The sequence below is a fragment of the Photobacterium frigidiphilum genome, from assembly GCF_003025615.1.
In the GTDB taxonomy this organism is placed as follows: domain Bacteria; phylum Pseudomonadota; class Gammaproteobacteria; order Enterobacterales; family Vibrionaceae; genus Photobacterium; species Photobacterium frigidiphilum.
Window position 1 is genome coordinate 230,687 of sequence record NZ_PYMJ01000003.1, and the last position, 54,714, is coordinate 285,400.

Annotated in this window: 44 protein-coding genes (1 of these 44 running past the window's edge); 20 read left to right on the top strand and 24 right to left on the bottom strand. The window is 40.3% G+C overall.

Annotated features, from left to right (window positions below; genetic code table 11):
* From C9J12_RS04695 to C9J12_RS04720, 6 genes are all read right to left on the bottom strand, one after another.
* Positions 1-1,775 carry the 5' portion of an ABC transporter permease gene (locus C9J12_RS04695; protein ID WP_107241651.1) on the bottom strand. 322 nt of this gene lie to the left of the window's left edge, so the window shows 1,775 of its 2,097 coding nt (coding positions 1-1,775); the start codon lies at positions 1,773-1,775; its stop codon lies beyond the left edge, outside the window.
* A gap of 138 nt (positions 1,776-1,913) precedes the next feature.
* Positions 1,914-2,948 (bottom strand): ABC transporter substrate-binding protein, encoded by a 1,035-nt coding sequence (locus tag C9J12_RS04700; RefSeq protein WP_107241652.1) that lies wholly within the window; start codon positions 2,946-2,948, stop codon positions 1,914-1,916.
* Positions 2,949-3,128: 180 nt separating this feature from the next.
* On the bottom strand, positions 3,129-4,454 hold the full coding sequence (uhpC, locus tag C9J12_RS04705; protein ID WP_107241653.1) for an MFS transporter: 1,326 nt from the start codon (positions 4,452-4,454) through the stop codon (positions 3,129-3,131).
* Positions 4,455-4,554: 100 nt separating this feature from the next.
* Positions 4,555-6,168, bottom strand: coding sequence for an MASE1 domain-containing sensor histidine kinase (locus C9J12_RS04710; RefSeq protein ID WP_107241654.1), 1,614 nt, complete (start codon positions 6,166-6,168; stop codon positions 4,555-4,557).
* A 3-nt stretch (positions 6,169-6,171) separates the two neighbouring features.
* Entirely contained in the window at positions 6,172-6,798 is a 627-nt protein-coding gene (locus tag C9J12_RS04715; protein ID WP_107241655.1) for a response regulator, read from the bottom strand.
* A gap of 208 nt (positions 6,799-7,006) precedes the next feature.
* The gene (locus C9J12_RS04720) at positions 7,007-8,239 is read right to left on the bottom strand and encodes an ammonium transporter (protein WP_227876271.1); all 1,233 of its coding nucleotides are present in this window, start codon (positions 8,237-8,239) and stop codon (positions 7,007-7,009) included.
* A 1,077-nt stretch (positions 8,240-9,316) separates the two neighbouring features.
* Here C9J12_RS04720 and C9J12_RS04725 point away from each other — a divergent pair.
* Positions 9,317-11,230 (top strand): methyl-accepting chemotaxis protein, encoded by a 1,914-nt coding sequence (locus tag C9J12_RS04725; RefSeq protein WP_107241656.1) that lies wholly within the window; start codon positions 9,317-9,319, stop codon positions 11,228-11,230.
* Positions 11,231-11,361: 131 nt separating this feature from the next.
* Here C9J12_RS04725 and C9J12_RS04730 read toward each other — a convergent pair whose 3' ends face one another.
* Both C9J12_RS04730 and C9J12_RS04735 read right to left on the bottom strand, forming a co-directional pair.
* The gene (locus C9J12_RS04730; RefSeq protein ID WP_107241657.1) at positions 11,362-12,762 is read right to left on the bottom strand and encodes a tryptophanase; all 1,401 of its coding nucleotides are present in this window, start codon (positions 12,760-12,762) and stop codon (positions 11,362-11,364) included.
* A gap of 513 nt (positions 12,763-13,275) precedes the next feature.
* Positions 13,276-13,599 carry a hypothetical protein gene (locus C9J12_RS04735; protein ID WP_107241658.1) on the bottom strand — a complete coding sequence of 108 codons (324 nt, stop codon included), beginning with the start codon at positions 13,597-13,599 and terminating at the stop codon, positions 13,276-13,278.
* A gap of 674 nt (positions 13,600-14,273) precedes the next feature.
* On the opposite strand from C9J12_RS04735, the gene C9J12_RS04740 reads away from it, so the two are divergent.
* On the top strand, positions 14,274-14,471 hold the full coding sequence (locus C9J12_RS04740; RefSeq protein WP_107241659.1) for a S1 domain-containing protein: 198 nt from the start codon (positions 14,274-14,276) through the stop codon (positions 14,469-14,471).
* Between the two features lie 138 nt (positions 14,472-14,609).
* Here C9J12_RS04740 and rsgA read toward each other — a convergent pair whose 3' ends face one another.
* Positions 14,610-15,650 (bottom strand): ribosome small subunit-dependent GTPase A, encoded by a 1,041-nt coding sequence (rsgA, locus tag C9J12_RS04745; protein WP_107241660.1) that lies wholly within the window; start codon positions 15,648-15,650, stop codon positions 14,610-14,612.
* A 273-nt stretch (positions 15,651-15,923) separates the two neighbouring features.
* Between rsgA and C9J12_RS04750 the strand changes: the two genes are divergently transcribed.
* From C9J12_RS04750 to C9J12_RS04770, 5 genes are read left to right on the top strand one after another with little or no spacing between them, the layout of a single operon-like run.
* On the top strand, positions 15,924-17,021 hold the full coding sequence (locus C9J12_RS04750; protein ID WP_107241661.1) for a cytochrome c oxidase subunit II: 1,098 nt from the start codon (positions 15,924-15,926) through the stop codon (positions 17,019-17,021).
* A gap of 37 nt (positions 17,022-17,058) precedes the next feature.
* The gene (gene ctaD, locus C9J12_RS04755; RefSeq protein ID WP_107241662.1) at positions 17,059-18,861 is read left to right on the top strand and encodes a cytochrome c oxidase subunit I; all 1,803 of its coding nucleotides are present in this window, start codon (positions 17,059-17,061) and stop codon (positions 18,859-18,861) included.
* Positions 18,854-19,480, top strand: coding sequence for a cytochrome c oxidase subunit 3 (locus C9J12_RS04760; RefSeq protein ID WP_107241663.1), 627 nt, complete (start codon positions 18,854-18,856; stop codon positions 19,478-19,480). The genes ctaD and C9J12_RS04760 overlap by 8 nt, the downstream gene beginning before the upstream one ends.
* A 14-nt stretch (positions 19,481-19,494) precedes the next feature.
* Positions 19,495-20,244 carry a heme-copper oxidase subunit III family protein gene (locus C9J12_RS04765; RefSeq protein ID WP_107241664.1) on the top strand — a complete coding sequence of 250 codons (750 nt, stop codon included), beginning with the start codon at positions 19,495-19,497 and terminating at the stop codon, positions 20,242-20,244.
* Positions 20,245-20,254: 10 nt separating this feature from the next.
* Positions 20,255-20,578 (top strand): cytochrome C oxidase subunit IV family protein, encoded by a 324-nt coding sequence (locus C9J12_RS04770; protein WP_107241665.1) that lies wholly within the window; start codon positions 20,255-20,257, stop codon positions 20,576-20,578.
* An 80-nt stretch (positions 20,579-20,658) separates the two neighbouring features.
* On the opposite strand, the gene C9J12_RS04775 is transcribed toward C9J12_RS04770, so the two are convergent.
* The gene (locus C9J12_RS04775; protein ID WP_107241666.1) at positions 20,659-21,213 is read right to left on the bottom strand and encodes an NAD/FAD-utilizing enzyme; all 555 of its coding nucleotides are present in this window, start codon (positions 21,211-21,213) and stop codon (positions 20,659-20,661) included.
* Between the two features lie 532 nt (positions 21,214-21,745).
* Here C9J12_RS04775 and C9J12_RS04780 point away from each other — a divergent pair.
* Positions 21,746-22,390 (top strand): HD-GYP domain-containing protein, encoded by a 645-nt coding sequence (locus C9J12_RS04780; RefSeq protein WP_107241667.1) that lies wholly within the window; start codon positions 21,746-21,748, stop codon positions 22,388-22,390.
* A 16-nt stretch (positions 22,391-22,406) separates the two neighbouring features.
* Here the strand turns inward: C9J12_RS04780 and C9J12_RS04785 are convergent, their stop codons facing one another.
* On the bottom strand, positions 22,407-23,510 hold the full coding sequence (locus C9J12_RS04785; RefSeq protein ID WP_107241668.1) for a DNA alkylation repair protein: 1,104 nt from the start codon (positions 23,508-23,510) through the stop codon (positions 22,407-22,409).
* Positions 23,511-23,637: 127 nt separating this feature from the next.
* Complete coding sequence (locus tag C9J12_RS04790; RefSeq protein ID WP_227876272.1) at positions 23,638-24,354, bottom strand: hypothetical protein; 717 nt, start codon at positions 24,352-24,354, stop codon at positions 23,638-23,640.
* 298 nt (positions 24,355-24,652) lie between these two features.
* Here C9J12_RS04790 and C9J12_RS04795 point away from each other — a divergent pair, with 298 nt between their 5' ends.
* The 3 genes from C9J12_RS04795 to trpS all read left to right on the top strand — a co-directional run bounded on the left by C9J12_RS04795 (position 24,653) and on the right by trpS (position 28,382).
* Positions 24,653-25,078, top strand: a complete 426-nt coding sequence (locus C9J12_RS04795; protein WP_107241669.1) for a hypothetical protein — start codon at positions 24,653-24,655, stop codon at positions 25,076-25,078.
* Between the two features lie 220 nt (positions 25,079-25,298).
* Entirely contained in the window at positions 25,299-27,014 is a 1,716-nt protein-coding gene (locus tag C9J12_RS04800) for an NAD-dependent malic enzyme (protein WP_107241670.1), read from the top strand.
* A gap of 348 nt (positions 27,015-27,362) precedes the next feature.
* Complete coding sequence (gene trpS, locus C9J12_RS04805) at positions 27,363-28,382, top strand: tryptophan--tRNA ligase (RefSeq protein ID WP_107241671.1); 1,020 nt, start codon at positions 27,363-27,365, stop codon at positions 28,380-28,382.
* Between the two features lie 95 nt (positions 28,383-28,477).
* Here trpS and C9J12_RS04810 read toward each other — a convergent pair whose 3' ends face one another.
* The 7 genes from C9J12_RS04810 to C9J12_RS04840 form a co-directional block, all read right to left on the bottom strand.
* A complete protein-coding gene (locus tag C9J12_RS04810) occupies positions 28,478-29,215 on the bottom strand; it encodes a DUF2076 domain-containing protein (protein ID WP_107241672.1) in 738 nt (245 codons plus the stop codon).
* Between the two features lie 537 nt (positions 29,216-29,752).
* Positions 29,753-30,322, bottom strand: a complete 570-nt coding sequence (locus C9J12_RS04815; RefSeq protein WP_107241673.1) for a YceI family protein — start codon at positions 30,320-30,322, stop codon at positions 29,753-29,755.
* Entirely contained in the window at positions 30,319-30,861 is a 543-nt protein-coding gene (locus C9J12_RS04820; RefSeq protein WP_107241674.1) for a cytochrome b, read from the bottom strand. Before C9J12_RS04820 ends, C9J12_RS04815 begins: the two co-directional genes overlap by 4 nt.
* A gap of 343 nt (positions 30,862-31,204) precedes the next feature.
* Positions 31,205-31,909, bottom strand: coding sequence for an HAD family hydrolase (locus tag C9J12_RS04825; RefSeq protein WP_107241675.1), 705 nt, complete (start codon positions 31,907-31,909; stop codon positions 31,205-31,207).
* 150 nt (positions 31,910-32,059) lie between these two features.
* Positions 32,060-33,445 (bottom strand): class II fumarate hydratase, encoded by a 1,386-nt coding sequence (locus tag C9J12_RS04830; protein WP_107241676.1) that lies wholly within the window; start codon positions 33,443-33,445, stop codon positions 32,060-32,062.
* Between the two features lie 11 nt (positions 33,446-33,456).
* Positions 33,457-33,840 (bottom strand): hypothetical protein, encoded by a 384-nt coding sequence (locus tag C9J12_RS04835; RefSeq protein ID WP_041394940.1) that lies wholly within the window; start codon positions 33,838-33,840, stop codon positions 33,457-33,459.
* A gap of 220 nt (positions 33,841-34,060) precedes the next feature.
* Entirely contained in the window at positions 34,061-35,200 is a 1,140-nt protein-coding gene (locus C9J12_RS04840; RefSeq protein WP_107241677.1) for an amidohydrolase, read from the bottom strand.
* Between the two features lie 153 nt (positions 35,201-35,353).
* Here C9J12_RS04840 and C9J12_RS04845 point away from each other — a divergent pair, with 153 nt between their 5' ends.
* A complete protein-coding gene (locus C9J12_RS04845) occupies positions 35,354-35,635 on the top strand; it encodes a PepSY domain-containing protein (RefSeq protein WP_041394944.1) in 282 nt (93 codons plus the stop codon).
* A 25-nt stretch (positions 35,636-35,660) separates the two neighbouring features.
* Here C9J12_RS04845 and C9J12_RS04850 read toward each other — a convergent pair whose 3' ends face one another.
* Positions 35,661-37,085, bottom strand: a complete 1,425-nt coding sequence (locus C9J12_RS04850; RefSeq protein ID WP_107241678.1) for an alpha-amylase family protein — start codon at positions 37,083-37,085, stop codon at positions 35,661-35,663.
* A 381-nt stretch (positions 37,086-37,466) separates the two neighbouring features.
* On the opposite strand from C9J12_RS04850, the gene glgC reads away from it, so the two are divergent.
* The 3 genes from glgC to C9J12_RS04865 all read left to right on the top strand — a co-directional run bounded on the left by glgC (position 37,467) and on the right by C9J12_RS04865 (position 42,379).
* Complete coding sequence (glgC, locus tag C9J12_RS04855) at positions 37,467-38,684, top strand: glucose-1-phosphate adenylyltransferase (RefSeq protein WP_107241679.1); 1,218 nt, start codon at positions 37,467-37,469, stop codon at positions 38,682-38,684.
* Entirely contained in the window at positions 38,674-40,200 is a 1,527-nt protein-coding gene (gene glgA / locus C9J12_RS04860) for a glycogen synthase GlgA (protein WP_107241680.1), read from the top strand. Before glgC ends, glgA begins: the two co-directional genes overlap by 11 nt.
* A gap of 292 nt (positions 40,201-40,492) precedes the next feature.
* Complete coding sequence (locus C9J12_RS04865; RefSeq protein WP_107241681.1) at positions 40,493-42,379, top strand: methyl-accepting chemotaxis protein; 1,887 nt, start codon at positions 40,493-40,495, stop codon at positions 42,377-42,379.
* A gap of 128 nt (positions 42,380-42,507) precedes the next feature.
* On the opposite strand, the gene C9J12_RS04870 is transcribed toward C9J12_RS04865, so the two are convergent.
* Both C9J12_RS04870 and C9J12_RS04875 read right to left on the bottom strand, forming a co-directional pair.
* Entirely contained in the window at positions 42,508-43,188 is a 681-nt protein-coding gene (locus C9J12_RS04870) for a hypothetical protein (RefSeq protein WP_107241682.1), read from the bottom strand.
* A 169-nt stretch (positions 43,189-43,357) separates the two neighbouring features.
* Complete coding sequence (locus tag C9J12_RS04875) at positions 43,358-44,314, bottom strand: LysR family transcriptional regulator (protein ID WP_227876273.1); 957 nt, start codon at positions 44,312-44,314, stop codon at positions 43,358-43,360.
* A 212-nt stretch (positions 44,315-44,526) separates the two neighbouring features.
* On the opposite strand from C9J12_RS04875, the gene C9J12_RS04880 reads away from it, so the two are divergent.
* The gene (locus C9J12_RS04880) at positions 44,527-46,158 is read left to right on the top strand and encodes a glycoside hydrolase family 13 protein (RefSeq protein ID WP_107241703.1); all 1,632 of its coding nucleotides are present in this window, start codon (positions 44,527-44,529) and stop codon (positions 46,156-46,158) included.
* Positions 46,159-46,272: 114 nt separating this feature from the next.
* Positions 46,273-47,361 (top strand): tyrosine-protein phosphatase, encoded by a 1,089-nt coding sequence (locus tag C9J12_RS04885; RefSeq protein ID WP_107241683.1) that lies wholly within the window; start codon positions 46,273-46,275, stop codon positions 47,359-47,361.
* Positions 47,362-47,479: 118 nt separating this feature from the next.
* Here C9J12_RS04885 and glgX read toward each other — a convergent pair whose 3' ends face one another.
* On the bottom strand, positions 47,480-49,429 hold the full coding sequence (glgX, locus tag C9J12_RS04890) for a glycogen debranching protein GlgX (RefSeq protein ID WP_107241684.1): 1,950 nt from the start codon (positions 49,427-49,429) through the stop codon (positions 47,480-47,482).
* A 536-nt stretch (positions 49,430-49,965) separates the two neighbouring features.
* Here glgX and C9J12_RS04895 point away from each other — a divergent pair.
* The 3 genes from C9J12_RS04895 (at position 49,966) to C9J12_RS04905 (ending at position 54,206) form a co-directional block, all read left to right on the top strand.
* Entirely contained in the window at positions 49,966-51,261 is a 1,296-nt protein-coding gene (locus tag C9J12_RS04895; RefSeq protein ID WP_107241685.1) for a carbohydrate porin, read from the top strand.
* A gap of 131 nt (positions 51,262-51,392) precedes the next feature.
* On the top strand, positions 51,393-52,271 hold the full coding sequence (locus C9J12_RS04900) for a MalM family protein (RefSeq protein ID WP_107241686.1): 879 nt from the start codon (positions 51,393-51,395) through the stop codon (positions 52,269-52,271).
* A 135-nt stretch (positions 52,272-52,406) separates the two neighbouring features.
* Complete coding sequence (locus C9J12_RS04905; protein ID WP_107241687.1) at positions 52,407-54,206, top strand: alpha-amylase family protein; 1,800 nt, start codon at positions 52,407-52,409, stop codon at positions 54,204-54,206.
* Positions 54,207-54,521: 315 nt separating this feature from the next.
* Here the strand turns inward: C9J12_RS04905 and C9J12_RS31025 are convergent.
* Positions 54,522-54,714, bottom strand: a 193-nt coding sequence (locus C9J12_RS31025) for a hypothetical protein (RefSeq protein WP_227876274.1), incomplete at its 5' end; no start/stop codon positions are given.

Consider the following 54,714-nt stretch of genomic DNA (forward strand, 5'->3'; position numbering starts at 1 on the left):
TCGTCAAGTGATTTATCTAATTGTCCCAAACCTGCAATACCTGCCCGAATTCCCACTGGAATGTTACGCATTACCATTGAAATTATGACGATGACAGCGGTCCCCGTTAAATAAACCGGCGCATCATTAAACGCTAGGATATAAGAAACACCAGCCACCGTTCCTGGTACGGCGAAACAAAGCATGGTGGCGAATTCAATCACTTTTTTGCCATGAAATTGCTGGCGTACTACGATGTAAGCAATTAATAAGCCGAATAATGCAGTCAGTGGGGCTGCAACACCTGCATAGGTCATGGTGGTAAGCAATGACGGCCATGCCCCTTCGCTAAATCCCATACCAAACAGGTTGATGTAGTTGTCTAGCGTTAAGCTGTAATCAACTCCCCAGTTAACGGTGAAACTGCCGAAGACAATGCTGCCGTACAGTAAGATATTGAATGCCATCCAAAAGTACAGTAAACCAGAGACGCCATATTTAAGTCCCGTAGGTAAGGGTTGTACATCACCACGGTAAGATTTACCGGAAATGGTTACGTAAGAACGTTTACCAATCCAAATATACTGGATAACGAAAATAGCGAGAGAGAAGATTAATAGTACCGCACCCAAAGTACTGGCAGATGCATAATCAAGCTGCGCACCAGCAATGTAAAAATATATCTGAGTGGCTAATACATCGAAGCTTCCTCCTAGTACTAGCGGGTTACTGAAATCAGCTAGCGATTGCACAAAAATAATTAGAAATGAGTTAGCCAGCGCAGGTTTAAGTAGTGGCATTACAATTTGAAAGAATGTTTGATAACGGTTTGCACGAAGAGTGTAAGAGGCCTCTTCTAAGGATGGAGAAAGCGACTTCATTGCACCATCAAGGATCATGAAAGACATTGGTGAAAAGGCTAAAACTTGTGCCATCCAAATCCCAGTGAAACCATATAACCAGTTCGTGTGCTGTAAGCCAAACCAATCAACCATAAGCTCAGTAATATACCCTGAGCGTCCTAGCATTAAAGTAACACCAAGGCCGACAACAAAGGGTGGCGTAACAATGGGTAATATTGAGAAAATACGTGCGATAAAGGCAGAACGCTTAGCGATTCTAGTGGTATAAATAGCGAATACAAGACCAAAAATGGTCGCGACAACGCCCACTGAGGTACCCAGCATGATGGAATTTAAAATGATCTGAATAATTTGCGAGCGGCCTAAAATCTCAACAAATTGCCACATCACGAAGTTACCCATGTCATCTTGGAACATAGGTACAAAGATGGCGATACTTGGATATATAATAAAGATACTGATTAATGAAACAATACTAACCAATGCACCTATAACAAAAATATCACCGCCGAGATATTCCAGTCGAGCTAAAGCCAGTGTTATTACACAACCTAGGGTGATGAATAAGACGATAGTGGCATAGCCTAAGCCTTGTTCGGTGTACCAAGATGACAACAACGTAAATAACACACAGAAACCAGCATAGCTGATATCAAATTGGTGACGCTTTTTTGCGTATTTGTCTTGTGCCTGAAAAGGGCGGATCAACAGTACTAAAGGCATGGTAAACCATAGCCACGAAATGTTCATTCCACTCCAACCCATCGCCTCTTTAAATTCTTGAGACGTCGATTCGAATACACCGTAATCGAGGGAAAAAGAGGGCAATAACACAAAGGCTCCGATCAAGGCGATGATCCAATAAAAAATGGGGTCGCGTTGCTCTGAACTTTGAAGCTGCCTTAAGTCTGATTCAGCTGCTAAGTTATTCATTGTTAATTACCAAAATCGAGTTGTTTAATTAATGTGTTCATTAACGTTGAGGTGTAAAAAGCCCCAAGAAAAATCTCGTTATATTGAATATCGGAAAAAGTGAGCAGCACTCAGCACTGCTCAAATATTATGAGGGAATTACTCGCCCATTTTAACGATGTTTACCCACTTATTGATCAGGCGTTTACGTTCGCTAGACGAACCATAGGTTTCCATGTCGTAGTCAATAAGAGATAAAGCTTTTAGATCGAGCGCATTGGGTGATTGAGTCGCTTGAGTATTGGTCAAAATTTGGAATGATTTGCCTTTTTGCCATGCTAGCTGTTGGCCATCTTTAGACAGTGCCCAGTCAACAAACAACTTAGCGTTATCAATATTGCGAGCACCTTTTAGTATGCTGATCCCGCCAATTTCGTAACCAGTACCTTCACAAGGAGAGATCAGTTCTAATGGTGCCCCTTTTGATTGCTCTAATGAGTAATCGTGTAAGAAACCGATGCCAATTGCGATTTCACCTCGTGCTGCGTTACGAGATGGGGTAACGCCAGATTTGGTGTACTGGGAGATATTGTTATCGAGATCTTTAAAGTATGTAAATGCCTTATCTTCATCCCATAATTGAATGAAGGTTGCCAATGCAGTGTAGGCAGTACCTGAGCTTTGTGGATCGGCGATTTGAATTTCATCTTTGTATTCTGGCTTGGTTAAATCACTCCAGCAAAGTGGGATGTCTAAGCCTTTTTCTGCTAAGCGTTTAGTGTTCACGCCAAAGCCTAAAATACCCATGTAAACGGCAGATGAGTAATTGCCTTTACGTTTGGCTGGATCTTTAAAGTTATCCATGATGAATTCAAGTTGTGGTGATTTATAGGCCTGCAGTAAGTCCATTTCACCCGCTTGGGACTGTGGATCCAATGTGCCGCCGTACCATACGTCGGCACGAGGATTTTTCTTTTCTGCTTCAATTTTCGCTAATGTACTGCCTGAACCATTGCGAATAAAAGATGTTTTCACGTCGTATTTTTCAGAAAAAGCCTTGGTTTCAGCTTCACACATGGCATTAGTGGCGCTGCAATATACAACTAACCGGCCTTCTGCCATTGCTGTTGGTACGGCAAATGCTGAACCAATGATGCAGGCAGCTAACAGACTATATTGTGTTCTAGCTTTCATTATTATGTCCTCTGTTTTTATTATAAATGCAGTGTCATAGAGCGATGGTAGGTGACACTGTGTTTTTATCGCATCCTGCGATAAATCTTTATCATCCAACAGCCTATGGGCTATTGGGTAACTTTATTCAGAAGCTAGATAACGCCAGTTTAGTTTGTACACATAAGGCGGTTGATCATACTAGGTTGCAGTAATTGAAGGCTGCTGTGCTTTAACAAAGGGTAATATCAGCAGGCCAATAGAGGCGGCTGAAAATGTAATTATGCTGAAGAAACCATCCCAGCTAAATTGCTCGATAACCAATGATATTGGGTAGCTTGCTAGCGCGGCTCCTAAATATCCGAACAAGCCGACAAATCCAGTTGCTGTTCCAGCAACACTTTTGTGTGAGCATTCAGCTGCAGCCATTCCAATCATCATTTGTGGACCAAAAATAAAGAATCCAATGGAGAAAAAACAACAAGCCAAGACTGAAAAGTTATTCATAGGTGTAAGCCATAGTGCGGCGACAGAAATGAAAATACCCAATGCGAAAATTAAGTTCATGGGGGCTCGATTACCATGAAAAAATCGATCTGAACCCCAGCCGCCAAACAATGAACCTAGAAATCCTCCCACTTCGAACATTGAAACGGCGGCATTGGCTGAAAATAAATCAAAACCATGACGTTCAATTAAGTAGAGATTTCCCCAATCATTAATTGCAATGCGTACCACATACACTAAAAAGTACGAGCTACACAACAACCAGATATATTTGTTGCCAATGACATAGGTTTTCAATATTTGACGAAAAGATAGCCCACGGCCTTCTTGTTCTTGTAATAACTCTAATTCATCGTTTCGCCATTGACCTACGGTGGGTAACCCCATGGTTGTAGGCTTATCTCGCATACGAAAACAGAGCACGATACCTACTAAAATTGCCAGAATGCCGGGAATAATAAAGCCATATCGCCAACCCCAAGTCATGGCGGTAAAACCAATACCCAGCGGGACTAAAGCTCCCCCTAAATTGTGGCAAGTATTCCAAATTGACCACCAAAAACCACGCTCTGTACGGGAATACCATGTTGTGAGCAATTTGGCACAAGGGGGCCAACCCCAGCCTTGGAAAAAAGCATTCAATGTCCACAAAATGGCAAACATTGCCAGAGATGAACTTAAACCAAATGCAATATTGATGATTCCGGTGGCGATCAAGCCTAATCCCATGAAATAGCTTGGTTTAGACTGGTCGCTGACCATGCCAGAAACAAATTTTGATACGCCATACGTGATATAGAATAGGGTGCCGAGAAACCCGATGTCTGAATGCTCCAAGCCAAGATCAGCTAACATGGCTGGCATGGCAAAGTTGAGACTTTTTCGGGTGAAATAAAACATGCCATAACCGATATACATTGAAAACATTAAATGCAATCGCCAATATTTGTACGTAGCGTCGATTTGTTGTTTATCGGTTATTATTTTTGTAGGTTGCTCTGATGTTAGGAAACCTATCATGGCGGCGCTATCTCCCTATTGCCTGAATGAATAGTACGGAAAGAATTACGATAAAGAATGAGACAGGTTTGTAAATGACTAGGAAAAATTCCTAGATTATTTAACTTGAGGTGATTTTTGTGGGCAAGTTAACAATAATTCGAGTGCCTTTATTGGTGTCGAATGTATTGTTAGCTTGATTAGTGTGGCTTTTATTTTGTCCGATGTAGAGGTCACCGCCTAGAGCACTAACCCGTTCTTCTATTCCTTTTAAACCTAACCCCTTGCTACGCCAATTCGTTGGTAAGCCGCAGCCATTATCTCGTAATTCAAGGCTAAAAATATCGCCGGGTACTAAGCTCAGCTGTACCTCTGTGGCGTGTGAATGCTTGGTGACGTTATTTAATAGCTCTTGCACAATGCGATACAGCGTGACTGCCGTAATGTCATCGAGCTTGTTGGTGGCAATACCAATATTGATTTTAAAGTCGATCTGACGCTCAGCAAATTTCATTTCGTGCGCAAGCTGGCGTAATGCGCTTTCTAGTCCTAGCTCATCAAGAATATGTGGGCGTAATTGGGTTAACAGCTGTTTAGTTGTGCTGTGTATGCGCATGGCTAACGTATTGATTGTTTCTGCGGTATTTTTTGTATTCAGTTCTTGAGTTGTTCGGTCGACAAGCATGGCTTGGATCTGAATGGCCGTAATATTCTGACCAATTTCGTCGTGTAGTTCCCGTGCCACTGATTTTCTAATGTTTTCCTCAACTTGTACTAATTGGCAAGCGAGATATTGTTTGCTTGCAAGTTCATCAGCCAGATCTTTGTTCGCTTGTTGTAATTTTTGGGCTAGTAGGTATTGGCGGCTTATCGCTATCCCCAATCCAAGCCCGACTAAAGCTTGTGTTGTGATAAAAATTTGTAACTCTTGGTCTGTAGTAAATGAGCCTGAAATTTGACGAGCCGTCGTGAGCAAGATGCTGTTCATTACCGTGGCAAGAACACCGCCTTGCCAGCCATAGTGATAAGCCATAAAAATATTGGGTAACAGAATGATCAATAGTCCGAGAGGTTTCATTTGATCTAATAGTGTGAGTTCAGCAACGAGCCCTATACAGAAAAAAGCAATACTCCAGAGTAACGCCGAAGGGCGAAGGGTGATTTCTTTATGCACTAAGGTTGGGCTTAATGGTATCCAGATTTTATGATGGAGGTAATCATAAAGTAGATACAAGAACGGGGTCAGCAACACACCGCCAGTAATGGAGGCAATCGCACACGAAAAGGCATATTGAAGTGATAAATCTAATGGCTTCATTAATAATAGGATCATGATGCCCATGATTACGCCATGTACTAAGACCAATAACACCAAGGCGAGTAATTTCTGCCAATAGGTTGTTAGTTTTCGCCAATTATGAGTAAAAGGAATCGCGAGGAAGTAGCTGAAAAATGGACACAATAATAATAATATGTCCTGAGGTTGATGGTTGATGATAGACAGTAGCCATGCTGAAATCAGGCATTCACTAATGACAAATAATCGCCAATAACGGCGAGCGGTTAATACGAATACCGCGAGTCTTAATCCGGTGGGAAGAAATAACCCTGCAAGTAGTAAATCAGCGGAGAGGTAGCTGCTGATACTCCATAAGCAAAACCAACTGATGCTATAGATAATAAAGCTAAAAGAATACGAAAAATAACGATTACTGAGGTGCTCTGCTTGATTCATGATTTATTCGGCGAGTAATTTATGTTGAAGCGCAAAACGAATAAGATCGACGTTATTAGACAGCCCCAGTTTGCTGAGAATATTAGCGCGATGAACATGAATGGTTTTATAGCTAATGGAAAGTATGATGCCAGCCTCTTTAACATCTTTACCCTGAATAAGATGAGTAAAGACCTCGTATTCACGTTTGGTTAATGCGTCTAAGGCCTTGGGCGCGACAGGCGCATTACTGAGGTTAAACAAGGCATCGGCGCAGAGGTAACGATCGCCATTGGCGACGGTACGTATGGCCGTCACTAATTCTACGGGGCCACATCGTTTAGATAAGTACCCACATGCGCCAGCTTCAATTGCTTTACTTACAAAAGACGCTGAATCATAAATACTAAGAATAATGGCTCTAAAGTTAGGATGTTTTGCGCGCAGTTTTTCTAATAGAATTAGGCCACTTTCATCGGGCATCGAGATATCAATAACCGCAACATCGATATCAGACACTGACAATGCTGTGTAGGCCTCACTTGCACGACCATATTCCCCTCTTACTTCAATATCAGATTCGACATTAAGCAACTGAGCAAAACCGGAACGTACCATAAGGTGGTCGTCAACTAAGGCTACGGTAATCATAATGACATTCCTAATTATATAGATCACATCGTCGCAAAAGTGAAACCAGCATACAATTTAGAGTCGGTTTAGATGTGATGGTCGTCGCGAAATAGTACTATTGCGTGCAATAAATAGAGCCACACGTCTTGTGTGGCTCATTGGATTACCTTTATATTATCTGTCTATATCTTTTGTTTATATGGCTTTTAGCCATTGTTCATAGTTTTTAATCTTCGCTAACAGACCCGATTTTGTGGATAGCTAAATCAGCACCTTTGTATTCATCTTCGTCAGTTAAGCGTAAGCCAACAGTTTTCTTGATGATGCCGTAAACAATGAAAGCGCCGATAACCGCAATAGCAATACCAGCCAGTGTACCAATGACTTGACTTGCTAAACTTACACCACCTAAACCACCGAACGCTTCACTACCAAAAATACCCGCAGCAATACCGCCCCAAGCACCACATACGCCATGAAGTGGCCATACACCTAATACATCATCAAGGTGAAGACGGTTTTGAATATAGGTAAATAGCCATACGAAAAGCGCACCGGCAATGGCACCAGTTACTAAGGCGCCAATGGGGTGCATAAGATCAGAACCCGCACATACAGCAACCAAACCAGCTAAAGGACCGTTGTGAATGAAACCTGGGTCATTTTTTCCAACAAAAAGGGACGTAAGAATACCGCCAACCATCGCCATCAACGTATTTACAGCAACAAGACCACTAATACTGCCCATTGTTTGTGCCGACATAACATTAAAGCCGAACCAACCAATGGTTAAAATCCAAGCCCCCAAAGCGAGAAACGGAATATTAGATGGGGCAAAGGCAATTAAACGTCCACCACGGTAACGACCATTTCGAATACCCAACATGGCAACGGCAACTAGGGCTATCCAACCACCAACAGCGTGCACAACCACTGATCCCGCAAAATCATGGAACCCAAAACCAAATGTTTCGGTTAACCAACCCTGAAAGCCGTAATTACCATTCCACATGATACCTTCGAAAAACGGGTAGACAAAAGCAACGATAAAAAAAGATGCCACGAGCATGGGGTAGAAGCGAGCTCGCTCTGCAACACCACCGGAAATAATGGCGGGAATGGCTGCTGCAAACGTCATTAAGAAGAAAAACTTCACTAATTCGTAGCCATTAATCGCACTTAACTGCTCAGCACTTGAGAAGAAAGTGACGTCGTATGCGACCCAGTAACCAATAAAGAAATAAGCCATCGCAGAAAACCCAAAATCGGCAATAATTTTGACTAAAGCATTCACTTGGTTTTTTTGTCTAACAGTACCGACTTCTAGAAAGGCAAAACCTGCGTGCATGGCAAGTACCATGATTGCACCCAATAGAATAAATAAAGTGTCAGAACTTTGAACTAGCGTTTCTACAGCATGACTAATATTGTCCACAAACGTCACCACATCCTTGTACATTAATATTGTGTTTAGGTATTTCTATTTTTTATACGCATTTAATATGCTAATTGCTTATCAAGCATATTTTATGCCAGCGTGAACCATAATGGGGTGTCATATTGGTGCATACACATATTGATAGTGGTAACTGTTTGTTTTTGAAAAGACAGTGATTGTTTCTAGCGCACGTAATTCGTGCATTAGAAATAAAGAGAAGAGTGTTTTAAAAATATACCGCTTAATATGCAACACTGCCTTTCGTTCCATATTGGTGCGATGAATAATGAATTCGCACTTATTTGGTGCGTGTGAGCATATACCTAAGCTACCTCAAAATCCTCGCTGAAACGAGTATCTTGAGGTAACTTTGGTATAGATAATAGATATTGGCAGCAAAGCCCCAATAGAAATTGCGAACGCTACTATGGCTGATATTATTTCGCATAAAAATAAAGTATACATTTAAGAATAATAAATAATATCCACGCTCTATTAATTAATGTTGCGTTTAATCGGCAATATTAAAATTTATGGTTTTAATTTTGTTAAATAAATATTTTTACGATTTTCAAATGTGGGCATATTTCTAATATGGCTCACACGCTTTCGCCCCCTCTCGTTTAATCAATAGCTATTGCTGCAACTTTGTCATAAATGACATATTTATTCTGGCACGATAAAAACGTATCACTGATGTATGTAATTTTCGATTTTCATTGAAAACGCTCCCATGCGTGAGAAGCGTCACTTTTTTTATAAGCTTTAGTTCTTATAATCAATTGTATGGATGGGTTTCTATGCTTTGATTCTAACTAACTATGTGCGCTTGGTAGCTGATACTGCTTCGCTAGTCAATTATGGCTTTTTCCACAACGAAAAAAGCGAGTTCAAATTGTAGTATGTCGCTGAGGTTCTCGTCGTTTATTGAGATTTACCATATAAAATAATTAATAAAAATAATGAAATTTAAAGTCTAGGCTAAGGCTGGATTATTTACAATAACGCTGTTAGCTATGAATATAAGCTCATAACTATCACGCGATGAAAAAATTATTAATAATTATAACAAAACGTATTTAAGAGTATGAGGATTACGTGAATATATTATCTAGTTTTAAGGGCCGTATTATCGCGGTTGTCGTTTTATTATTAACTGCTTCTTTAGCAATTTCGACCTCTCTTTCCTATCGTCAACTTTCAACCTCAATTCTGAGCAATGTTGATGAATACTCAATGCTTAAAATTAGTAGTTCGTCAGATAAGATTACAGACTGGTTTAATACCATTAAACAAGGTGTTATTGCAACAGCGCCAGACTTCGCGACTGATCGGGGTGATATGCAACTCGCTTTAATGGTTAAGCAAATTGCAAACGCCACCCAATCATCAGATATCGTTGTTGGCTTTGAGGACGGCCGCTCTTATGGGGCTCAAAGTGGTATGCGCAGTGTATTTATTTATGATCCGCGTACACGAGGTTGGTATAAGTCTGCCAAGCAGAAGCGTAGCACAGTAATTACTGGTATCTATACCGGGTCATCTTCGGGCAACCTGATGGTCAGCATTGCAGAACCCTTTTTCGATGGAGACAAGTTTCGTGGTGTTTTACTTGCCGATATAGAATTGAGCCTTCTTACCGATGTTGTTAATCAGTCTCCCTTCCCAGGAGCAATGACTGGTTTATATGACAACCAGGGTACAACCATCGCTTCAACTGGTGAAGTCGATGTTCCCGGTAAAACCAAACTGTCTGACTTCCCCGAATTAGCAGAACTAGAGCGTAAAGTTCTTACTAGCGCTAGTGGGATTTTTAACTACAGCTTAGGTGGTATTGAAAAAATAGCTTACTTTCAAACTATTGAACTTGATAAAGAGACCCACTGGCACCTGTTAGTAGGTATTGATAAATCAATGGCTTACGCAGAGGTCGATGAGGCGTTGGAAACATCTTTATTCACTGCTGGGTTATTGATTCTCTTTGCTTCCGCGATTATTTTGTTTGTGCTGAATCGGCTGTATCGACCAATTCTTGCGTTAAAAAGCACAATAGTCGAGTTATCACAAGGCAATGGTGATCTTACCCGACGCCTTGATGTGTATACCAAGGATGATCTGGGCCAAATCGCAGAAGCTGTAAATACCTTCATCGGCAACTTACAAGCGATGATGCTGGAAGTATCCCAATCTAGCGAACATATTTCAGAAGGTATCGAACAACTCAAGACCCAGACCGAGCTTAACGATACCGTCTTAGCCTCTCACTCTGTAGAAACTGATCAGGTGGTAACCGCAGTAAATGAAATGAGCTCGACGGCAGACAGTGTATCGCAAAGCGCTTCTCAATCTGCGGCATTTACGAAAAATACCAGTGATGAAGCAGAGCAATCTAAACGTGTGGTTGACGGTGCCGTAAGCAGTGTAGCCGCCTTGGTTGATGAAGTTGATGCCATGGCACTCAATATTCAAACCATGAGTGATGATGCTCAAAAAATTGGTTCTGTGCTTAGTGTTATTGGTGAGATTGCCGATCAAACTAACTTATTGGCTTTGAATGCGGCTATCGAAGCGGCCCGTGCCGGAGATCAAGGGCGTGGGTTTGCTGTCGTAGCTGATGAGGTACGAGCTTTGGCCGCAAGAACCCAACAGAGTACATCTGAAATTAACGAAATGTTGAGTAAGTTGCACCAAGGAACAAGCTCAGTCGTTACGGCTATGGACGACACCAAGCGTCGCTGTCAACAAACCGCTGACACGACTTCCAACGTAAACGATAGCTTGGACTCAATGGCGACATCAGTGGTTCAAATTAATGATCTTGGGATTCAGATTGCCGCAGCCGCAGAGCAGCAAAGCGTGGTAAGTGAAGAGATAAATCGCAATATGACGGCAATTCAAGACATGGTTGGTCAGCTTACCGAAAATGGTGCGCAAACCATGGATAGTACGCGTAATCTTGCAAGCAGCAACGAACAACTGGCGGCGATCGTAAATCAATTTAAGTTAAAGTAATTTAACGTTTTATTCTGCTTGCAGAGCTTGTCAAGAACAAAACAAGTAAAACCTCTGTTGCTAGCTCCTTTGTGATGAACTGTTTATTAAATAGTTCATCACGGAGCTAGCATTTAGTTTTCAAACAGAAATTATTCAACAGGTTTTAATTTAGCGGTGAAATGGCGCAATACTGGTGGCTCATACTCAAAGGTTAGTCCTCGAATTTCACTTGCGCGTTTTGTAACTGCGATTAATGCATCGGCAACGTAATCCATATGATCATTGGTATATACGCGACGCGGAATAGTTAGGCGCATTAATTCTAATTGTGACTCTTTCTGCTTGCCTGTTTCAGGATCTCTACCCAGTAATAACGAACCAATTTCTACGGCTCGTACACCAGATTCTAAATAGAGTTCATTACATAATGCGTGAGCAGGGAATTGTTCACTGGGGATATGAGGTAAAATTTTGGTGGCGTCGACAAAAACTGCATGACCGCCGGTTGGGTATTGAATGGGTATCCCTGCTTCTCGTAAACGTTCACCCAAATATTCCACTTGGCCAATACGGTAGTGAAGGAAGTCTTCATCAGCACCTTCATATAAACCACGGGCGAGGGCTTCCATATCACGTCCAGCCATTCCGCCATAAGTAACAAACCCTTCCATAGGAACGCAACGTGTTCGTACTGCTTGGAAAAGATCTTCATGATCACGAATACAGCATAAGCCCCCAATATTGACCATAGGGTCTTTTTTAGCAGACATCGTTAACATGTCGCCATAACGGTACATTTCGCGAATAATCTCGAGAATGGATGTATCGGCATATTCAGGTTCACGTTGCTTTATAAAGTAGGCATTTTCGCAATAACGTGCTGAATCGATCACAACTGGAATATCATTCTTTTTCGCAATCTCGTATACCGCGCGCATGTTAGCCATTGAAACGGGTTGCCCGCCCGAGCTGTTACATGTGATCGTGGTGATAATGGCGGCAATATTGTGTGAGCCATACATTTCAATGGTTGATTGCAGTTTATCGAGATTAAAATTCCCTTTCCAGTCGTCATACGTTTCAGTGTCAAACGCCTTCTCAGTCAGTACGTTAATGGCTTTACCGCCATTAAGTTCGATATGACCCGCTGTCGTATCAAAGTGGTAATTCGATATAAATACGGGTTGATCACCGCCACGTACCGTTTTCATTCGCTCTATTAAGCACGGAAATAATATCTGTTCTGCGCCACGCCCTTGGTGAGCTGGAACCGTCAGTTTGTAATCAAAGAAGTGTTTTACAGCATCACATAAATTAAAGTAGTTGCGGCTTCCTGCATAAGATTCGTCTCCCATCATTAAGCCAGCCCATTGTACATCACTCATTGCGCCTGTGCCTGAATCTGTCAGTAGATCGATATAGACATCTTCGCTTCTTAACATGAAAGGGTTATAACCCGCGTCAATTAGGGCTTCACGTCGATCCTCTTCGTTTGTCATGCGGATAGATTCAACCATTTTAATGCGGAACGGTTCTGGTATACGTTTCATTGATATAGCCTCAGTCGCAGCCGTTATGCTTATTGTGTTTCTTCTACGTGATTAATAATAAAAATGGCAATAACGGATTCAATAAATGTTCAACAGTAATACTTATCTAAAGCATAGCGCTGTTGGTACTTTTGAATTGGCTTGTTGGTGTACAAGCGTGCTAGATAACTTGGGTATAAGTCTTATGCGGAAGGGAAGTCGTGGCTTAGGCGAAAATCTTGGTTGTACCAGCAAGACAGCATCAATCTGTTGTTTGGCAGAGTCGGTGGAATTCGGTGCATGTCGTCATCCTTCCTTTGACTGCGGGAAATATCTATTTGGCTTAAACAGAAGTAATAACTGATGTAAAAGGCAAATGGAACATGCTTAATAGTGTAGAAGTAATGAATTAATGTTGTGAAGTTATTCATATTTATGGTGTGAGAGAGTCGCGACTAAAGTCCGTTTATCGCGACTAGTTAAGCTTTTAAACGAGATTTTAAAGTATGCATATATCCATATTGTTTATTATTGTTATGAACGGTTAGATGGAATAAAACGCTGAGTTGAAACCGTTGTACCATCTTCATCAGAAACTTCGAATGTCATTGAACGAGCCGCTTCAAACGAGCTATATACAAATACTCGACCAGATTCAGATGTGGTGTAGTGCTGTTTTTGACCGCCTTTAACAGTAACGTCTAAACCTGCTTGAGGTGCGCCATCTTTTTCTACTGTTACCCAGGCTCCGCCTTTCTGTGGGGTAACTATGAGGTTTAGCCCTTGATTGATACTTGCAAGTGCTGAGCCTGAAAAAAGAGTTGTTGCAACGATGAGGCTTGCGATTGTTTTGTTCATGATTTGTCCCTTTTATGAGTTGTTTTAATTTGTTTAACGCTGCTTGTCTGCGTGTTGATATTCATAATAGGTGTGATTTAGATCTCTTTCTATGGTGTTTTTTAGTTCAAGTTGTTCGAAATAATTGAGCAATAATTTGAGTGTTAATCCGGTCATGGTGTTGAGAGAAGTGTGCATAGACGAGAAATAGACATTTTATTACAAAGATAGGGAAGGGCGCTCAGGAGAGAGGGGTGCAATTTAAACCTTTAAAATCAATAGACTGCAACTAAACTGACGTTTTATGTGATTTTTGTCACGTTTTGTTGCAATAAAAATGTTTACAGACAGATATATTACGTTTAATGTTTATCTCGTCTGCAACTCAGACCTAATCAATGATTTTTTCAAAGAACACTTCGCACTTCCTGCTTCTCGCCAAAGCCTGCTGTAAAGAAGAAAATTAAAGAAGATCAAATGAATGATTTCTTTCCACTGCTATCGTTAATGTTGCGAACGATCATGCGGTGATGAGCTATTGAGTAGGGTGAACTCCTAGCTGTAAAGGAATGAAGGTCAATGAGTTAAAAGATATTTACCGCCACAAAAATGTGAGCGGAACTAACTATCTACTCAATTTGATATGCCTCAAACATAACGCTCTAAAGCATTGTTTGGGTAAAAAGGAAATAATTATGACTTCACAAACTGGTATTATCCGTAGCTTCAACTCTGCTGACAACAATGGCCTAATTACATGTGATCTTGGTGGTGATATCTGCTTTGATGCATCAAGTGTAAATGGCGGTTTACCTGTATCAGGCAGCCTTGTTGAGTTCATCATGGATGACTCTTCAAATAAGCTTCAGGCGATTAAAATTCGTTTAATCTAAGCGAATAGTTAACTCACTTAAGAGTTCATTTATACGGTATAACCGTATTCAAGTAACCAGTAATGAAAAGTACCATTCACTGAGTATTTACTGGTTTCCTTAATCCTCTTTGCTATTCCTTTCCTTCTACTAAACGAATTATTTTCCCTTGTTCTCTCGTGCACTCGTTTGCACTGATTTGTACATTTTACTTAGGTTTTTATTTTTACTGCGCATCTCTGCAATTGAGCTTCCGTTACGCTCTTGTTCTCTTAGCAATTTGAAGTAATTATTTAATCGACGTTCATCTAGCTGTCCAATAGAAATTGCCTTTTGTACGGCACATTTGGGTTCTGCTTGATGTTGGCAATCAGCAAAGCGGCATTGCTGAGATAATTTAGCAATATCACTAAAGGTTTCTTCAACGCCTTGTTCACAGTCTGCAATTTGCAACTCTCGAATGCCTGGTGTATCAAGAAGTAATGCGCCTGTTGGCATGATGTGCATCGACCGACTGGTGGTTGTATGGCGACCTTTACTGTCGTCTTCTCTTACGCCGCCAGTTTCTTGATCTTGACTCTGCATTAAGGTGTTAACCAATGTGGATTTACCCACTCCAGATGAACCAACAAAAGCAACCGTTTTACCTACCTTACACCATGGTTTTAGAGTTTCGACACTGTCTGTATCAAGGCTATTAACGGCCTCGACCATTAAGAACGGATCAAGTGCTTGCACTTGTTGTTTAAACGATTCTGGCGTATCGCAACAATCTGCTTTTGTTAAGATAATGACAGGTTCACATCCACTGTCGTGTGCAATAGTAAGATAGCGTTCGATACGACTTAAATTAAAATCCTGGTTGAGTGAGTTGACGATAAAAAGTGTGTCGACATTGGCTGCAATTAACTGTTCCGATACTTTACTGCCCGCGGCTTTACGCGAGAGTAAGGTTAGACGGTCGAGTAATCTTATTAGTTGTTGTTCACTATCAAGTAATATCCAATCCCCAACAGTTAACGCAGGCATACTCGGTCTGATCTCAAGAGAGAAACTCCCCGCTTCAGTTTGAATAACATAGAGACTACGATGATGCGCAAGCACTCGACCAACCTGACAAGTTTCAAGTTCTTCTAATGACAACTGCTGCTGAAAATAAGCATGCCAACCAAGTTGTGGCAATGACAATGTTGAATTCATGATGATCCGTGCAAAATTTTTCTTATCTATTCGTACATACATTGTAATTGAGTCCAGTTTCGTTTGATTGAATAAAAACGACAGAATGCGAAATATCCTTGTCTCACAATTGCGTAAGCAGATTAGATTGCAGCTTTTATGGTCGCGAATTTAAAGTAACCCCACTAAGATTAGTGACAAGATCATTGCTGAAATATGTCATGATTTCTTTTTAAGGGGTATTTTTTATTCATAAAATCAGGGATATGATCAAGAATAATTAGAGTGTTTTCTATGGCTATTGCCATTGCATTAATCGTTATTGTAATTGCATCTGTTGCTTTTCATTTCCTTAGCCCATGGTGGTTAACCACTGCTGCGTCAAATTGGTCACAAATAGATAACCAATTAACGCTAACCCTTATCATTACCGGTGCTTTTTTTATAGTAATCAACTTATTGATTGCTTTTTGTGTAATAAAATTTCGTTATAAGCCAGGTCGAAAATCTGCGTATCAACCAGAAAATAAAAAACTAGAAGCGTGGCTAATTGGCTTAACCACTGTTGGAATCGTGGCATTACTTGCTCCCGGTTTAGCGGTATATGCTGAGTATGTTAGCGTGCCTGATGATGCAAAACTTGTGGAAGTGGTTGGTGAGCAGTGGAAGTGGAGTTTTCGTTTTCCCGGTGAAGATGAACAGTTAGGGAAAAGTAGCACTCAATGGGTAAGCAGTAAAAATCCTTTGGGCATTGATCCTAATGATCCCGCCTCTCAAGACGACAAAGTTATACTTAGCCCCGAATTACATCTTCCACTTTTTTCGCCTTATAAAGTATTACTGCGTTCTAAAGATGTTTTGCACGATTTTAATGTACCTCAGTTCCGAGCCAAAATGGATTTAGTACCCGGTACGGTTTCATATATTTGGTTCACTCCAACGAAGCGAGGCAGCTATGAGATTCTCTGTGCTGAGCTGTGTGGCGTAGGGCATTTTAATATGCGAGGAAGAGTGATCGTTGAAGATGATGCGCAATTCGGAAGCTGGCTCGCGACTCAACCTACTTTTGCTCAAACTCAAGATCCTACCCGTAAAACACAGACTGACCCAGTTGAATTAGGCAAAACACTCTCGGAAGTGAATGGCTGCATTGGTTGCCATAGTTTAAATGGTAACCCTGGTGTTGGGCCAACGTGGTTAGGATTATACGGAAAAACGGAAATTATGTCTGATGATGCAAGGGTAGTGGTAGACGAGGCATATTTGCGTACATCGATACTTAACGCTAAAGCTGAAATAGTAAAAGGTTACCCCGCCATCATGCCTGTTTATCAATTTGATGAGCAGGAAGTTGACGCCATTATTGCTTATATCAAATCTGTATCTAAGTAATTTATATCACGATTTTTTTGAATGAGACAAGCTTGTTATGACTGAACATCATTCTTCGAATTCAGCAGATTCAGACGCTTATGCTCACAGTTTTTGGCGCAAATATGTGTGGAGCCAAGACCATAAAGTTATCGCCATTCAGTATACGCTGACGGCGATAGCGATGGGGCTGATTGCACTTGTTTTATCATGGATAATGCGTTTACAACTTGGCTTTCCCGGGCAATTTGATTTCATTGATGTAAACACTTACTACCAGTCTATGACATTGCACGGCATGATTATGGTGGTGTATTTACTGACAGCTCTTTTCTTGGGGGGCTTTGGTAATTACTTAATTCCATTAATGGTCGGTGCACGGGATATGGTGTTTCCGCTATTAAATATGTTGAGTTATTGGTTCTATCTTCTGGCTTCTCTGATCTTAATTGCGAGCTTCTTTGTGACTGGTGGGCCAACAGGTGCTGGTTGGACGTTATATCCCCCTCAAGCGATTATGCCTGGCACGCCAGGTGTTGAGTGGGGCATCGTACTGATGTTGATCTCGCTTGCAGTGTTCATAGTAGCAGCGACGTTAGGTGGGCTAAATTACGTTACCACAGTATTGCAAGCTCGCACGGAAGGGATGACATTACTGCGTATGCCCCTAACAGTATGGGGGATCTTTACAGCTTCAATTATGGCGTTATTGGCTTTTCCTGCGTTGTTCGTTAGTGCCGTTATGATGTTGTTTGATAAGTTATTGGGGTCCAGTTTCTTTATGCCAGCCATTGTTTCTATGGGGCAATTAACGGAATACGACGGCGGCAGCCCTATTTTATTTCAGCACCTTTTTTGGTTTTTTGGTCACCCCGAAGTGTATATTGTTGCTTTGCCAGCCTTTGGGATAGTGTCTGATCTGATTAGTATTCATGCACGTAAAAATATCTTTGGTTATAAAATGATGGTGTGGGCTATTTTAGCCATCGGCGTTCTCAGCTTTGTGGTATGGGCCCACCATATGTATGTCAGCGGTATGAATCCATATTTTGGGTTCTTTTTTGCCACGACAACCCTCGTCATTGCCGTTCCTACTGCGATAAAAGTGTATAACTGGTTGCTTACATTATGGCGAGGTAATATTCATTTAACCTTACCTATGCTGTTTTCTATTGCCTTCATGAGTACCTTTTTAATTGGTGGTTTAACGGGGTTATTTCTTGGCAATGTTATCGTTGATATTCCGTTATCAGATACGTATTTTGTTGTCGCTCACTTCCACATGGTGATGGGGGTTTCCCCAGTATTAGTGATATTTGGTGGTATTTATCACTGGTACCCGAAAGTGACAGGGCGGATGCTTAATACGGCAATGGGGCATTTTCATTTCTGGATAACCTTCTTGGGCACTTATGCTATTTATTTTCCAATGCATTACTTGGGAATATTAGGTGTTCCCCGTCGTTATTATGCGTACGAAAACTACGATTTCATTCCTGAATCGGCACAAAGCTTAAATGCTTTTATCACTGTAATGGCGCTGATTGTAGGTGCTGCACAGCTAGTGTTTCTGTTCAATTTATTCTGGTGTGTATTTAAAGGGAAAAAAGCTGCAGCGAACCCTTGGTCTGCAACATCGTTAGAATGGCAAACACCAGACACGCCACCTAAACATGGCAATTGGGGCTTACATTGTCCGATCGTTTATCGCTGGGCTTATGATTACAGTGTACCCAATGTTAAAGAGGATTTTATTCCACAAAACATACCGCCAGAGCAGGTGCTAATGGAACATGTAGACAGTTCAATACCTGAAGATGGTATTAAGATACCCATAGATAAAGGGGATGATGATGAATAAGCAGCATCATTCAAACAAGAAATCGGTGCATGAATCTAAAAGCACATTAACGCCAGATGCCGACGAAAATTACTTACCTGCCGATACCTCGTCACCTGCCATTATAGGGCTATGGGTATTTATGGCTGTTATCACTATGCTGTTTTTCTTGTTTACAGTAGCGTACAAAATACGTATGTCGTTAAACGATTGGCAACCATTAAATGAACCTTGGCAGCTCAGCTTAAGCACTGCTATGCTTTTTATGAGCTGTGTTGCGATGGCTAATTGTCGTCGTAGAGCCGCATTATTACCATCGGTAGTGGCTTGTCGTTCTATATTAATTGTGGCGGTGTTGCTTACCTTAGGGTTTGTTTTTACTCAGCTTTGGGCGTGGCAATACTTAGTAGACCAAAATATTACAGTCGACAATAATCCAGCCAACAGCTTCTTTTACCTTTTAACGGGCCTGCATGGATTGCATGTACTGGGTGGTCTTGCTGCTTTATTTTTAGTGATTTATAACGCTAGAAAAGGGCATGCAAATTCACTGTATCAGTCATTACATTTATGTACTCGGTACTGGCATTTTTTATTACTTATTTGGTTGTTTTTATTAGGGCTATTGCGATTTACATAGTGAGGTAAACGCATATGGCACACTTGTCATCAGCATCACAAGAATCAAGAGTAATTACACCGGAATCATCGTCTCTTCAATCTGACGAGAGCGATTCGCGTGGTTGGTTATCAGTAATTGACGATTTTTCGACAGATCGAGCCGTCTTTAACATATCGCCAAATAAAACCATGATGTGGCTTTTTTTACTCAGTGATATTTTTATTTTTGGCAGCTTTTTAGTTGCCTACATGTCAGTAAGAATGACGACTACTGAACCTTGGCCACTTACCAGCGACGTTTTTGCTTTAAACCTTGGCGGTCAAGATATTCCATTAGTTTTAATCGCAATCATGACCTTTATTCTGATTACCAGCAGCGGCACTATGGCTATGGCTGTTAATTTTGGCTATCAAGGTCGACGTCAATTAACCGCGGCATTAATATTTATTACTGCATTATTTGGTATCGCTTTTGTCGGTATGCAAGCATTCGAATGGACCAAATTGATCGTGGAAGAAGGCATTCGCCCATGGGGGAATGATCTAGGTGCTGCACAGTTTGGTGCCAGTTTCTTTATGATCACAGGATTTCATGGATTACATGTCAGTATTGGTGTTATTTATCTGCTGACAATAGCGTGGCGAGTGTGGCGTGGGCGATATGAAAAAACGCAATCAAATGAATCAAATAATCGTTATGAAATAGTCGAAATAGCTGGGCTTTATTGGCACTTTGTCGATTTAGTTTGGGTATTTATCTTTGCCTTTTTCTATTTATGGTAAGGAGGTCGTCATGCATGCAACACAAGCTCATCAACAGCACCCTATAAGCCTTTATTTGAAGGTGTGGGGATTATTGTTTTTACTCAGTACCTTGTCGTATATGGTTGATTACCTCCATGTACAAGGCATATTGCGTTGGTCGCTGATCATTATTTTCATGTTGTTGAAAGCGGGATTAATCGCGAGTATTTTTATGCATATGTTATGGGAGAAATTGGCGTTAGTCTGCTCTATTTTTTTACCGCCTTTGGCATTGCTTGTATTGCTTACATTAATGGCGACAGAAGCAGGTTATATATTTAGCCTTAGAACGCTATTTTTTACATCGACATAGTGCTGGTTCGCCATAAAAATAAAAAGCTAATCACTATAAATAATTAGCTTTTTTATGCAGTGGTGTTCTATCAATAAAAATTAAGGCATCTTATGCATCATGGTGTGCCAATGATTATGGGCGTTAATTAGCCATTTAGGGGGTGATTTTCCGATACCTGCGGGTTCTAAGTGGTCATGGGCAATAATGATATTTGCTAACATGATTTCTTGTGAAGGCTCTATATCGACCATTAGAACATGCTTACCTGATTTTAATACGCGCTTAAACCGACGGAATTGATAATGCAATTCCTGAAAGCCAAATAGACCTCCTTCCCAAGTAATAAAACCGAGTATCACTATGGCAAGCATAATAAAGGGTATCCAGCCTGTTGTTTCGGTTACGCCGGAGATATAAGCAGCCAAGATCACAATAACAGCTGCGCATACACCAATAACCGCGCCAATTTCAGTTGAATGAATCACATCATTACGCATTACCGATCTTACAGGGTGAAGATGATGAGAAGATATCTCAGCATCATTATCACTAAGTACATGAATTTGTGGTGTGCTAATACCACTTAATTCAAGTTCATATTCTACTAATTCAAGATCATCTAAATCGTCACTAATATAAAAGACCCTTTTCATATGGCCTCCGGTAGGGATTTATATCAATCTAAACAAGTACCTGACCATTAACCTACGTCGAATGGTATTATTACTAACAATAAATCACGTTAGTTCAGTACGTTAAGTCTATTTTCTGCTCATTAAATAGCGAAAACATCTATTATAGAGTATAGCCTTTCTTATCTATACAGCATGTACTTTAAGCAAAGTGAATAGATGCTGATGAAAGAGCTACAAGTATTATTATGTGATTAATGCTAAACAAATTGACGTATTTTTCCATTTAATGCCTATTTTATCGTACTTTTTAGTAGTGAAATCAAAGTTTTTATTAGCGTATATTTTAATATACTGATGCTCACGCTATCTCAGATGAAGGGTTTTCGTTGAGATGGGTTTCTGAGATAACGTGTATATAACCGCTTACTGTATGGAAGACAGATTAGATGACTTGGTTATGCTAGGGAAATGTATTTAGAACATCTACTTAATGTAATGTTTGAGGTCTAAATAATCATTAATATAGTAAATATTGGTATTGTAGCTAAACATGAACAACGTAATTAATAGTATCGGTTATTCAAATAAAATTTTTATCGATAGTGAATATCAATACCATATTGAACAAACTAAAATGTTCACCCAGTTACTGCTTGATGTATTAAGGAATGATTATGTCGAAATTAATCAATCATTTATTGCGAGTATGAATACTGCCGCGATCATGCATGATCTGGGAAAAAGCTTTATTCCTGAATCGATTATTTTTAAAAAAGGCACATTGTCTGTATCTGAGTATGACATCATAAAAACACATACAATACTTGGTTATGAGCATTTTTGTACATTAAGTATGAATCTAGATACGCCTTTGAATCAGATTATCAAAGATGTAATTTTATATCATCATGAGCATTGGGATGGTACTGGTTACCCGCATCAAAAAGCAGGGTTCGATATCCCGCTTTCAGCACGTATTATCGCACTTGCCGATGTGTTTGAAGCCTTGATCAGTGTACGTTCGTATAAAGAACCATTTTCTTTTGAAAAAGCGAAGAAGATCATATGTGAAAGTAGTGGGTATCACTTTGATCCAGCTATTGTCGCTGCTTTTCTTAAACAAGAAACCAAGTTTGAACAACTGACAAAAACGCTACAAAGTCAGTCGCTATCTAGGCATCTACAAAATGCCTAAAGGGCCCAAATACCGACTAGCGAACTAATTTGAAGTTTTTAATTTGGCTCTCCTGACCATTTATAATGATAGAGAGCTGATGAATACCTGTATGAAACTTCCGTGTTGTTATAAGTTTAAAGCTTTGTTTTCTATTAATCTTATATACTTTATTCGGTTCTATTTCACGTTCACTTATTTTAAACACTTTACGAGAAAGGTCGCCATTATTTTTTTTATAATACAGACCATATTCTAGCCTTAGCTTTTTACATGTTTTATTTTGGTTAGTGAGTGAGAATGAAAATTCTAAAGCATCGCCGATCTTTACATTTGGTGTCAGGATATCAAAGTTTGATAACATGATATTTTTACTATCAAAACCAAATAATTGAAGTGTTTTTGGTTCGCCTTGTTTCAGTAGCGTTCTACTTGCGTGTTTGATCAGTGCATCTGTTTCTTTTGTGCATCCCTGCCATTTTTCTACTGTCTCTATAACAAAATCAGGATTATCTTTCGAGATATCATTTAAGTTATTTGCAACACTGCGTCTTACTACTTCGCAACTGTCATTCTTCAAGGTGTCTAAAATAGTGAAAATAGGCATAGGGTTCTTTTTTAAGCTTGGTAAAGCCATTGCCCAAGGAAGCCGTGGTCTTGATCCTTCACTTGCTAAACGGCGAACCTTATTACTAGGGTGTTTTGACCACAATACCATTTGAGCTAACATTTTTTCTTTATACTTTAATATGTAAGGTCTTACTGCAAATTCACAGCTGGTGAACTGTGTTACAAATTCAAAGGCTGAAATTGACTCTTCATAATGATCAATTCCATACATCGATATATATTCAGGGAAAAACATAAATTCGATGCTTTTTTCATTAATTCCAGCTGCACGTAAATTTTCAATAAACTGTTTAATGGTTTCCGCGGCTTCTTCAAAATCATCAGACAGAAAGTGATGAAGCACTTTTGCTGTATGCGTCATTCTCTCCTTTAGTTCGTAATGAATAAAATTGTCATTGAAAATTAACTGAGTAAAGGCTTCTTTATCAAATGAAGGAATAGTTACGAGCATTATTTCCGACAGCTGGTCGTAGAACTCTTGTGAGTATATGTCTTTAAATAAATTACTCATAATGTCTGAAATCTATCCTTGATGTTAAATATTCGCGGTAAACACTGCGTGGTATAACGTTGTTCACAATTTACCTTGTCTGAATTTGATTAAGAAGACTTAATTAATAAGTTTCACGGTGTTGTTACTACTGAAGGTACGATTCCCAGCTAATCTTACTCTTATCAGAAGGCGCCGCTGGGTCAATTATAGGTAGATTGCCGATAATTTTAGTAGAAGGATCAACCAGCAAGACGTTCAATTTAGGGTTATTACTGATGTTCAGCGTGATGATTTGATTTTTTTCCGCCTGTAAATATTCTAACTGGGTATTATTTGATATATCTAACTCTGTGAGTGCATTGGCGTACACAAGTAGATCAACCAGCACTGTATGAGTAGTGATATTTAAGGTGCGCAATTGGTTCCCTACCAGAATAAGTTCTTTCAATAGCGGTGAATTTGTAAGATCAATTTCACTGAGTTGATTGTTATAGGCGTACAGAAATTCTAATAAAGGATTGGCAGATACATCGAGATTTTGCAGGTTGTTGTTAGGCAGATATAAAGTTTTCAGCAAGGAATTGTTACTGACGTCTAACGTGGTCAGCTGATTATTTGATAAGTCTAATGATTCAATTGCAGGAAAAAAGCGTATTTCATCGGCAGATGTAATGTGGCTGTTCGAACATTCTAATTCATTGAATTTATTGAGTTGCTGTTCATCATAAGAAAGCACACATTCCTTAAAGTGATCATCTTTGAAAGGAATATCGTTTACAACATTGTATTGCTTTGTGCTGCAACCAGAAAGTAACAGTGACACCAAAAAGAACAAAGACAGTAACGTACTTTGTATGCTCATTCTAGACAATACAGTGGTGCGTTGAGTTAACAAATTCGTGACTCGCTTGTGAATAGGTAAACTTAATTTTATACCTAAACCTTTTATTTACTAAAAATACTTACAAACAGAGAAGAATAGGCTGTCACAAGTACCTGATACTAATGTTCGTGAAGCAGCTTGATTTTTCATCAAATTCAATAAGTTCCATTCGTAATGTAAAATTCTTGTCAAAACTGCCTAGGTTTAGATGTGCTTGCTACATAGGAAGGTAAAAGCACGTTATGCTCAATATTGTCAGTAAAGGGAAGATGTTGTAATGAAAAAGAAAGCAATCATAGGTTTATTAACACTGTTCAGTACAGTGTGTAGTGCAACAGAGACATATGATGATAAAACGATGCAGATAACTGCGTATGCGACGCTGAATGGTACTGTTCATGATATGGCGTGCGAAGGGAATATTAATGATGCCGCTGTTTATCTTTACGGTACAGAAACGCCGGAATACGGCGATTTAGGATCAGATTATGCGCCTTATACTTTTACTGCAATAGACGTTGATACATCGATCAATGAAGGGAAGTTTGAAGTCAATTATTTACCGTTAGGTACGTATGACCTAGTACTTGTGTGTAATGCCCATGAAGATGATTTCACGCGTGGTGGCGATATATTAATGATTGATCACAATGTGATTGAAAATGTATTATTAACATCAACCTGCCGAACAATTTCTTTCTAATTTGGTTCATGTTTATTCGTTCCTATTTGTCATGGAAAAATTGCTGCAGACTCTTTTACTTCACATTTTTAATGGAAAAAAGCGCGTAGAGTATTTTAAAATATTCTGCAATGCGCATGCTTCGGAATATGTTATCAGCCCTCTTATCAAAAAAACATGGCGTTCTGATGGATGACATTTGAGGACTGATATTCGTTTGTTCATTAAGTGGAGGGATACCATGACCGTAGGAAAATACCTAAGGTGGAAAGATGAGGCTGGTAATGATTTCAGACCTGTTGCATTAACAGGCACAGAGTTACTAAACGATCGTAATTTAAATAAAAGTACCGCATTTAGCTACGAAGAGCGTGAAGCATTCCAATTGGTTGGTTTACTGCCACCCAAAGTACAAACGTTCGATGATCAGCTTAATCGGGTATATGACGGTTTCCGCAATGCCTCGACAGATATTGAAAAATACCTTTTTTTACGCGCCTTACAAGATAGAAATGAAACGTTATTCTACGCATTGTTATCACGCCATGTAGAAGAAATGACGCCGATTATTTATACCCCAACAGTAGGCAAAGCATGTCAGGAGTTTAGTCACCGCTACCAAAAAGCCCGTGGTTTATATATCACAGAAGACAGTGTTGATCAGATGGGAGATATGGCTCGTCATTTCACAGGAAAAGACATTAAAATCATCGTGGTCACTGATAGCCAAGGTATTCTTGGGTTAGGTGATCAGGGGGTTGGCGGCATGGGTATTCCTATTGGCAAGCTGTCACTATATACCTTGGGTGCGGGTATTCATCCGGCGCACTGTTTGCCAATTGCGCTAGATGTAGGTACCGACAATCAAGATTTGCTCGATGATCCTATGTACTTGGGTATGCCTCGTAAACGTATGCGTGGTGAAGAATATAAGATATTTATTCGTAAATTCGTGAAACAAATACAGCAGCACTTTCCAAAAGCTGTTCTTCAATGGGAAGATTTCAGTAAATCAAATGCGTTTGATAATCTGAGCGATTATGAAGATGATTTGCCCTCATTTAATGATGATATTCAAGGTACGGGTGCAGTTGTTCTGGCGGGTATTCTTGGTGCAGTCAAAATTAAAGAAGAGAAATTAGCGGATCAAACTTACGTTGTTTATGGCGCAGGTGCGGGTGGTGTGGGTGTCGCTGATCAAATATATGCAGGCTTATTAAAAGAAGGTTGCTCGCATATCGCTGCAAGAGAAAAAATATTCGTTCTTGATTCTCAAGGTTTAGTTTTTGATGATCGTGAAGGGTTAGATGAATATAAAAAACGTTATGCGAAACCAAGAGAATTAGCCAATAATTGGCAGACGAAAGAGCTCGGTAAAGTCAGCCTGACTGAACTTATTAATAACCACCGAGTAACGGTTTTACTCGGTACGAGTGGTATTGGTGGGGCATTTAAAGCAGAACACGTTCAGAAAATGATGGAATACACCAAGCGCCCAATGGTATTCCCACTTTCTAACCCTACGGCAAACTGTGAAGCTTTACCGGAAGATGTTTACCAATGGAGTGACGGTCAAGCAATTGTGGCAACAGGGAGCCCGTTTGGTGATGTAAAATATGATGGAAGAGAATACCGAATTGGTCAGGGTAATAATGTGTTTATTTTCCCTGGTGTTGGTTTAGCTTCCATTGTATCGGGTACGCCAAAAATCACCTTAGACATGTTCACAATGGCATCTTACGCGCTAGCCGATTGTATCTCTGATGATGATCTTGCTGCCGGGTGTGTATTCCCGCGTATCAGTAAACTCAAAGAAGTGTCGATGGTGGTTGCTACGCGTATTCTTGAAAATATGCAGACAACAGAACCGAATAGCCCACTTCGAGGTAAAAATATTCAACAAGAGCTGGCAATGCATATGTGGGAACCTGCGTACTTACCTTATCGCAGAGTGTAGCTATATCAAGTCAAAATGCGATTAAACCCATTAATATAAGCATGTAAGCCAACTGAAAAATCCACTTTTCACTACTCGCTACAACGAGAGATAGATAGAAAAGTGGATTTTTATTGAATGCGCAGTTATTGCAGCTACTGCTGTTTTGTTTGAGCCTTCCCTTGTATAACGTAAAAAGTCTTGGTAGGTTATAAAGATGAAAACAAATTTTCTCCGTACTTTCATTTCAAATTCTTGGTGGCGTTCTTTTTAGAGCGGCGCTGAATTCTTATGTTCAAAAGCCGCCGGAAGGTAGCTTAAGAACACACTCAAGTTATATTTCCGGTGCACTATTTCAGAGATATAACGATGCAAAAAAATATACATTTAAAGAAAGAAAAAATCCTCACTGGTGATAGAGCAACAGGGCCTTTACATTTAGGCCACCTAGTGGGTTCGCTACAGCAGCGTGTACTGCTGCAAGAGCAGTATGATCAAACTGTGCTGGTAGCAGATTTACAAGGCCTAACAGATAATGGGCATAACCCTCAGAAAGTGTCTTCCAATATTTTAAATGTGGTTGCCGATTACTTAGCCGTAGGTATTAACCCTTCTAAAACAACCATTTGTTTGCAATCCGCTATTCCTGCGTTATCTGAACTTACTATGTATTATTCAAACCTAGTGTCTATCTCTCGATTAGAGCGCAACCCTACGGTTAAAAATGAGATTAAAAGTAAAGAGTTCGGACGCTCAATTCCAGCAGGTTTTCTTACTTACCCTATAAGCCAAGCGGCGGACATTACAGCCTTCAAAGCAACATTAGTCCCAGTTGGTGAAGATCAATTACCGATGCTAGAGCAAACTAATGAAATAGTAAGAAGGTTTAACCACATAGCACAAAGAGAAGTGCTGGTGGAATGCAAAGCCTTACTGAGCAAAGTGTCACGCTTACCAAGTGCTGACGGCAAAAGTAAGATGTCTAAATCAATGGGTAATACCATCATGCTTGGCTCATCGGCAAAAGATATTTCGCGTTCTGTTAAATCCATGTATACCGATCCGAATCATTTATGTGTGAACGATTCTGGTCAGGTTGAAGGGAATATTGTCTTCACCTATTTAGATGCATTTCACCCTGATGCCGAGTATGTGCAGTCATTAAAAGAGCATTATCAGCGAGGGGGATTAGGTGATGGAACAACAAAGAAAATTTTGGAGGAATGCTTACAAGAAATGCTAAGGCCGATACGTGAGCGCAGAGAACATTATTTGTCTGATAAAGCAGAATTGATTGCCATTTTGAAGCTGGGTACAGATAAAGCTCGCGACGAGTCTGAAGCCGTATTAGAGGATGTTAAAAGGGCGTTTGGGTTGAACTTTTTCTAAACGAACGTAAAAAGCCGAAGTGCTTACTGATTAGAAGTGAGAACCAACTAATAGTAACCTTCGGCTTTTAAATAATCAGGTTAATACTTTATTGCTTAAGCATCGTCGCCAAAGTCACCGAAGTCATCACCACCGCCGCCAAAGAAGCTATCATCACCGCCACCGAACGAATTATTGGCAAGTGTATCGTCGGTAAATCCAGAGTCACCGAAGCCTGAATCGCCAAAACCAGCATCGCCGAATCCACTCGTTGAATCACTGAAGCCTGAATCACCGAAACCACCAGAAGCAAAGCTGCTTGATGAATCGTCTAAGAAGCCACCTGAACTCTCATCGGTCGATGCCAGTTCTTCTGTGCCTGTATTTTCTGCTGTTGGCTCGGCTGCTGTATCTGTTGCAGTATCGGCTGCCGCGGTATCTGCGGGTTGTTCATCATTATTGAACAACATGTTGCTAATCATGTTACCTGCAACCATACCGACAGCAACACTTGCCGCTGTTTGCATGAAGCTACCAAAGGCACTTGGTTGGTTCATTGGCTGTGGTGGTTGTGGAGCAGGGCGGTTGCCTCCCATCATTTTACTAAACGCACCGCGATTAGATTCTGATTTATGGTGCTCAACGCTTTTTTCTAGATAATCATTTTTTTGTTTCATTTCTTTTAATGCCATTTCTTGAACCAAAACAGCTTGGGTCAATTTATAAACAGCATCTTGTTGCGAACCGATTTCGTTACCGATCAGTTGGTCTGCATCGGCATCTTTTGCTTTCGAAGGGCTTTGTTTTAGCTTATTAGCAACGTTCTGAATCAGTTCTTTTTCTTGTGGAGTCATTACATTTACCTTCTTAATTACCTCTGGTATTTCGAGGTTGAGCCCGAGGTAATATTATCAATCATTATTATGACTCACATCCTATCTTATGGTTCCTATATCTACTTACTGACTTGTGTAACATTATGTTGCAAGTGAGCAATTAGTCATCATGAAGAGTGAATAAAAAACAATTGATTAGAGATGGTATACCCAAGCTACCTCAAAATGCAGGATTCAGAGTGATCTCAGCGTATTTAATTCAAGGAAAATGTGTGTAGGCATGGCATTCCCTTTCAAGCACATTTGACATAGAAGTAGATACGCTGAATCACTCCCGAAGGGCGAGTTTTGTTAGGCTCTATGCGGTGTTACTTATTTTCAACGTAGAACGACTAGGTCTATAAATAAGTGCCTTGCCTAGAGCCCAACAAATTCTCGCTGAAACGAGCATCTTGAGGTAACTTGGGTATAAATACTGGATATAAAAAATCCGACATGGTGTCGGATTTTGGGGTGATTTTCAAAAAATCGTCGTTTATTTGTTGTCAGATTGCGTTACTTGCGAATACCTTCAACATGCAGCTCTAAATCGGCATAGCTTGACTCACCCATAACAGGTACGCCAAAGTCTTCAAGCTCTATGCGGGTTGTGCCTGCAAAGCCAGCACGGTAACCACCCCATGGGTCTTCACCTTCACCAATAAATTGTGCATCGATAGTAATTGGCTTAGTTTCACCGTGTAAGGTTAAATCACCTGTAATCACTAACTCACCATTACCTTTGTCTGTTACTTTCGTACTAGCAAAAGAGGCTGTTGCGTATTTTTTAACGTCTAAAAAGTCACCGCTACGAACGTGTTTATCGCGTTCTGCATGGTTAGTATCAAAACTGGTTGTATCAACATTTACCGATACTTTTGATGCCGCGATATCTTTAGGATCATAGCTAAAAGTACCGTCAAAAGTATTAAAACGTCCTTTAATGTAGCTATAACCAAGGTGTTTAATTTTAATGTTAATTGATGCGTGTGCATCTTTAGTATCGATCACATAGTCTGCTGCTGACGCAATACTTGGCATTGTCATTGCGGTAAATAAGCCTAAGGCTAATAGATGTTTTTTCATTTGTATTTAACTCCCAACATTTTGGTTAATGTATTGTCTTTATTAATAAAGTGATGCTTTAGCGCTGCAATAGCGTGAATGACAACGAGTGCAATTAAGCTGAGAGCAAGGTAGTAATGTACTTCCCCTGCAATATCAGCTTGGTTTTCAAAGAGCTCTCCTAGTGCAGGTACAGAGAACCAATTAAATACGTCGATTGATCGCCCATCGGCGGTCGAAATTAGGTAACCAGATATAAACAAACTGAACATCAGAAGGTACATTGCACTGTGTGCAAGTTTGGCTGAAGTAATTTCCCATGCAGCCCCTTTAATTTCAGGGTGACCTTTAAATGTACGCCATAACAATCTGAAAATAGTGGCAAAAGCGAGCAGTAAACCAACCGATTTATGCCAATGTGGAACGGGCTTGTACCATTGTGAATAATAGTTCAAGTCAACCATCCATAACCCAGCAGCAAACAAGCCGATAACGGCAATGGCAGTTACCCAATGTAAAGTAATTGATATCCAATCATATTGGTTTGGGTGATTTTTCATGTAAACGTGTCTTATTAACCTTCAATAACATTCATTCTAGTTTGTTATTGAAAAGTTATAACCGTTCTCAGCCGAACAAGTTATTCGATTTTTTTGAAGGAACTATCTCATTGATTGTTGACAGATGCACTTACCTCTACCTGATTGTTTATAAGGTAAATTATATTTTTTCGTTAATGAAAAAGTGATTAAAAGTTGAGTTTCGCAGGTAGATAAGAAAGCAATGTACGGGGATATTGTGGATAGAAGCCCTTTTTGTGCTTTAGTCTAGTAACTGGGTGTAACGTAAAAGGGCTTATTGCGTTGGTGTATAATCAGAACCGTGCGGTAATACCGATAAAGACTAGCGTAATATATTGTTATCGTGACGCCAGTCCATGATGGTCCAATCATTTACTTGAGCATGCAGAGACAATGCTGGATCTGGGTTGACAGCAAATGGGCGGTCGACAGCATCAAGCATTGGTAGATCATTGATAGAATCGCTGTAACCGTAGCTGCCTTTGAATTCAGTTTCTTGATTAGCTAACCATGCTTTCATTCGTATCACCTTTCCTTGTTGATAACTTAATGTGCCTTTGGTATTACCTGTAAAAATGCCGTTGATTGTTTCTAGTTCAATCGCGATTACATCTTCAACGTTGAGCATTGTGGCTATGGGCTTAACAAGGTGCTCACTTGTTGCCGAGATAATAAGCACATGATCACCACGCTTTTTGTGCCACTCAATACGGGCTAGTGCATCAGTATAGAGTGCGGGTTTAATTTTTTCTTCAACAAACTCTTCGACCAGTATTGAAATTTTTGTAATATCGTACCCTTTTATTGGTTGAAGTGTGGCTTCCATATAGGTATTCATGTCTAACGTACCTTTCGCGTACGCTTGCATAAGACGTTGCTCTTCTTCAAGAAGCGTTTGCGGTGCGAGACCTTTTTGAACAAGAAATGCATTCCACAAACTAGCAGAATCAGCGGCGATCAAGGTCTCGTCTAAATCGAAAATAGCCAAGTACGGTTTAATGGTCATCTTGTGATTATCAAATAACAAACTGCGTATCCTTCACGAAATTAAATATATTCTGTCTTTTTAGTTGCCGCTAGATTAAGTTGTTAATGTGACAGTTTCTTTTCAAATATGTGTAATTTTAGAGTCATGGATACTGGGTTCGATGTTAAGTGCGCGATGTGTAGATCTATTTTAATGGGCGACACCACCTTGTGTCAGTTTTTCTGGGTTCAGCAGTTGTTCTAATTCTTCGCGGCTAATATTTGTTTCTTCTTCTGCAACATCAATAATTGCTCTTTGTTCTTTGTAGGCTTTTTTTGCTATTTCTGCTGCTTTTAAATATCCAATTACAGGGTTAAGAGCGGTAACCAAAATAGGGTTTTTAGCGAGTGCGACTTGCAGGTTATCTTCCCGAACAATGAATGTACTAATGGCTTTGTTTGCTAGCAGGGTAGAGGCATTTGCCATTAATTCGATACTTTGAATCAGGTTATGTGCAATGACAGGTAACATAACGTTCAACTGAAAATTACCAGATTGACCGCCGACGGTAATGGTCGCGTCATTACCGATGACTTGTGCTGCGACCATTGCTGCTGCTTCTGGAATAACAGGGTTAACTTTACCGGGCATAATTGAAGAGCCGGGTTGAAGGGCTTCAAGTTCAATTTCACCTAATCCGGCAAGAGGCCCTGAATTCATCCAACGTAGATCATTCGATATTTTTAAAATCGCAACCGCTAAGGTTTTAAGTTGCCCAGAAAGCGCAACAATTGCATCTTGGCTACTGAGGTTATAAAAGAAGTTATCGCTGGATGTAAAAGGGATTTCAGTTGAGATTGAAATATTATTTGCAAAGATTGCAGCAAATTCGGGTTCAGCATTGATTCCTGTGCCTACCGCTGTTCCGCCTTGAGCAAGTGCTGAAGCATTATCCAGCGCATGTTGAATACCGAGTTGTGCACGTTCGAGTTGTATTTTCCAACCTTGCAACTCTTGACCAAGGGTGACAGGCATAGCATCCATTAGGTGAGTGCGCCCTGTTTTTACAATATGACCAATTTCTGCTGTTTTTTTATCTAATGCCTGAGTTAAGTATTCTAATGCTGGGAATAATTGAAAATGGCAGGTAATTGCAGCGCTTACTTGAATGGCGGTAGGAATAACATCATTACTGCTCTGGCCCATATTAACGTGGTCGTTAGGGCTTATGTTTTGTTCTGCTTTTTGTGATGCAAGTGTCGCGATAACTTCATTGGCATTCATATTAGAGCTAGTGCCGGAACCTGTTTGGAATACATCTATGGGAAATTGTTCAAAGTGCTCCCCATTAATGATTTCTTGGCAGCTATCAATGATGGCATGAGCAACCTTGTCATCAAGTAGCTTCAATTCAAGGTTACTTCGGGCTGCTGCCTGTTTTATGTATGCCAGTGCTTTAATAAATTCGTGGGGCATTTGAATACCACTGATCGGAAAATTATTAACGGCGCGTTGTGTTTGAGCTTGATAAAGTGCATTTTCAGGAACGTGCACGTCACCCATGCTGTCTGTTTCAATTCGATAGTGTGAAGACATAATATTATTCCTTACAGACCTGAGGTTAAATGTGTTTGTTGTAAGTGTTGCTGTAGAGATAGAAGCTGCTGACGGCCAGTGTCTGAATTGCCATAAAACTTTTTTAAAGCTAGAAGTGGGCAATGGATATGATCTAAGCAAATGCGACGAAAAATACGGGAGTTATTCGGCTGATTGATTGCTTCTACTAGATGAAAAAAAACACGTCGTAGAAACAGTTCTCGCAGAATAGGATTAAAAGTGGGGGTGTTAAGGCAGTATAGCGACGCTAAATTAAGACCTGATTGAACAAAATCGATGATGATATCAGGCTCATAACCGGGCGTAATCCGACGGTTTAGAAACCGATCTTCTGCTTTAAAGTAATGGTGATACAGGGTTGAAGTACAGTCCATGGGTAGTCCTATAAAGTGATCAATAAATCTTAGTGATAATTATTATCATTTAACGCATTGATGTTCAAGGAGACATTCATAAAGTTTATACCATAGACCTCTGTTCGTTATGTATTCCCTTAAATTACACGTGCTCAGTCTATTGAGGTGAACAGCTACCTAATTAACAATTAACAATTAACAGGTAGCTATCGCTCGAATGCTTTGTGCCCAGTCGCTCCTAGTTGTGTGACTGCGCGATGAGTTGAAGAAATAATCGAGATGATTGCTCGATCAGTGCATCGGGGAAATCATAGTCAGGGTTGTGCAGTTCTGGGTGATCAGTACCGCTACCAATGCAAAATAAAGAGCCTGGCCATTGTTGCAAAAATTCTCCCATATCTTCAGACCAACGCATTGGTTCTGTGGGTATAACAACATCATAGTTAAGCGATTGTGCTGCAGTAATAACATTCTTAGTCGTTTTGGGGTTATTCATGGTTGCGTTAAAAGGCTCAATCCATTCAATTTGCATCTCAAGTTGATAACAATCTGCTTGTTTTTGGGCAAAATCCAGCAAATTTCGTTTCATGTAATTGAGAATGTAATTATCACTGCTACGGATCGTTGCCATTACTTCGGCGCGTCCTGGAGATGTACCAAACCCTTTATTGCCTACATTCACATGAACAAGCGTGACTAAACTAAATGCTTCTTTGAAGGCTTCTGGCATGTGATGCAGGTAGTCCATTAAACGTGCAACAGCAGGGGCAGGGCTATGACCGTTCTCTGGTTTTGCAGCATGAGATGTTTTCCCTATCAGTGTGATCATAACGCCAGTTGATGCGCAGGCAAACACACCGTCTTTCACCACCACAGTACCTAATGGATAACCCGGTAAATTATGATAAGCATAAACCGCATCGGGTTGAATGCCTTTCAGGCGTGGATCTTGCAGCATTTTTTTTGCACCGACGCCGATCTCTTCTGCGGGCTGGAATAGTAAAAAAACGGTGCCAGATTGAGGAGGCGTTTGACTCAGCTGATTAGCAACGGCTAAAAGGCTAGCAACATGCCCATCATGACCGCACGCATGCATACAACCATGATTGCGTGAAACATGATCATGTTGTGATTTTTCAGTGATCGGTAATGCGTCGAAATCAGCACGGAGCAGAGTTATTGGGCCCGGATTCCCACTTTTGATTTCAACAAGAATGCCATAACCGCCTATATTAGTTTTAGGCTCAAAACCAAATGTTAGTAGCTGGTCGGTAATTTCTGATGCTGTTTTATGCTCTTGGAGCGAGAGCTCAGGGTAGCGATGAAGATGATGCCTAAAGCGTACAGGGTTGAAGTTGATATCATTATTAACGGTCATATTATTCTTCAATCGTTACAAGATGCTCCACTTTACTTGTCGATCAGAGATTATTATGTGATCAATTTCACGGTGATACTTAATCTAAGCTGCCAGTACGATATATTGCTCTGGTATGATTGTTATATAAGGTTGATAGGGTTAGGAAGTTCTATGAAAATGTTAATAGCGAGTAAATCACTGTTGTTGACGATGGGTTTGATAGTCGCCACACCTGTGCTGGCTGATCCTAATGGTTCTAGTGAATCGACAGCCCTTAGCGTGCCAAAAGTGATGAGATTATTGCAAGCTCAGGGTTATCATGATTTCCGTAAAATTAAGATAGAACATGATGAGAGTGAGATAGAAGTAGAAGCGCGAAATCAAGGTGGCCAACAAGTTGAACTTGAAGTCGATCTGTATACAGGAAGAATTCTTGATGTAGAGCGCGATTGATTATCGCGCTCTTCTCATTGAAAGGTTATGACACCAGCATTGCACATGACTGAGCCGGAAGTTGTAATATAGCCCCAGTTTCACTGCCGAGTGAAGGTGGTAATAATTTCACTCCCTCCATATTTATAATCTCGTTAATCTCAGTACGGTTTTGTTGACTGTATTTTATCGGAAGTTCGTAACTGACGGCTTTTTTAGCTTTGTTAATCGCGACTACTCCATGCTCTCCACGAGAAAAAACCAATAAATCTTGAGTCTGTTCAATAATCGTCATCGGTTGGCAATGCATAATGTTGTGAAAGTGAATCATATTAGCCAGAATTGGATCATTCCAAGCGTCACACCAACGAGGTTTGTCACGACTATTTTTAATGCCACTAGTATCTAAATCGGTATAAACGAGTGGAACACCACCATCTCTACCTAGAATATAACAATAGGCTAATCGTTCATTCTCTTCTGACATTACCTGATCTAAAAAAACGTCATTATTGGGAATGTCATGAGTAATCGCAAATGTGATTGCGCGCTGGTTTTCTAATGCCGAACCCAGAGAGTAAGGGTTGATTAGGCTTGCCATAGAGGCATTTTTATTAAAAACATCAAGTACGGTGTGAAAAAGTGGAAAGTCGTAAGCACCTAAGGTCGTTTTTTCAAGATAAGGCTGAAGAAACAGTTCGTACTCTTCTTTGGTCGCGCCACCGTCGGTAATTATTTCGCCAAAAATATGCATGTCTTCAGTGATATCTTCATCACACAACTCTTGAATATGATCAAGTGTCATATGTTTGGCTGCATCTATTCGAAACCCCTTCACACCGATTTTTTTTAGTGCTTTTAGGTAAAGTTTTTGTTTTTTTACTACATTTTTGTTGTTTTTTAAGGTCGGTAAACCCGGATCAGAGCCACCGCTACTAATTCTACCGTGCTGAACTTGCCAAGGATCTTTCCAATCTTTTATTGGAAATGCCGATAAAAAATCATCTTTGGTAAATAACGGTTGAGATAAATCACCAAATAATTTGATTGAATCGAAGTATTCTTTCTTGTTCTTATATTGGCTAATGATATTGCTATTAGGGTAATTTAAGTCATTCCTTTCATGTGACTCATTAGCCATATGATTGAACACAATATCTGCATAAATATCTATGTCATGACGATTTAATGTTTCTATCATCTTTCTGAAATCATTCGTGTTACCGAGTTGGTTGTCGATGACTCGATAATCTTGAGGTTGATAACGTTGCCACCATTGAGTGCCACCTTTTGAATGAAAAGATTTCAGTGGTGGAGAAACAAGAATAGCTTTATATCCATTGTCAGCAATGGCTTTGGCGTTTTCAGCCACTTTACTGTAAGGCCAGTCGAAGGCGTGCAATATTACATTAGTTGCAATAGATGGTGCTGATAAAGTTGATGCATATTCAGTATTAAATAGAGAAGTCATAATTTAATAGCCACGTTTTGAGACAAATTTTCAAACTGAATAAATACTATGGGTAATTATTCTATTTGTAATCATCATATACGCACATTTAGTGGTATGAGAATAGGGGGAGTAGCTTTGCTTAGCTGATTATTTCTCACCATATTGGAAATATGAACCTTTTATAAAGTTTTGGTAAATGGTATTTATACGCCACTGATAGAATATGCTTTATAGGTCACGCTATAGTGAAATATGAAATGAAATTACATTTACCTACAGTTTGTAATAAATTATTTTTTTTGTAATTATACATCACGTTTCAGTGCGTACTAATTCTCATGTAGCATATCGTGTGGTATATATACATTAGATTGCTTAATTTCAACAAGGAGGTACACCATGGGTGGCGTTTTAGGTATGATTTTAGCAGGCGGAGAAGGCTCTCGTTTGCGTCCATTAACAGATTCACGTACAAAACCCGCAGTTCCATTTGGTGGTAGCTACCGCTTAATTGATTTTGCATTGAATAATTTTGTAAATGCTGATTTTTTAAAGATTTATGTTCTAACCCAATTCAAATCTCAGTCTTTATATGTGCATATGAAAAAGGGTTGGAATATTACGGGCATTACGGATCGTTTTATTGACCCAATTCCAGCTCAAATGCGAATGGGCAAGCGTTGGTACGATGGTACTGCCGATGCGATTTACCAAAATTTAAGCTTTATTGAACTTGCTGAACCTGAGCATGTTTGTATTTTTGGTAGTGATCATATTTACAAGATGGACATTAAGCAGATGCTTAATTTTCATAAAGAAAAAGAAGCTGAACTAACGGTTTCTGCATTGCGTATGCCTTTATCAGAAGCGAGTGCTTTTGGTGTTATCGAGGTTGATGAAAACGGCTGCATGATTGGTTTTGAAGAAAAGCCAACTAACCCTAAGTCTATTCCTGGCGACCCAGAAAATGCGCTTGTTTCAATGGGTAACTATATCTTCAATAAAGATACGTTATGTACTGAACTTGAAGAAGATGCAGCAAAAGAAGATTCAAGCCACGACTTTGGTAAAGACATCATTCCTAAGCTATTTCCGCTAGGCCAAGTGTATGTTTATGATTTTACAACCAACATTATTCCAGGTGAGAAGAATACTGGTTACTGGCGTGATGTAGGTACGATTGAAGCGTACTGGCAAGCACACATGGATTTACTTTCTGAAGATGCGCCGTTCTCTTTATATAACCGTCAATGGCAGCTACACACCCATTATCCACCGCTTCCACCTGCAACAATTTTAGATAGCGAAAACAATAAAGTTGATATTAACAACTGTATGATTTCAGCTGGTAGCTACATTCGTGGCGCACAAATACATAAATCAATTTTAGGCTTCCGTACCAATGTTGACCATAACACAATGATTTCAGAATCTGTGATTTTGGGCGATGTGAAAATCGGTGCTAATTGCTCAATACGTAAAGCGATTATTGATAAAAATGTACACATTGCTCCAGGAACGGTAATCGGTGAAAATCCTGAAGAGGATAAGAAAAATTACCACGTTTCTGATGAAGGTATTGTCGTAATCCCGAAAGGAGCGAAAATTGGCTACTAAGAAAACGTCGTTAACAAAACATCCATTGAAAATTCTATTTGTTTCATCTGAAGTAGAAGGGTTTGCAAAAACAGGAGGATTAGCCGATGTTGCTAAGTCTCTGCCAGCGGCCTTGAAGAAGATGGGGCACGATGTTCGAATTGTAATGCCTTTCTATCAGACAATTAACGGTAAAGATAACGCTGTTGCTATTTTGTCTACCGAGCTGTTTGTTGAGCCACAGCCATTTGCTGTGAGTTATCAAGTGATGCAACTCGATGAAGGTAATGTGCCTGTCTATGCGTTAGATGCACCACAATATTATGATCGACCAGAATTGTATGCGGAAAACAATCAAGCATATGCAGATAATGGTGAGCGTTTTACATTTTTAAGCGCCGCATCGTTAGATTTGTGTGAAAAACTGGGTTTTCAACCCGATGTGATTCACTGTAACGATTGGCATACCGGGTTAATTCCATTCTTATTAAAAACGCGTTACGCAGAGAGTGATTTCTTTGCTAAATCGAAAAGTGTGATAACGATTCATAATGCCGTTTTCAAGGGGGTATTTAACTACGATCAATACAGCCTAATACCTGAATTGATTCAACGTCGCTATATCAATGCTGAAATGGATCCATCGCATATCAGCATGCTTAAAGCGGGTGTTGCGTATGCAGATAAAGTGAACGCGGTTAGCCCTAATTATGCATCAGAGCTTTTAACACATTTAGGTTCGCATGGTATGGAAGCTGATTTCCAAAATCGAGCTAAAGATTTGTATGGCATCATTAATGGGTGCGACTACGATGATTGGAATCCTGAAACTGATGCGCACATAAAGCAAAAGTTTAAAGCCAATAAAGTGAGCTTAGCTCGCGGGAAAAAAGCGTGTCGACGTGATTTGCAAAAACAAGTTAACTTACCTGAATTAGATGTACCTGTTTATGGAATGGTTTGTCGCTTGACCGAGCAAAAAGGACTTCACTATTTAATTCCTGTGCTTGAAGATTTTTTATTGAATGACGTACAAGTGGTGATTGTCGGAACGGGTGATCCAACGTTAGCCAGTGCTCTGCGTGGCATTAGCGAACAGCATAGTGATAAATTTGCTTTTGTTGAAACATACAGCAACCCACTAGCACACTGTGTAGAAGCGGGTGTTGATTTCTTTATGATGCCTTCTGAATTTGAACCATGTGGTTTGAATCAGATGTACAGTTTAGCGTATGGCACATTACCTATCGTTCGCAGCGTCGGTGGTCTAAAAGATACTGTTATCGATTTCGATCAAACACCGCTGGTCGCCACAGGCTTTATTTATGATGCGCCAACACCTGAGGCGTTATTAATAAAATTACAACGAAGCTTGTTACTTTATTGTCAGCGTCCTCAAGAATTTAAACGATTACAGCAAAATGCGATGGCGTGTAAATTTAATTGGGCTGAATCGGCTGAACAATATCTAGATATGTATCTAGGTGGTGAGCAAAGTTTGGTTAATGAAATTTGCAATGACAAGATAGGCGCTTAGTTTACTAAGAATGTTATCTTTCTACAAAATCGTTAAGCCCTCATTCGTGAGGGCTTTTTTGTGGCCGTTATTTTACATTTATCCCATATTCACAATGCTTTACTTAGGATTATTCCTTTTTAAGCGGTGGAACATTGATTCTATTCCTATATTGCGCTTTTATTTCACTCAAAAATTAACTAATTGTTCATAATAAACGCGTGAAATGTGATAATACGCACGTTTTAAATTTTGTTTGCTATCGCAAATTTTTAGGCAATTGACTGCCTTTTTATAAATCATTAGGTTATACATGTTCAATATGACACTCAGGCAAAAGCTGGCACTTTCTGCAAGTATTGCAATTATTATTGGCGGTTTACTTGTAACTGCTTTTTCTTTTTTATCATCACTAGGTCGTTTAGATAGTGACATCAATAAGCAACTTAATGGTACTGCTTCTTCGTACAATAATTATGTGTCTAATTGGTTAGACTCGAAAGGAACAGTACTTTCGGCTATGCCAGTGAATATTTCACAAAACAATCTTGAGCAACATCTTCAGCAGGTTCGCGATTCAGCAGGCTTTGATAATGTATTTTTAGCTTTTTCTGATGGGACGCAAGCGAATGCGAATAAGGTTATTTTACCGCCTGGTAACAATGATCCTCGTCAATGGCATTGGTATCAGAACGCTATTAACCTCAATGGTAAAGTCACGGTAGAAAATCCGACAGTTGCAGCTGCCACAGGGGCAAGCGTTGTTTCTATGGGTAAAGCCGTCTCTATTTTTGGGCAGCAGGCGGTGTTAGGTGCTGATGTCGAAATGTCAGATATTATCAAGCAGCTTGATGATGTGGTATTGCCTGGTGAAGGCTACATGTTCATTGCGAATGATAAAGGTAATATTTTTGCGCACGCAGATACGTCTTTATTGAATAAATCTGTTAATGCAAAAGACCGTGATTTAACCGATTCAATGCTAAAACGTCTAGCGCGAGAAGGGCTAGTTGAAAAAGAAAATATCACAGGCAATGAGAGCTATGTGTTCGTTAAGCCAATTCAAGGCACGAATCTAAGTACAGTTATCGTTATTGATTATAATTCTGTTGCCGCGCCGCTTTACAGCTCTTTATATGAGCAGATTTTCATGACTCTATTGGTTGTGGTTATTTGTGCATTTCTATTTAACCTTTTCTGCGTGTATTTATTTAAACCGCTACAGCAAGTATCTAAGGCGCTGGCTGTGATTGCCCAAGGTGGGGGAGATTTAACTCAGCGTATTAATATCGATTCTAACGATGAGGTGGGTGACTTAGCCCGTAACTTTAACCAGTTTACAGCTAGCTTACAGGTGCTTATTGGTCATATTCGTAGTCAGGGTGTTGAGCTGAGTCAAGCTTCGGCAGAAAGTGAATTCCGGGCAAATAAGTCGGCTGATGAGTTAAATCGTCAGCAAGATGAAATCAGCATGGTTGCCACTGCGGTAACGGAAATGGCTTCTGCCACGCAAGAGATTGCGTCTCATGCTGAGCAAACAGCGCGTGCTGCGCAAGATTCGACAGAGCATACAAATAGTGGTCGTGAGTTAGTTGTGCAAAGCCGAGTGTCCATTAATAATCTTGCCGAAGAAGTGAATCAGGCAACTTCAGTGATCAGTGAGTTGAATGATCATGCGCAGAACATCAACAGTATTTTGTCTACTATTCAAGGTATTGCTGAACAAACGAATTTATTGGCATTGAATGCTGCGATTGAAGCTGCACGAGCGGGTGAACAAGGTCGAGGCTTTGCTGTTGTGGCTGATGAAGTACGCGTGTTATCTCAACGTACTCATACATCGACGGAAGAAATTCAGAGTATGATTGCAACATTACAACAGACAACATCTAAAGCGGTTGGCTTGATGGAAACAAGTTCTCAGCTTGCACAGTGTTCGGTAGACGACGCAGACCAAGCGACAGTAGCATTAGAGCAGATTAACGATTCAGTGGCTCTAATCAGCGATATGGCGACTCAGATAGCCACTGCGGCAGAAGAACAAACGCATGTAACAAGTGAAATCACATTAAATACAACAACAATTAAAGATGTAACCGATCAGCTTGTAGAAGATGCCGTTGCAGCACGTCATCAAGCAGAAGCGCTAAGTAATCAAGCAACAAAGTTAAATGACAAGGTGTCTACCTTTGTTGTTTAAATAACGTAGTGATTCTATTTACTATATAGGAAAAGCCTAGCGTTATTTCCTGCATATTATAAAGCCCTCTATGAGGGCTTTGTCGTTCATGATTGATGTTGTTTTCTATATAATATGTCATTTAAATCCTATTGTTTTTCTGGCGTCATAAACGGATATTCAAATAATATAGTGATGGTGTCATCAACAACCGTGAACGTAGCAAGCTTATCTTCCTCACTTTCTAGATTTCCCTCCTCACCTATGTTGCGCCATAGTTTTATACTACGGTAACCCTTTTGATAAGCACGCGAGAAGGTAGCCTTATCCATCATTAAATATTTACGCTGTGCACTATAAGTAGCGCTATTGGCAAGCATAAACATCTGATCATCTAGAGTTTGGCGATCTAAGGTTTGTAATCCAGCCAAGACATCTAAATGTTGTCCATTCACCTCCAGATAGCTAAAAACATAACCATCACGACGTAAACTAGCAAGAAGTGAATTGTAGTTAATTAAGGTGAGTGGAGCTTTCAATTCAACATTTATTATTGTGGATAATGGCTTGGCTCCCCCTATTTCGATAGCAGTAGAAGTCAATTGGCTATAAACCACTAATGTAAGATCGTCGATTCCATAATAAGACGGGCTATCTAAGCAATACGCTTCGGCATTGTATAAATCGGAACACTCATACGCATTCGGCCGTGACGCAATTTGCTCTATATCGTCGGTAAAACCAATGTCATTAAATAGCGGTAAATACGATGCTGCATTTACAGTCGCACTGAATATGCCAACGGCTATGAATACGAATTGTTTCAGCACAGTTCAACCTTATTGATAACAAGAATAAATAAGCCATAGCCGCTTATCTTACATCATTCTATAACAACTATAAGGCTGGTTATAAAAGAAAAACCAGAGACGTAGCCTGTTTCATGCACAAAGCAGATTTACCATCCGACTGGATGACCTCATGACTGCTCTTTTGGGTTTATGCCTGATAGGGGCCATTCAAAATCAGCTGCTGCTTGATATCCGCAACATGGTCGACTAATAACTCATTTAAATGGTAGATCCCAACCGTGCCTTTTTGTCCTTCTTTTTTTAATGGGAGCGGGACAATGTTTACCTGTGCGAAGTAGTCAGTCATGCTCATTGGATAAGGCATGATTGCGGTTGTCGAGGTTAGCATATCGACACTGGCAGTCAGTGAGTTGATTTCGTAAACGATGCGTTCCGATACCTTTTGCCTATCTCTTTCTAGCTGTTTGGGCTGTGGGTTTTCTATTAGATGCTGGTAAGCTTCTGAATCTGGTGTTACCTGCAATAGAGGATAAAGCGCCATATCCTTTTCTTCCCGATGGTTCACCAGTAGTGGATGATTTTGGTGTACGAACATTGCTTCTTTATCTTGTAGAAGGGGGATGAATGTGACGTTACACCGACGAGATAAACCAACAATTTCATGACCAACAAAAAGATCGATTTGACCATGGATGAGCATATCCATCAGCTTAAGGTGGTTACCAAATTCAAGCTGAATAGAGATTGAAGGGTTGCTTGCACTATATTGCTGCAATGCTTGTTTTACAAAAATCTCCCACCATGCATCACCAGTACCCATTTTGATTTTTTCAGTTTTTCTCTCAATAAGATCAGCCATCTTATGCAGTAATGAGTCATGTCGCCGCTGTAGCTCAAGTGTTTGCTCTTGAAGGAGTAGTCCATATTCAGTGAGTTCAACCCCTTTTGATTTTCGGATAAAAAGAGGTACGCCAAAGCTTGCCTCCAGTTTCTTCATATTATTCGTTAGGGTTGGTTGGCTAAGGCCGAGATGATTAGCTGCAAGGCTAATATTACTTAGCTCAGCGACGACTAGAAATTGCTTGTAGCTTTTATTCATAAGGCGAGAAATACGGTCAATAAAGAGTTTGACGACAAGTCTCACATTTATTGAATTTGCCTGGCATCCTTATTGGTTTGAAATTGCGATCTCGATCTCCTTAATTATTGGTGATATAGGAAAAACCTATATCACGAGTTGAGTAGGGTATTTTAAAACAGTCAAACAAACGATTATGATATCAATATTAAAGATATCAATATTAAAGGTATCACTGTTTAACTGAAGCTTGTTTAAGGGAGCCTTTGTCCATGAAAATGACCCCAAGATGGTGGCATGATGCTGTTGTTTACCAGGTTTATCCACGCAGTTTTTGCGATTCAAATAACGATGGCATGGGTGATCTGCAAGGCATCATCAGCAAGCTTGATTACATCAAAAAATTAGGTGTTAATGTTGTTTGGTTGTCACCTGTTTATCGTTCACCAATGGATGATAATGGTTACGATATTTCTGACTATCAAGATATCGCCGCAGAGTTCGGTTCGATGGAAGATATGCAGCAATTACTTGCTGAGGCCAAACAGCGCGGTATTCGCATCATTATGGATTTAGTTGTTAACCATACATCTGATGAGCACCCATGGTTTATCGAATCACGTAAATCGAAAGATAACCCATATCGCGATTACTATATTTGGCGTCAGCCTAATGAAGATGGTTCAGTGCCTGATGATCAAGGATCTGTCTTTGGCGGTGGTGCTTGGGAATTTGATGACACCACGGGTGAATATTACTACCACATCTTCTCTAAGAGACAACCAGACTTGAACTGGGAGAACCCCAAAGTTCAAGAAGAAGTGCATAAGATGATGAACTGGTGGATCGATCAGGGTATTGGTGGTTTCCGTCTTGACGTTATTGATCTTATTGGTAAAGAAATCGATAAAAAAATCACGGGTAATGGGCCTCGTCTTCACCCGTTGCTGCAGGAAATGAACAAAGCAACGTTCGGTGATAAAGATCTGCTTACCGTAGGGGAAACGTGGGACGCGACCCCTGAAACGGCCAAGTTGTACAGTAATCCTGCACGTAATGAGTTTTCAATGGTTTTCCAGTTTGAGCATATTTCTTTGACTTGGAAGCATGGTGACAAATGGAATCCGATTGCGCTTGATCTACCTAAATTCAAGCATGCGTTAACTAAGTGGCAGATTGAGCTAGCTGATGAGGGGTGGAACTCACTGTTCTGGAACAATCATGACCTTCCTCGTGCAGTATCAAAGTTTGGCGATGACGGCCAGTATCGAGTTGAATCCGCGAAAATGCTCGCCACAACATTGCACATGATGAAAGGTACGCCGTATGTCTATCAAGGCGAAGAGATCGGCATGACGAATGTTGCGTTTGACAGCATTGATGACTACCGTGATATCGAAACCTTGAATTTTTACAAAGAACGTACAGAAAATGGTGTTGCGCCTGAAACCATGTTGGCAGCGGTGCATGAAAATAGCCGTGATAATGGCCGTACACCAATGCAGTGGAACAACAGTAAAAATGCGGGTTTTTCAGAGCAGCAACCGTGGTTACAGGTTAATCCTAACTATCCAGAAATCAACGTAGATGCAGCGCTAGAAGATCAGAACTCGATCTTCTACCACTATCAAAAATTGATTCAACTGCGTAAGTCATTACCAGTGATTGTACATGGTGCTTTTGAACCAGTATTTGAAGATCATGAACAGGTATTCGGTTACCTTCGTTCTGATTCCCAACATCGTTTGTTTGTGCTTAATAACTTTACGGGCGAAGAAGTCACTGTTTCTATGCCAGAGCCGCTTCAAACTGAACATGCCGAATGCATTATTTGCAACTATGAATCACATCAGCAGTTAAGCTCAACCTTAACCTTGAAGCCTTTTGAGGCTTTTGCTGTTTTGATTTAATTGTAACGCGTTAAGTTACCTTGTTTGATTATAGGTAACGGTTAACTCTCTTCATTGTCTTGGCTCTGTTCAATTGTTTTTGAACAGAGCCTTTTTTATTAGGAATAAGTCAATATGATGCATTATATATATGAAGGTACTGATGTGGTTTTTGATATTCCTCAGAAGGGAAAACACATCTACTTGATTGGTAGTTTTACGAATTGGCAAAAAAAAGAGGGATACAAATTCCTTGAAATAGATAATAAGCTCCTACTGAAAATAAGTCGTCAGGCAGTGAATAAAATCGGAAATTCTGGATATATCGAATATTATTTCTGGGATGACGAAAAAAAACAGCCTTTGCCATATAACGAGAACCACCCAGCCGGATACTGTTTTAATAATCAATTCAATGGTAGCTATAATTATTTATTACTGCCTGAAAATATCACGACTGATGATTTAGAGACAATTATCAATGATTGTGAGCAGTCATTTCGAATTAAAACGATGGCATGTGAATTTAAGTCTGATTGGGTGTTAGCTAATTTTAGAGAAGTAAACGGCGGAAATTTGGCGAAACAGACACTCTTTCGTTCTTACCATCCAGTTATTCCTTCAAGAGTTGGGCACCCCCAACTAAGAGAAATCGAAGCCCAACGTCAACAAATAGCCATGCGTTTACTTGAAATGAACAATATACGCACTGTCATCAATCTGTCAGAAACAGCGCAAGAACTTGATGAATACCTTCAGGCAGCCGAACCGAGTTACTACAAAACACTGTGGCTCGGTGAGAGCGTGATAAGTGTGCCTGTTGCTTATGAAACTGTGTATTTCATGTCTGATCGGGATGAGAGTTTTAATCCCGATGAATTGGGATTCCAGACTGGTATCCAAGCCGTGATTCAGCAGATTGCTGATCATCAGCCTCCTTATCATGTTCACTGCCGATTAGGTTCTGACCGGACAGGCGTTATCATTGCTTTTTTGCAGTTATTCATGGGTGCAGACAAGGCACAGATAGCGGATAGTTATTTGAAAACCAATCAGATGGCAATCGGTGAATATCGTAGTATTCGTTTACTGGAACATGCGCTAGAGCAAGCCTTGGGGGAGGAGTGTTTTGATAATGGCCACTCGATAACGCGTGATTATCTATTGTCTTTAGGGTTAGCGAGTAATGTCATTGAGTTAGCGTATAAAAACTTGGCAGCATAAATAATGCCCGAGGCGACGACGTTACATAAAAGATAACCCCAGTATCGCTAGTGATTCCTTATTAGAAAGCGTTTTTTTGCTCTACTGGGTTTATTCAATGAAATGTACAGATACGTTGCTACTCTCGAGAGAGTATTGTGATCGATTGGGTACTTTGCATGTAGGTGGTTTGCGTTTGACGGTTACCAAGAACAGACTCTGAGGTATCACATATAATACGCCATTTACCGCCAGCGGGTAAACGGTATCGTGTTGGAATTGTTGAGCTATTTATTAGAAATAACAACTCTTTACCATTTTTATATAGACCAAGATAGAGAGCAAAGGCTTCAAGGTTTTGCCAATCATCAGTGTTCATTAGTTTACCATTCGAATGGTTCCAACGAATGCGGTGGTGTCCACGTTCACGACCACTGAATGCCCGAATAAAGGGACTCATCACTTCTTTTCTGGCTTTTACCATTCCTGCTAGCCAGTTTTTGAAGCTGATATTATCAGGTGATAATATCCAGTTGGCCCAGCTTATCTCATTATCTTGGCAGTAAGCATTGTTATTGCCACCTTGAGTATGAGATAGGCTATCTACTGCAAGTAGATGAGGAATCCCAAAGCTAAATAGTAGCGTTGTCATAAGATTGCGTTTTTGACGTTCGCGCTTATACAGAACCGACAGGTTATCTGTTTTCCCTTCAACCCCGTGGTTAAATGAACGATTATCGCCATGCCCATCAAGGTTTCTTTCACCATTTGCTTCATTGTGCTTGTGGTTGTAAGACACAAGATCTTGCAGCGTAAAACCATCATGATAGGAAATGAAATTGACGGGTAATTTGTCTGGCCAACCTCCCGCACTGAAGAAATCGCGAGATCCCATTAGTCGAGTTGCGAATTCTTTGATATTGTTCTTATCGCCTAGCCAATGACTCTTTACGGTATCGCGAAATTTATCATTGCACTCGTTCCAGCCTCGCGGGAAATTACCAAGCTGATAGCCGTCAGGACCTACATCCCAAGGTTCAGCAATCAATTTTACCTTTTGTAAAATTGGATCTTGTTCAATGGCTTTAAAGAAGGCACTTTGGGAGTCAAAACGATGCCCGTTACGTCCTAGTGTTGCAGCCAAATCAAATCGGAAACCATCTATTTGGTAATGGGTTACCCAGTGTCGAAGAGTATCGATTACAAGGGTTAGGCTTGGCTGATAAGTAAGATCAACGGTATTACCACAGCCTGTGTAGTTGTGATGATTTTTATTACTATCAAGAAGGTAATAATGTTTATCCAAGCACTTCAAATGAAATTTGGGCCCACCTTCACCGCCTTCGGCAGTGTGGTTGAACACGATATCCATGATGACTTCAATACCTTCTTTGTGTAATTCCCTTACCATGGTCTTCATTTCTGTGACGGCATCACTCATCGCATAGCGCGGCTCTGGTGCCATAAAGCACAGGCTGTTATAGCCCCAGAAATTCACTTTATCCATCTTAAGCAAATGGGGTTCAGACATGCATGAAGTGACTGGGAGCAATTGTAGGCTGGTAATGCCTTGTTCTTTATAGAACTCGATTGCAGCAGGCTGGCAGAGACCAAGGTAAGTGCCTCGGTATTGCTCTTCAATATGATCTTGAAGCTGAGTAAAGCCTTTAACGTGCGTTTCACACAGGATGGTTTCTTCGTACGGTACCTGTGGAAAGGCGGTGTTTTGCCAATCAAATTGATGGTCAATAACAACAGATTTAGTGAATTTCCAGCTTTCTTCTGCCGTGAATGGCTCTACATAAAAAGGTATTTGATTGAGGGCCTGCGCATATGGGTCGAGAATTAATCGTTCATCGTGCTTGTCTTTAATTTGAAAGCCATAAACCTGTCCTGCTTTAATATTAGGAACGAAGGTATAGTGGATATCTAAGTGTTTATGGTCAAAGTCAATGATTGTTTTTTTATTTTCAATGTCGAATAGAACTAATTTAATTTCTTGGTTATCAGCACTGTGAATTGAAAAATTACAACCTTGATCACATAATGTAGCCCCTAAAGGATAAGCTTGAGCTAATTTCGCAAACATTGAGTCGTTCTCTTTACTTATTTACATATTTATACATGCTATTAAATAGTGAAAATCATCTCAGTCAAGAAATGTTTTTGAGAAAGATTAATTAAGTTACTGGCTGCTTCATTATTATTAAATACAAGTGACGAATGCTTTATTTTTATTTGATGTTTTTCTTACAAACATTAAGCTGATCTCTTTACTTATTTTTTATTTTTATAAGTGCTATTAAATAGTTATTGTTCGCTCAGTCAGTAAGATTTTTTTTGAGTTAAATTGAAAATTAATTAAGTAACTTAACATTCGTTTTTTATTATAAATAAGTGACTGATGTCTTACTTTTCTTTTGCATTCCGTATTTTTATTACGGGTATACGCCTAACCTTCGTGAGGCACGTCACGAAATACACTAACCTCCTAATTACTACGCCCCTCTACTCCTCCCTCTCATCCTGTTATTAGGATGATGTGTATAGCTGAACGAAAGCTGAATATTAGTCCCGAAAGGTTGCTAGATAGCAACCGACATAAAAATTAAAAGGGACATTCCTATGAAACACAAGTTAGTACCCGTAGCAGCGGCGATCTTTGCAGCATTAACTTCTTACAACGTAGCAGCTGAATCTGGAACTGATGTTCTGACTGACGGTTGGGAAGTACACGGTTACGGTTCTATGAACTTCCGTATGGTTGAAGGGGAGTCGGTTGATACTGAATACGGCAAGCCTGACTACAAAACTGCTGGTACACATGGTAAAAGTACTAACCAAGTTGAGTTCGTAATTAAGAAGCACACTGAACATCAAAATGGCGTATGGTCTGACTTCGTTGTTCGTTCAGAATACGGTAACGGTAACTCATATGCTTACTCTTCTTCAGGTAGTCAAAAAGATAACACGACTGCTCAGTTTGAAGTTAAAGAGTCATATGTAGAGATGGGTGGCATTTCATATCTTGGCGAAGACACATCTATCTGGGCTGGTCAACGCTACCTGAACCGTTCAGCAGGTATTCTTTCTGGTGAGTTCTGGAAACAGTCTTCAGGCGTTGGTGCTGGTGTTCAGACTAAGCTTGCTGGTAACACTGCTGGTCTTGCTGTTGTAACTGCTGATGCTGACGGCACAATCGAGCAAAAAGATGATGATGGCAACTTTGTTGAACGAAAGACATTAACATCTGTAGATTTCTACTACTATGGTGTTAAAGCACTTGGTGGTAGCTTTGATTTCGACTTGAAGCTAATGTCTCAGGCGAACCAGGATTCAGACTCTGACAGTGGCTTAGGTGCTTCGATCACTTATAACCGCGATTACTACGGTCTAGACGGTTGGACGCAAACTGCGATTGCTTATGGTGAAGGTGTTGCACAAAACCGTGGCGTAAACTTTGGTGGCTGGTCTGGCGGTGATGATAATGCAGAATCTATTTTCTTGACATCATACGGTGTGCTAAATATTAGTGATAACTGGCAAATGGGTTCTGAATTGACTTATTTTGCAGCATTAGATGAGTTATTTACTGCAAAGGATTTGAAGCGTTATATCGTAGCTGTTCGTCCTACTTACAAAGTGAACGACAATCTACGCCTTGAAATGACTGCATCTTATGGTCATGAAGAAGGTGCAGAAGGTTACTGGGGTCGTTCAGGCGATGCAGTTGAAAGTGACATCATTAACCTAGAGCTTGCATCTGTATTCACTGTTAATGCTGACTACTTTGGCCGTCCACAAATCAAACCTTATGTAAGCTACATCAAAGCGGACGATGAAGCGAGCGCAGGTATTATCGGTATCAAAAACGGCGATGACGAAGTTGTTGTTGGTGTTCACACTGAAATCTGGTTCTAAACCGATTAGTGTCAAAGGCAGCCTTCGGGCTGCCTTTTTGAGTATATATCTATTAGATTCTGCTGTAGATTTAATGAGATACGAATAGCTATATACCCATAATAATCTAATAAGGGTACGGGAGTTCAAAGATGAAATTGATAAAAACAACATTAGCTGCACTACTTGCAGCAAGCCTGTTGGGCTGCGCGGCTTCCCCGACAACAGAGATGGTCAAAGACGTTTCAATAACTGCGGCGACTTGTTGTAATTCATACAGTGAATTTTCCTGGATTCCGATGACGGACGATAGTGTCGACTTTGCTATTGATGAATATTCTCAGGTAGGTGATTTTCCTGAAGGTAAAAGTTACTTTGTAGGCTTCGTCATCCCCCAGAATGTGGAACGTATGAGTGTTGACCTGAAGAGTTGGATGAAGACAGCTGGAGTGTTTGCACCAAAAGTTCTTCTGTTGGATCCGCAGTTTCAGCCAGTGAAGATGATTGGATTGGATGAATTTGAGGCTAAGCCATCAAATATATTTAGCCTATCCAGTTATCAGCATCGTTTTGTAATGGAGCAGAGTAAGACGCCGTACATGGTGGTTTATTCACCGCAGGAATACCGTGAAGGGAGTATTCAGATCCCGCACCCTGAACGTCTTCGAGCTGAAGAACTAGGCCTTGCAAGACCAATGGTTACCGATCCTGTTATTCAGCATCAGAAGTTTGGCTCGTTAGAGATTGATCTAAAGCCACTTAACTTGCGTTCATACCGTGCGAATGAAGTGACGGCTGCTACGGCTGTTGTTGCGACTGCACCCGTTGCTGCTGCGGTATCAACAGCGACCCCTGCTGTCAAAACCAGCAACATAACCATGTTGCCAGAAACAGAGGCATTCTATAACGGCCAAATTAAAGCGGCTGTTGAGAAGAATGAGATGCACAAAGCCCTTCAATTAGTCGAAGAGGCCAAACGAGCTGGATCAAGCTCAGCTGAAACTACTTTTGTTGAACTAATCAAAAAGTAAACCTAAACATTCAAATTCATCAAGGTGCAGAAATGCCGAATCCTGCACCTTGATGTAGTTTGGAATACGAACTGGTATTCATCAGTGCGTTCTTTTCGCCTTCTTTTCCGTTTTAAGCCTTTTGAGTTTTAATTCATGACAGAAACAATTAAATCGAATGTACCTGCAAAGCATGTTGTTTATCAGGTTTTTACTCGCTTGTTTGGCAATACGAATACAACGAATAAGCCGTGGGGCACTCTTGAAGAAAATGGCATCGGTAAATTTAATGATTTTACTGATAGAGCATTAAGCGAAATAAAGCAGCTAGGTGTTAGCCATATTTGGTATACCGGCGTGCCGCATCATGCAGTCGTACGAGACTACAGTGAATACGGGATTAATTCAGATCACCCCAGTGTTGTGAAGGGGCGAGCAGGATCCCCTTATGCTGTTAAAGATTACTATAACGTTAACCCTGATTTGGCGGTTGATCCGGCTAACCGCCTCGAAGAATTCAAAGCGTTGATTGATCGCAGCCATCGTCATAGTTTGAAGGTGATCATCGACATTGTGCCTAACCACATTGCGCGCCGTTATCAAGGGATAACTAATCCTGCTGGGGTGGAAAATTTTGGCGCATCAGATGATACGACGTTGGTCTATCATCGAGATAACAATTTCTACTATATTCCTGATGAAGCGTTCACTGTCCCTGATGCTGAAAATGGTTATTTGCCATTGGGTGGCGAAGCGCATCCTGATCTCGATACGCCGTATGAAGAATTTCCTGCCAAATGGACGGGGAACGGTTCCCGTCTAGCAAAGCCACAATTTGATGATTGGTATGAAACCGTCAAAGTGAACTATGGCGTTAAGCCCGATGGTAGTAAAGACTTTGATGAACTGCCACAAGGCTTTAATAAGAAAGATCACACCGAGCACTTTGAGTTTTGGAACGGTAAATCGGTGCCTGATTCTTGGGTGAAGTTCCGTGATATTGCCTTGTACTGGTTGGCATTGGGTGTTGATGGCTTCCGCTATGATATGGCAGAAATGGTGCCTGTTGAGTTTTGGAGCTATATGAACTCCTCAATTAAACAGGTGAATCCAGAGGCATTTTTGATGGCTGAAGTGTACCAGCCTGACTTGTATCGTGATTATATTCATTTAGGAAAAATGGATTACCTCTACGATAAAGTTGATTTGTATGATGCACTGAAGCTTATTATGCAAGGCCGTGGCTCAACCGATACCATTGTTGAGGTACAGCAGCAGTTGATGGATATTGAACATCATATGCTGCACTTCCTTGATAACCATGATGAACAGCGGGTAGCGAGCCCAGAGTTTGCTGGTGATGCCAATAAGGGTAAGCCTGCAATGTTAGTGTCAACAACGCTCAGTACTTCACCGACCATGATTTACAGTGGTCAGGAAGTTGGTGAAGCGGGCGTTGAAGATGCTGGATTTGGCTTGCATTCACGAACAACTATCTTTGATTATTTTGGTGTGCCGAGTCATCAACGTTGGATGAACAATGGCGCGTTTGATGGTGGTCTACTGACGGATGAAGAGCGTGAACTGCGTGATTTCTATCAACGTTTATTGAACTTCTCGCTTACCAGTACCGCTATGTTGGGCGAATATCATGAAATTCACCGACATAACAGAGAGCACAGTGATACTTACAATGAACAATTATTCTGTTTTAGCCGTTATGATCAACAACAGAAGCTGTTAGTGGTCGCGAACTTTGCTGAACATGATCAGGGAATGGTTCAGATTAAGTTACCGTCATCACTGATCGATGCTTGGCAACTTGCTAATGGAGAATACACGCTTACCGAACAACTAGATGGTAATCACACTGTAGTGCTGTCTGTTGCTAATGGGATTGGTGAACTGCAGCTCTCTATTTCTTCGCTGTCTTCAATGATTTTGCAATTGAATTAATTTAGCTTGCGTTGCACTCCCGTGACGAAAATATGTAGAGCCGCTGAATATCAGCGGCTTTTCTATTTTTATAGGGCTATTTTTTTGTAGGAGTGGCATCGCTAGTTGGAAAATAGGGTGTGCACCAGCCACGGTCTTCTATATACCAAGTGCAGTGTCCAGACGCCATCGCTACGTTAGCAAAGAATAAGCTAATGGCAATGAGTAAAGCTTTTAACTTCATAATTACTTTCCTTATGGAAGTGGTCATTGCATACATATAGAACAGATTCTTTTGTGATTTATTGCACAAAAGTTTTTTCATAGGATTTAATTCTAGTCATAAAAAATATTTTCTGACGTTGATTTGGATAATTTATTTATTTGAAAAGTGAGTGTCACGACTGATGTTGAAAGGATTTCACTGCGTAATAATGAGTCTCTATCCAACATAATGTGTTCAGTTTCACAGAGTTGGACAAAACTAACGGGGGCGTAGGGAGGGGGATGATGCTCATTATACTGAGGG

Excerpts from the sequence above, each read along its gene's own strand:
- C9J12_RS04700 (WP_107241652.1), bottom strand. The coding sequence starts at position 2,948 with ATGAAAGCTAGAACACAATATAGTCTGTTAGCTGCCTGCATCATTGGT.
- uhpC (WP_107241653.1), bottom strand. The coding sequence starts at position 4,454 with ATGATAGGTTTCCTAACATCAGAGCAACCTACAAAAATAATAACCGAT.
- C9J12_RS04710 (WP_107241654.1), bottom strand. The coding sequence starts at position 6,168 with ATGAATCAAGCAGAGCACCTCAGTAATCGTTATTTTTCGTATTCTTTT.
- C9J12_RS04715 (WP_107241655.1), bottom strand. The coding sequence starts at position 6,798 with ATGATTACCGTAGCCTTAGTTGACGACCACCTTATGGTACGTTCCGGT.
- C9J12_RS04720 (WP_227876271.1), bottom strand. The coding sequence starts at position 8,239 with ATGTACAAGGATGTGGTGACGTTTGTGGACAATATTAGTCATGCTGTA.
- C9J12_RS04730 (WP_107241657.1), bottom strand. The coding sequence starts at position 12,762 with ATGAAACGTATACCAGAACCGTTCCGCATTAAAATGGTTGAATCTATC.
- C9J12_RS04735 (WP_107241658.1), bottom strand. The coding sequence starts at position 13,599 with ATGAACAAAACAATCGCAAGCCTCATCGTTGCAACAACTCTTTTTTCA.
- C9J12_RS04740 (WP_107241659.1), top strand. The coding sequence starts at position 14,274 with ATGACTTCACAAACTGGTATTATCCGTAGCTTCAACTCTGCTGACAAC.
- rsgA (WP_107241660.1), bottom strand. The coding sequence starts at position 15,650 with ATGAATTCAACATTGTCATTGCCACAACTTGGTTGGCATGCTTATTTT.
- C9J12_RS04750 (WP_107241661.1), top strand. The coding sequence starts at position 15,924 with ATGGCTATTGCCATTGCATTAATCGTTATTGTAATTGCATCTGTTGCT.
- ctaD (WP_107241662.1), top strand. The coding sequence starts at position 17,059 with ATGACTGAACATCATTCTTCGAATTCAGCAGATTCAGACGCTTATGCT.
- C9J12_RS04760 (WP_107241663.1), top strand. The coding sequence starts at position 18,854 with ATGAATAAGCAGCATCATTCAAACAAGAAATCGGTGCATGAATCTAAA.
- C9J12_RS04765 (WP_107241664.1), top strand. The coding sequence starts at position 19,495 with ATGGCACACTTGTCATCAGCATCACAAGAATCAAGAGTAATTACACCG.
- C9J12_RS04770 (WP_107241665.1), top strand. The coding sequence starts at position 20,255 with ATGCATGCAACACAAGCTCATCAACAGCACCCTATAAGCCTTTATTTG.
- C9J12_RS04775 (WP_107241666.1), bottom strand. The coding sequence starts at position 21,213 with ATGAAAAGGGTCTTTTATATTAGTGACGATTTAGATGATCTTGAATTA.
- C9J12_RS04780 (WP_107241667.1), top strand. The coding sequence starts at position 21,746 with ATGAACAACGTAATTAATAGTATCGGTTATTCAAATAAAATTTTTATC.
- C9J12_RS04785 (WP_107241668.1), bottom strand. The coding sequence starts at position 23,510 with ATGAGTAATTTATTTAAAGACATATACTCACAAGAGTTCTACGACCAG.
- C9J12_RS04790 (WP_227876272.1), bottom strand. The coding sequence starts at position 24,354 with ATGAGCATACAAAGTACGTTACTGTCTTTGTTCTTTTTGGTGTCACTG.
- C9J12_RS04795 (WP_107241669.1), top strand. The coding sequence starts at position 24,653 with ATGAAAAAGAAAGCAATCATAGGTTTATTAACACTGTTCAGTACAGTG.
- C9J12_RS04800 (WP_107241670.1), top strand. The coding sequence starts at position 25,299 with ATGACCGTAGGAAAATACCTAAGGTGGAAAGATGAGGCTGGTAATGAT.
- trpS (WP_107241671.1), top strand. The coding sequence starts at position 27,363 with ATGCAAAAAAATATACATTTAAAGAAAGAAAAAATCCTCACTGGTGAT.
- C9J12_RS04810 (WP_107241672.1), bottom strand. The coding sequence starts at position 29,215 with ATGACTCCACAAGAAAAAGAACTGATTCAGAACGTTGCTAATAAGCTA.
- C9J12_RS04815 (WP_107241673.1), bottom strand. The coding sequence starts at position 30,322 with ATGAAAAAACATCTATTAGCCTTAGGCTTATTTACCGCAATGACAATG.
- C9J12_RS04820 (WP_107241674.1), bottom strand. The coding sequence starts at position 30,861 with ATGAAAAATCACCCAAACCAATATGATTGGATATCAATTACTTTACAT.
- C9J12_RS04830 (WP_107241676.1), bottom strand. The coding sequence starts at position 33,445 with ATGTCTTCACACTATCGAATTGAAACAGACAGCATGGGTGACGTGCAC.
- C9J12_RS04835 (WP_041394940.1), bottom strand. The coding sequence starts at position 33,840 with ATGGACTGTACTTCAACCCTGTATCACCATTACTTTAAAGCAGAAGAT.
- C9J12_RS04840 (WP_107241677.1), bottom strand. The coding sequence starts at position 35,200 with ATGACCGTTAATAATGATATCAACTTCAACCCTGTACGCTTTAGGCAT.
- C9J12_RS04845 (WP_041394944.1), top strand. The coding sequence starts at position 35,354 with ATGAAAATGTTAATAGCGAGTAAATCACTGTTGTTGACGATGGGTTTG.
- C9J12_RS04850 (WP_107241678.1), bottom strand. The coding sequence starts at position 37,085 with ATGACTTCTCTATTTAATACTGAATATGCATCAACTTTATCAGCACCA.
- glgC (WP_107241679.1), top strand. The coding sequence starts at position 37,467 with ATGGGTGGCGTTTTAGGTATGATTTTAGCAGGCGGAGAAGGCTCTCGT.
- C9J12_RS04865 (WP_107241681.1), top strand. The coding sequence starts at position 40,493 with ATGTTCAATATGACACTCAGGCAAAAGCTGGCACTTTCTGCAAGTATT.
- C9J12_RS04880 (WP_107241703.1), top strand. The coding sequence starts at position 44,527 with ATGACCCCAAGATGGTGGCATGATGCTGTTGTTTACCAGGTTTATCCA.
- C9J12_RS04885 (WP_107241683.1), top strand. The coding sequence starts at position 46,273 with ATGATGCATTATATATATGAAGGTACTGATGTGGTTTTTGATATTCCT.
- glgX (WP_107241684.1), bottom strand. The coding sequence starts at position 49,429 with ATGTTTGCGAAATTAGCTCAAGCTTATCCTTTAGGGGCTACATTATGT.
- C9J12_RS04895 (WP_107241685.1), top strand. The coding sequence starts at position 49,966 with ATGAAACACAAGTTAGTACCCGTAGCAGCGGCGATCTTTGCAGCATTA.
- C9J12_RS04900 (WP_107241686.1), top strand. The coding sequence starts at position 51,393 with ATGAAATTGATAAAAACAACATTAGCTGCACTACTTGCAGCAAGCCTG.
- C9J12_RS04905 (WP_107241687.1), top strand. The coding sequence starts at position 52,407 with ATGACAGAAACAATTAAATCGAATGTACCTGCAAAGCATGTTGTTTAT.